38 protein-coding genes are annotated in these 46771 nt (G+C 62.5%); 22 read left to right on the top strand and 16 right to left on the bottom strand.

The window, feature by feature from the left end; all coding sequences use genetic code 11:
• Positions 1–778: 778 nt before the first annotated feature.
• From fadB to DM374_RS27195, 6 genes are all read left to right on the top strand, one after another.
• A complete protein-coding gene (fadB, locus tag DM374_RS27220) occupies positions 779–2926 on the top strand; it encodes a fatty acid oxidation complex subunit alpha FadB (protein WP_110972674.1) in 2148 nt (715 codons plus the stop codon).
• A 31-nt stretch (positions 2927–2957) separates the two neighbouring features.
• Complete coding sequence (gene fadA, locus DM374_RS27215; protein WP_095157943.1) at positions 2958–4133, top strand: acetyl-CoA C-acyltransferase FadA; 1176 nt, start codon at positions 2958–2960, stop codon at positions 4131–4133.
• 77 nt (positions 4134–4210) lie between these two features.
• Complete coding sequence (locus tag DM374_RS27210) at positions 4211–4462, top strand: DUF1653 domain-containing protein (protein ID WP_110972673.1); 252 nt, start codon at positions 4211–4213, stop codon at positions 4460–4462.
• Positions 4463–4562: 100 nt separating this feature from the next.
• Entirely contained in the window at positions 4563–7172 is a 2610-nt protein-coding gene (topA, locus tag DM374_RS27205) for a type I DNA topoisomerase (protein ID WP_110972672.1), read from the top strand.
• A 157-nt stretch (positions 7173–7329) separates the two neighbouring features.
• Complete coding sequence (locus DM374_RS27200) at positions 7330–7851, top strand: DUF6586 family protein (RefSeq protein ID WP_110972671.1); 522 nt, start codon at positions 7330–7332, stop codon at positions 7849–7851.
• Between the two features lie 51 nt (positions 7852–7902).
• On the top strand, positions 7903–8136 hold the full coding sequence (locus DM374_RS27195) for a hypothetical protein (protein ID WP_095157935.1): 234 nt from the start codon (positions 7903–7905) through the stop codon (positions 8134–8136).
• 57 nt (positions 8137–8193) lie between these two features.
• On the opposite strand, the gene sulA is transcribed toward DM374_RS27195, so the two are convergent.
• The gene (gene sulA, locus DM374_RS27190) at positions 8194–8667 is read right to left on the bottom strand and encodes an SOS-induced cell division inhibitor SulA (protein WP_110972670.1); all 474 of its coding nucleotides are present in this window, start codon (positions 8665–8667) and stop codon (positions 8194–8196) included.
• A gap of 13 nt (positions 8668–8680) precedes the next feature.
• A complete protein-coding gene (lexA, locus tag DM374_RS27185) occupies positions 8681–9295 on the bottom strand; it encodes a transcriptional repressor LexA (RefSeq protein ID WP_095157931.1) in 615 nt (204 codons plus the stop codon).
• A gap of 205 nt (positions 9296–9500) precedes the next feature.
• Between lexA and DM374_RS27180 the strand changes: the two genes are divergently transcribed.
• The 3 genes from DM374_RS27180 to nagZ are packed head-to-tail and all read left to right on the top strand — an operon-like array spanning position 9501 to position 11805.
• A complete protein-coding gene (locus DM374_RS27180; protein ID WP_095157929.1) occupies positions 9501–10214 on the top strand; it encodes a TetR/AcrR family transcriptional regulator in 714 nt (237 codons plus the stop codon).
• Between the two features lie 45 nt (positions 10215–10259).
• On the top strand, positions 10260–10784 hold the full coding sequence (locus DM374_RS27175; protein ID WP_110972669.1) for a L,D-transpeptidase: 525 nt from the start codon (positions 10260–10262) through the stop codon (positions 10782–10784).
• A gap of 22 nt (positions 10785–10806) precedes the next feature.
• The gene (gene nagZ / locus DM374_RS27170; protein WP_175653864.1) at positions 10807–11805 is read left to right on the top strand and encodes a beta-N-acetylhexosaminidase; all 999 of its coding nucleotides are present in this window, start codon (positions 10807–10809) and stop codon (positions 11803–11805) included.
• Between the two features lie 46 nt (positions 11806–11851).
• Here the strand turns inward: nagZ and DM374_RS27165 are convergent, their stop codons facing one another.
• From DM374_RS27165 to mfd, 3 genes are read right to left on the bottom strand one after another with little or no spacing between them, the layout of a single operon-like run.
• Complete coding sequence (locus DM374_RS27165) at positions 11852–15148, bottom strand: DEAD/DEAH box helicase (protein WP_110972668.1); 3297 nt, start codon at positions 15146–15148, stop codon at positions 11852–11854.
• A gap of 4 nt (positions 15149–15152) precedes the next feature.
• The gene (locus DM374_RS27160) at positions 15153–15725 is read right to left on the bottom strand and encodes a CsiV family protein (RefSeq protein ID WP_110972667.1); all 573 of its coding nucleotides are present in this window, start codon (positions 15723–15725) and stop codon (positions 15153–15155) included.
• 10 nt (positions 15726–15735) lie between these two features.
• Positions 15736–19185, bottom strand: a complete 3450-nt coding sequence (gene mfd / locus DM374_RS27155; protein ID WP_110972666.1) for a transcription-repair coupling factor — start codon at positions 19183–19185, stop codon at positions 15736–15738.
• A gap of 169 nt (positions 19186–19354) precedes the next feature.
• Between mfd and DM374_RS27150 the strand changes: the two genes are divergently transcribed.
• The 3 genes from DM374_RS27150 (at position 19355) to sthA (ending at position 23508) form a co-directional block, all read left to right on the top strand.
• Positions 19355–20818, top strand: coding sequence for a glyceraldehyde-3-phosphate dehydrogenase (locus DM374_RS27150; RefSeq protein WP_110972665.1), 1464 nt, complete (start codon positions 19355–19357; stop codon positions 20816–20818).
• 69 nt (positions 20819–20887) lie between these two features.
• Positions 20888–21940 (top strand): FAD:protein FMN transferase, encoded by a 1053-nt coding sequence (locus tag DM374_RS27145; protein ID WP_110972664.1) that lies wholly within the window; start codon positions 20888–20890, stop codon positions 21938–21940.
• A gap of 173 nt (positions 21941–22113) precedes the next feature.
• A complete protein-coding gene (gene sthA, locus DM374_RS27140) occupies positions 22114–23508 on the top strand; it encodes a Si-specific NAD(P)(+) transhydrogenase (RefSeq protein ID WP_095157913.1) in 1395 nt (464 codons plus the stop codon).
• A gap of 42 nt (positions 23509–23550) precedes the next feature.
• On the opposite strand, the gene DM374_RS27135 is transcribed toward sthA, so the two are convergent.
• Both DM374_RS27135 and DM374_RS27130 read right to left on the bottom strand, forming a co-directional pair.
• Positions 23551–24273 carry a glycerophosphodiester phosphodiesterase gene (locus DM374_RS27135; protein WP_110972663.1) on the bottom strand — a complete coding sequence of 241 codons (723 nt, stop codon included), beginning with the start codon at positions 24271–24273 and terminating at the stop codon, positions 23551–23553.
• Between the two features lie 27 nt (positions 24274–24300).
• The gene (locus DM374_RS27130) at positions 24301–24888 is read right to left on the bottom strand and encodes a PilZ domain-containing protein (protein WP_110972662.1); all 588 of its coding nucleotides are present in this window, start codon (positions 24886–24888) and stop codon (positions 24301–24303) included.
• Between the two features lie 94 nt (positions 24889–24982).
• On the opposite strand from DM374_RS27130, the gene DM374_RS27125 reads away from it, so the two are divergent.
• From DM374_RS27125 to DM374_RS27115, 3 genes are all read left to right on the top strand, one after another.
• Entirely contained in the window at positions 24983–26233 is a 1251-nt protein-coding gene (locus tag DM374_RS27125) for a lipoprotein-releasing ABC transporter permease subunit (RefSeq protein WP_095157907.1), read from the top strand.
• Between the two features lie 7 nt (positions 26234–26240).
• Entirely contained in the window at positions 26241–26924 is a 684-nt protein-coding gene (lolD, locus tag DM374_RS27120; protein ID WP_175653784.1) for a lipoprotein-releasing ABC transporter ATP-binding protein LolD, read from the top strand.
• Between the two features lie 66 nt (positions 26925–26990).
• Positions 26991–28235, top strand: coding sequence for a lipoprotein-releasing ABC transporter permease subunit (locus tag DM374_RS27115; RefSeq protein ID WP_110972661.1), 1245 nt, complete (start codon positions 26991–26993; stop codon positions 28233–28235).
• 9 nt (positions 28236–28244) lie between these two features.
• Here the strand turns inward: DM374_RS27115 and DM374_RS27110 are convergent, their stop codons facing one another.
• Positions 28245–29588: a heavy metal sensor histidine kinase gene (locus tag DM374_RS27110; protein ID WP_110972660.1), complete on the bottom strand. Its 1344-nt coding sequence runs from the start codon at positions 29586–29588 to the stop codon at positions 28245–28247.
• The gene (locus tag DM374_RS27105) at positions 29585–30265 is read right to left on the bottom strand and encodes a heavy metal response regulator transcription factor (RefSeq protein ID WP_110972659.1); all 681 of its coding nucleotides are present in this window, start codon (positions 30263–30265) and stop codon (positions 29585–29587) included. The genes DM374_RS27110 and DM374_RS27105 overlap by 4 nt, the downstream gene beginning before the upstream one ends.
• Before the next feature lie 153 nt (positions 30266–30418).
• On the opposite strand from DM374_RS27105, the gene DM374_RS27100 reads away from it, so the two are divergent.
• Both DM374_RS27100 and queF read left to right on the top strand, forming a co-directional pair.
• Positions 30419–30910, top strand: coding sequence for a cupredoxin domain-containing protein (locus DM374_RS27100; RefSeq protein WP_110972658.1), 492 nt, complete (start codon positions 30419–30421; stop codon positions 30908–30910).
• Between the two features lie 57 nt (positions 30911–30967).
• Positions 30968–31798 (top strand): NADPH-dependent 7-cyano-7-deazaguanine reductase QueF, encoded by an 831-nt coding sequence (queF, locus tag DM374_RS27095; protein ID WP_110972657.1) that lies wholly within the window; start codon positions 30968–30970, stop codon positions 31796–31798.
• A 135-nt stretch (positions 31799–31933) separates the two neighbouring features.
• On the opposite strand, the gene DM374_RS27090 is transcribed toward queF, so the two are convergent.
• Together DM374_RS27090 and DM374_RS27085 are read right to left on the bottom strand one after the other, a co-directional pair.
• Complete coding sequence (locus tag DM374_RS27090; protein WP_110972656.1) at positions 31934–32197, bottom strand: DUF4404 family protein; 264 nt, start codon at positions 32195–32197, stop codon at positions 31934–31936.
• A gap of 122 nt (positions 32198–32319) precedes the next feature.
• Positions 32320–32910: a phosphonoacetaldehyde phosphonohydrolase-related protein gene (locus tag DM374_RS27085; RefSeq protein ID WP_110972655.1), complete on the bottom strand. Its 591-nt coding sequence runs from the start codon at positions 32908–32910 to the stop codon at positions 32320–32322.
• A 169-nt stretch (positions 32911–33079) separates the two neighbouring features.
• Between DM374_RS27085 and DM374_RS27080 the strand changes: the two genes are divergently transcribed.
• The 3 genes from DM374_RS27080 to rssC all read left to right on the top strand — a co-directional run bounded on the left by DM374_RS27080 (position 33080) and on the right by rssC (position 35765).
• Positions 33080–33784: an MlaA family lipoprotein gene (locus tag DM374_RS27080; RefSeq protein WP_110972654.1), complete on the top strand. Its 705-nt coding sequence runs from the start codon at positions 33080–33082 to the stop codon at positions 33782–33784.
• A 317-nt stretch (positions 33785–34101) separates the two neighbouring features.
• A complete protein-coding gene (gene rssB, locus DM374_RS27075; protein WP_110972653.1) occupies positions 34102–35286 on the top strand; it encodes a two-component system response regulator RssB in 1185 nt (394 codons plus the stop codon).
• Positions 35283–35765 carry an anti-sigma factor antagonist RssC gene (gene rssC / locus DM374_RS27070; RefSeq protein ID WP_095157885.1) on the top strand — a complete coding sequence of 161 codons (483 nt, stop codon included), beginning with the start codon at positions 35283–35285 and terminating at the stop codon, positions 35763–35765. Before rssB ends, rssC begins: the two co-directional genes overlap by 4 nt.
• A gap of 39 nt (positions 35766–35804) precedes the next feature.
• On the opposite strand, the gene DM374_RS27065 is transcribed toward rssC, so the two are convergent.
• The 4 genes from DM374_RS27065 to DM374_RS27050 form a co-directional block, all read right to left on the bottom strand.
• A complete protein-coding gene (locus DM374_RS27065; RefSeq protein ID WP_110972652.1) occupies positions 35805–37706 on the bottom strand; it encodes an alkaline phosphatase D family protein in 1902 nt (633 codons plus the stop codon).
• A 90-nt stretch (positions 37707–37796) separates the two neighbouring features.
• Positions 37797–38723, bottom strand: coding sequence for a transaldolase (tal, locus tag DM374_RS27060; protein WP_110972651.1), 927 nt, complete (start codon positions 38721–38723; stop codon positions 37797–37799).
• Positions 38724–38841: 118 nt separating this feature from the next.
• Entirely contained in the window at positions 38842–39852 is a 1011-nt protein-coding gene (gene dusA / locus DM374_RS27055) for a tRNA dihydrouridine(20/20a) synthase DusA (protein ID WP_110972650.1), read from the bottom strand.
• Positions 39853–39940: 88 nt separating this feature from the next.
• Entirely contained in the window at positions 39941–40825 is an 885-nt protein-coding gene (locus DM374_RS27050; protein WP_095157875.1) for a LysR family transcriptional regulator, read from the bottom strand.
• A gap of 103 nt (positions 40826–40928) precedes the next feature.
• Here DM374_RS27050 and DM374_RS27045 point away from each other — a divergent pair, with 103 nt between their 5' ends.
• Positions 40929–41888 carry a DMT family transporter gene (locus tag DM374_RS27045; RefSeq protein ID WP_110972649.1) on the top strand — a complete coding sequence of 320 codons (960 nt, stop codon included), beginning with the start codon at positions 40929–40931 and terminating at the stop codon, positions 41886–41888.
• A 24-nt stretch (positions 41889–41912) separates the two neighbouring features.
• Here the strand turns inward: DM374_RS27045 and DM374_RS27040 are convergent, their stop codons facing one another.
• Positions 41913–43532 carry a sensor domain-containing diguanylate cyclase gene (locus DM374_RS27040; RefSeq protein WP_110972648.1) on the bottom strand — a complete coding sequence of 540 codons (1620 nt, stop codon included), beginning with the start codon at positions 43530–43532 and terminating at the stop codon, positions 41913–41915.
• Positions 43533–43922: 390 nt separating this feature from the next.
• On the opposite strand from DM374_RS27040, the gene DM374_RS27035 reads away from it, so the two are divergent.
• Positions 43923–46508 carry a sensor domain-containing protein gene (locus tag DM374_RS27035; RefSeq protein WP_110972647.1) on the top strand — a complete coding sequence of 862 codons (2586 nt, stop codon included), beginning with the start codon at positions 43923–43925 and terminating at the stop codon, positions 46506–46508.
• The last annotated feature ends 263 nt before the right edge of the window (positions 46509–46771 follow it).

Raw genomic sequence — 46771 nt, 5'->3', positions numbered from 1 at the left:
ATGGCGTCTGAACTTGCGCGCATGAAGAGCAGAAGCAAGATCAAGAGCAAGAAAGAGCAAGAAAGAGGAAGTCGTAGTCCGTGTGGCCCCGAAAGGCGTCGTAGCGAGGGGACCCGAAGCGCAGCGTAGGGCCAGATGCGGGAGCGAGCGGTTTTGCCGACTTTTGCCACCAAGACAAAAGTCGGCCACGGTAGAGGCGGAAGGGGCCGGCAGCCAAGCCCAAACCTAAGCCAAAATCGCCAAGATCATGGCCGCGGCATTCCGTGAAGAACCATAAAAAGCCCGCCAGGTTTCCCGGGCGGGCTGCATGCATCGAAAAAAAAGGCCAGGCAGGCCGGGAAGTGCTTCAGTAGCTCGCAGTGTAGTGCGGGATTTAATTTCGCGCCCGGTAAAACGCCCTTCTTTTTTCTCCTCCACGCTGTTTACGCGCCGAATTCATTTGCGGCGCGTAACGTCTAATCGCTTACGTGAATGATGGTGAATCACCGTCGTGCCGAGTTGCTCAAGTCTCAACCAGAAATGACCGCAAAGTCGCGTTTGTCCAGCACTCATGGGGGTTTGACAAAGCCGATCATTTCGGTGACTGTGTGCACACCCGAATCAAACGGGCGTATGAATTGAGCGTTTGTATCATCAGAAAGCTCGTACAGAATCCCGACTATCGCGCTGACGGGTATGTTTGAGGCAGCGGATCGACATCCAACGGCCATGAGCCGGTCGACCGTCGTCACAGCGATCAGCGTGTACAGTTCAGCTTCCATATCGTGGAGATCAGTTGATGATTTACGAAGGTAAAGCCATCACGGTTAAGGCTCTTGAAAGCGGCATCGTCGAACTGAAGTTCGACCTCAAGGGTGAGTCCGTCAACAAATTCAACCGTCTTACCCTGAACGAACTGCGTCAGGCGGTGGACACCATCAAGGCCGACGCATCGATCAAAGGCGTGATTGTCAGCAGTGGCAAGGACGTTTTCATCGTCGGCGCGGACATCACCGAGTTTGTCGATAACTTCAAGCTGCCCGAGGCCGAGCTGGTCGCCGGCAACCTGGAAGCCAACCGCATTTTCAGCGACTTCGAAGACCTCGGCGTGCCGACCGTTGTCGCCATTAATGGCATCGCCCTGGGCGGCGGCCTGGAAATGTGCCTCGCGGCCGACTTCCGGGTCATGTCCAGCAGCGCCAAGATTGGCCTGCCGGAAGTCAAGCTGGGTATCTACCCGGGCTTCGGCGGTACCGTTCGCCTGCCGCGCCTGATCGGTGCCGACAACGCGGTCGAGTGGATCGCATCGGGCAAGGAAAACCGTGCTGAAGACGCGCTGAAAGTTGGCGCTGTCGACGCTGTTGTCGCGCCTGAGAAACTGGGTGAAGCGGCTCTGGACCTGATCAAGCGCGCCATCAGTGGCGAGTTCGACCACAAGGCCAAGCGCCAGCCGAAGCTGGAAAAACTCAAGCTCAACGCCATCGAGCAGATGATGGCCTTCGAAACCGCCAAGGGCTTCGTTGCTGGCCAGGCCGGCCCGAACTACCCGGCGCCGGTCGAAGCGATCAAGACCATTCAGAAAGCCGCCAACTTCGGTCGTGACAAGGCGCTGGAAGTCGAGGCCGCCGGCTTCGCCAAGCTGGCCAAGACTTCGGTTGCCGAAAGCCTGATCGGCCTGTTCCTGAACGACCAGGAACTCAAGCGCAAAGCCAAGGCCCACGACGAAATCGCCCATGACGTGAAGCAGGCCGCCGTACTTGGCGCCGGCATCATGGGTGGCGGCATCGCCTACCAGTCCGCGGTCAAGGGCACGCCGATCCTGATGAAGGATATCCGCGAGGAAGCCATCCAGCTGGGCCTGAACGAGGCTTCCAAGCTGCTCGGCAAGCGCGTCGAGAAAGGTCGTCTGACCCCGGCCAAGATGGCCGAAGCTCTGAACGCGATTCGTCCGACCCTGTCCTACGGCGATTTCGCCAACGTCGACATCGTCGTCGAAGCCGTGGTCGAGAACCCGAAAGTCAAGCAGGCCGTTCTGGCCGAGGTCGAAGGTCAGGTCAAGGACGATGCGATTCTCGCCTCGAACACCTCGACCATCTCCATCAACCTGCTGGCCAAGGCGCTCAAGCGTCCGGAAAACTTCGTCGGCATGCACTTCTTCAACCCGGTGCACATGATGCCGCTGGTCGAAGTCATCCGTGGCGAGAAGTCCAGTGAAGTGGCCGTCGCCACCACCGTGGCCTACGCCAAGAAAATGGGCAAGAACCCGATCGTCGTCAATGACTGCCCGGGCTTCCTGGTCAACCGCGTGCTGTTCCCGTACTTCGGCGGTTTCGCCAAGCTGGTCAGCGCCGGTGTGGACTTCGTCCGCATCGACAAAGTCATGGAAAAATTCGGCTGGCCGATGGGCCCGGCGTACCTGATGGACGTGGTCGGCATCGACACCGGCCACCATGGTCGCGACGTAATGGCCGAAGGCTTCCCGGACCGCATGAAGGACGATCGTCGTTCGGCTGTCGACGCGCTGTACGAAGCCAACCGCCTGGGCCAGAAGAACGGCAAGGGCTTCTACTCCTACGAAACCGACAAGCGCGGCAAGCCGAAGAAAGTCGCCGACGCCTCGGTGCTCGAAGTGCTCAAGCCGGTCATTTTCGAACAACGTGAAGTCACTGATGAAGACATCATCAACTGGATGATGGTCCCGCTGTGCCTTGAGACCGTGCGCTGCCTGGAAGACGGCATCGTCGAAACCGCGGCCGAGGCCGACATGGGCCTGGTCTACGGCATTGGTTTCCCTCCCTTCCGTGGCGGCGCGCTGCGTTACATCGACTCGATCGGTGTGGCCGAATTCGTTGCCCTGGCAGACAAGTACGCCGATCTGGGCCCGCTGTACCACCCCACCGCGAAGCTGCGTGAAATGGCCAAAAATGGTCAGAGCTTCTTCGGTTAAGCGCCCAACGGTATAGAGCGAGAGAAAATATATGAGCCTGAATCCAAGAGACGTGGTGATTGTCGACTTCGGTCGCACACCGATGGGCCGCTCCAAGGGTGGCATGCACCGCAATACCCGCGCCGAAGACATGTCCGCGCACCTGATCAGCAAAGTCCTGGAGCGCAACAGCAAGGTCGACCCGGCTGAAGTCGAGGACGTGATCTGGGGCTGTGTGAACCAGACCCTGGAGCAGGGTTGGAACATCGCGCGCATGGCGTCGCTGATGACGCAGATCCCGCACACTGCTGCAGGCCAGACCGTCAGCCGTCTGTGCGGCTCGTCCATGAGCGCGCTGCACACCGCCGCTCAGGCGATCATGACCGGCAACGGTGATGTGTTCGTCGTCGGTGGTGTCGAGCACATGGGCCACGTCAGCATGATGCACGGCGTCGATCCGAACCCGCACATGTCCCTGTACGCCGCCAAGGCCTCGGGCATGATGGGCCTGACCGCCGAGATGCTCGGCAAAATGCACGGCATCAGCCGTGAACAGCAGGATCTGTTCGGTCTGCGCTCCCACCAGCTCGCCCACAAGGCGACTGTGGAAGGCAAATTCAAGGACGAGATCATCCCGATGCAGGGTTATGACGAGAATGGCTTCCTCAAGGTCTTCGACTACGATGAAACCATTCGTCCGGACACCACCCTGGAAAGCCTGGCTGCACTGCGCCCTGCGTTCAACCCGAAAGGCGGCACCGTGACTGCGGGTACTTCCTCGCAAATCACCGATGGCGCTTCGTGCATGATCGTGATGTCGGCCCAGCGTGCCCAGGACCTGGGCATCCAGCCGCTGGCCGTGATCCGCTCGATGGCGGTGGCCGGTGTCGACCCGGCGATCATGGGCTACGGCCCGGTGCCGGCGACCCAGAAAGCGCTCAAGCGCGCGGGTCTGAGCATTGCTGATATCGACTTCTTCGAGCTCAACGAAGCCTTCGCCGCACAGGCCCTGCCGGTGCTGAAGGATCTGAAAGTGCTCGACAAGATGGACGAGAAGGTTAACCTGCACGGCGGCGCGATTGCTCTGGGCCATCCGTTCGGTTGCTCGGGTGCACGGATTTCCGGCACTCTGCTCAACGTCATGAAGCAGAACGGCGGTACCTTCGGCGTGTCGACCATGTGCGTCGGCCTCGGCCAGGGCATCACCACGGTCTTCGAGCGCGTCTGATCGCGTGGTTGACCAAACCGGGGCCTGGTGCCCCGGTTTTTGTTTTTTCGGAATTTTTTTTCAAGAGGGCCAGCGGCATGCAGATACAACCAGGCGTATACCGGCACTACAAGGGGCCTGAGTACCGTGTCTTCAGCGTTGCACAGCATTCCGAGACCGAGGAGTGGGTGGTGTTTTACCAAGCCCTGTACGGCGAATTCGGCCTTTGGGTCAGACCCCTTTCGATGTTTCTCGAGTCGGTCGAAGTTGACGGCGAGCAGGTGCCACGCTTTGCTTTGGTTCAGGCTGAAACGACACTGTTTTCCCGTCCGGATGGTGCAGGCGGCTGAACTCCCGCGCTTGACCTCATTCTATAGCCACTATATATAGCGGTGCCGCGTCAGGTACCTGCCGTGTTTTTATTTTCAGTATTCAGGAATTTTCCGATCCATGGGCAAATCGCTGGTCATTGTGGAATCCCCGGCTAAGGCCAAGACCATCAACAAGTACCTGGGCAACCAGTACGTGGTGAAGTCGAGTATCGGCCATATCCGAGACCTGCCCACCAGCGGTTCGGCCAGTGCCACCAAGGAACCGGCTGCCAAGCGTGGCAAGACCGCGGGCGAGGCCCCGGCGCTGTCGCCCAAGGAAAAGGCGCGCAAGCAACTGGTCGCCCGCATGGGTGTCGATCCCGATCATGGCTGGAAAGCCAAGTACGAGATTCTCCCGGGCAAGGAGAAGGTGATCGAGGAATTGCGCCGCCTGGCCAAAGATGCCGACACCATCTATCTCGCAACCGACTTGGACCGCGAAGGGGAAGCCATTGCCTGGCACCTGCGGGAAGCCATCGGTGGGGATGACAGCCGCTACAAGCGCGTGGTGTTCAACGAAATCACCAAGAAGGCCATCCAGGAAGCTTTCTCCCAGCCAGGCGAGCTGGATATCGACCGGGTCAACGCGCAGCAGGCCCGCCGCTTCCTCGACCGCGTGGTCGGCTACATGGTCTCGCCGTTGCTGTGGCAGAAAATTGCCCGGGGCCTGTCAGCCGGTCGCGTGCAGTCGGTAGCCGTGAAGCTGGTGGTGGAGCGTGAGCGGGAAATCCGTGCCTTCATCCCGGAAGAATACTGGGAAGTCCACGCTGACCTCGGTACCGCCAAGAACGCCAAGGTGCGCTTCGAGGTTGCCCGGGAAAAAGGCGAGGCCTTCAAGCCGCTGAACGAAGCCCAGGCCATGGCGGCCCTGGAAAAACTCAAGTCTTCCAGCTACACCGTGGCCAAGCGCGAAGACCGCCCGACCAGCAGCAAGCCGTCGGCACCCTTCATCACTTCGACCCTGCAGCAGGCGGCGAGCAATCGCCTCGGCTTCGGCGTGAAGAAGACCATGATGATGGCGCAACGGCTCTACGAAGCGGGCTACATCACCTATATGCGTACCGACTCGACCAACCTGTCGACGGACGCACTGGAGATGGCGCGTAGCTACATCGAAAGCGAATTCGGCAAGAAATACCTGCCTGAGGCCCCGCTGGTCTACGGCAGCAAGGAAGGCGCTCAGGAGGCGCACGAAGCGATTCGTCCTTCCGACGTCAATACCCATCCGAGCAAGCTCAGCGGCATGGAGCGTGATGCAGAGCGCCTGTACGAACTGATCTGGCGTCAGTTCCTGGCCTGCCAGATGCCACCGGCGCAGTACCTGTCGACCACTGTCAGCGTTGCCGCGGGTGATTTCGAGCTGCGCGCCAAGGGCCGCATCCTCAAGTTCGACGGTTACACCCGTGTCCTGCCGCAGCAAAGCAAACCGGGCGACGACGACGTTCTGCCGGAAATGAACCAGGGCGAAGTGCTCAAGCTGATCCAGATTGATCCGAGCCAGCACTTCACCAAGCCGCCTGCGCGTTATTCCGAGGCGAGCCTGGTCAAGGAAATGGAAAAGCGCGGTATCGGTCGTCCATCGACCTACGCGGCAATCATTTCCACCATCCAGGACCGCGGCTACGTGACCCTGCACAACCGTCGCTTCTACTCCGAGAAGATGGGCGACATCGTCACCGAGCGCCTGTCGGAGAGCTTCTCCAACCTCATGGATTACGGCTTCACGGCCGGCATGGAGGAGAACCTCGATGACGTGGCCCATGGCGAGCGTGACTGGAAGAACGTGCTGGACGAGTTCTACGGTGATTTCAGCAAGAAGCTGCAGGTCGCCGAGGCCAGCGAAAACGGCATGCGCGCCAATCAGCCGACCCCGACCGACATTCCGTGCAAGGAATGCGGCCGGCACATGATGATCCGCACCGCGTCCACCGGTGTGTTCCTCGGTTGCTCGGGCTACAGCCTGCCGCCGAAAGAGCGCTGCAAGGCCACCGTGAACCTGGTGCCGGGCGACGAGATTGCTGCGGATGATGAGGGCGAGTCCGAATCCCTCGTGCTGCTTGGCAAGCACCGTTGCCCGATCTGCTCGACGGCGATGGATGCCTACCTGCTGGACGAAAAGCGCAAGCTGCACATCTGTGGCAACAACCCGGATTGCACGGGTTACGAGATCGAGGAAGGCAACTACCGGATCAAGGGCTACGAAGGTCCGAGCCTGGAATGCGACAAGTGCGGCAGTGAAATGCAGCTCAAGACCGGGCGTTTCGGCAAGTTCTTCGGTTGCACCAACTCAGAGTGCAAGAACACCCGCAAACTGCTCAAGAACGGCGAAGCGGCACCACCGAAGATGGACAAGGTGGACATGCCGGAACTCAAGTGCGAGAAGGTCAACGACACCTACGTGTTGCGTGACGGTGCTTCCGGCCTGTTCCTGGCGGCCAGCCAGTTCCCGAAAAACCGCGAAACCCGTGCGCCGCTGGTGCTCGAGATCATCCCGCACAAGGATGAGATCGATCCGAAGTACCACTTCCTTTGCGAAGCGCCGCAAAAGGATCCGGATGGTCGCCCGGCAGTGATTCGCTACAGCCGCAAGACCAAGGAGCAGTACGTGCAGACCGAAGTGGAAGGCAAGCCGACCGGCTGGCGCGCGTTCTATGACGGCAATGCGTGGAAGGTCGAAGACAAGCGCTAAGCGCTGATCTTCGCGTTCGAAGGCCGTGTCTGACAGTGTCGGGCACGGCCTTTTTGTTTGTCTGGACCGACCTTATCCATCACAGATCCTTGCGCGGGGGAAACGCTTCCCCGAAACTGACAGACCTCGCCCCGCAGCCTTATCGGAGAGCGCCTTCATGGCCCAGGAACTCTATACCCGTACCAATCAGAAAATTTTCTTCGCCGGCCTCGCGCTCGAAGGTATGGGCAAGGCTCAGGAGAGTCGTGCCATGAACGCCCAGGCGCTACTCCAGGCCGAGCGTGAGTCAGCGTTGTTTCACCTCTACGGTGCACTGCTGGGGCTGTGCCATGAAATCGCCGGCTTCTATCGGTTGCCACAGGCCGCCGCGCCACGGGCTGAGGCCTTGCTGACCCCTGAGGTGCTGGAAGCGATCGCCATTCCGGAAATGGCCGAACTGGTGGAGCTGGCCCAGCAATCAGAGACCTGGCTGACACGACTGTTAAAAGCTTATTCCGATTTGTTCAAACCGCCGGTCGCAACAAAAGCCCCCAAAGGCGATGTCACTCAGCCGTTGATTCATGCTGTCAGCCTCGATGCACCCGAGGTGGCGCCGCTTTCTCGGGAGGAATTGGAGGAGTGGCGGCAGAATCTGAAGAAGCTGGCCGTCCGTTTTCGCGAGGGGTTGAGTGAGTGCTGATCGTAACGGTCACTGTTACAATGCCAGTCTTTCCTGGAGAACATTCCTGATATGCCCACGTCCTTTCTAGAAATTGTCGAGTTGCCTGATGGCCGGATCGAGCTGCGCCGTGCCGAGGACGAGGGTTCGTTGGTAACCCTGAACTTCTCCGAAGACGCCAAAGCGTTCCTGCAGGGTCAGCATGTAGAGGTGGCCAAGGCCATGCTCAGCGTTGGCGTGCAGATGGCAGGTCGTCTGGTGGAAGGTGAGATCGAGCGGGACGAAGGTCCGCGGGTCCTTCATTGATGGTGACCGGGCTTCCTCGCAATGAGGAAGCCGGACTCTCGCGGGTCAATTCAAGTATCAGCCCAAACGAATATTCAGGCTTTGCGCGCTGCCAGCGCGTGCGGCACGGGTCAGTTGTTGCCGCGCGGCGGCGCTGACCGGGTTCAGCCAGCTCACCACGGTGTGGCTGCGGCCCAGGCGCAGGGCGTCGCAGGCCAGTTGCATCGCGCTCTGGTTGCCGCGTGGTTGCAGGATCAGGATACGTTCGCGGTTGAGCCCGGCTTCGCGCAGCCAGGTCTGCGTCAGGCGGGCGGGCGGGGCGATCAGGGTCAGCCAGCGGGCATCCTGTTCTTCACTCAACTCGCGCAGGATCGGCGCCAGCAGATTCTGGCAGTGCTCCAGCGCACCACGGAAAGACAACTCGCTGAACGCGTCCGGGGTGCTGCTGATGCGTGCGGGCGCTTCGGTTTTCAGCTTTGGCAGGACCGGCTGGGCCAGGAACGCCTCGAACAGGTTTAACTGTACTTGCTGTGGTGCGTGTGGAAACTGCATGACGCCTCCTGATTTATCGGCGAATGACGCCGACACTCAAACCCTCGATCACCAGATCCTGTTCTTTCAGGTTGACCTCGATGGGCGCGAATTCGGGGTTCTCCGCAAGCAGCCAGACCTTGCTGCCTTCACGTTTGAAGCGCTTGACCGTCACTTCGTCACCCAGCCGGGCTACGACGATCTGACCATTGCGCGCTTCACGGCAGGTGTGTATGGCCAGCAGGTCGCCGTCATAGATGCCGACGTCCTTCATGCTCATGCCGTGCACGCGTAGCAGGTAGTCGGCGCGAGGATGGAAGAAGGTGGGGTTGATGGCGCAGGATTCCTCGATGTGCTGCTGGGCGAGGATGGGGGCGCCGGCGGCCACGCGACCGATGATCGGCAGCGAGCTGTCGTCCTGGCTCTGGCGTGCTTCGAAGCCAGGGATGCGGATACCGCGGGACGCGCCGGGCGTCATTTCGATGGCGCCTTTTCGCGCCAGCGCCTTGAGGTGCTCCTCGGCGGCGTTGGGAGACTTGAAGCCCAGTTCCTGGGCGATTTCAGCCCGGGTAGGGGGGAAGCCGTTGTCTTCCAGGCAGCGCTTGATAAAAGCCAGAATCTCAGCTTGGCGTGGCGTCAGTTTTAGCATGTCGATGGCTCTGTCTTTTTATACAGTGACTGGGATTATATACAGTAGAGGTGCTGCTGCAAGCATGAAGCTGCAAGCAGCAGGAAAAAGCCGCGTGAACTTTGCCCGCCTGGCGCCTGAAGCTGTGATCTAATTGCCCGCCTGACTTGACAGTCACGACCATGAAACGTATGTTTCAAACAACTGTTTGTCAGGTGGATTACCCATGGCCCAATCGGAAACCGTTGAACGCATTCTCGATGCTGCCGAGCAGCTGTTCGCGGAAAAAGGGTTCGCTGAAACGTCGTTGCGGCTGATCACCAGCAAAGCCGGAGTCAATCTGGCTGCGGTCAACTATCACTTTGGTTCGAAGAAGGCATTGATCCAGGCGGTCTTCTCCCGCTTCCTCGGGCCTTTCTGTCAGAGCCTCGAGCGTGAACTGGATCGCCGACAGGCGCGTCCTGAGCACAAGCCGAACCTGGAAGAACTGCTAGAGATGCTGGTGGAGCAGGCGCTGGTGGTGCAGCCACGCAGCGGCAACGACCTGTCCATCTTCATGCGTTTGCTGGGCCTGGCCTTCAGCCAGAGCCAAGGGCATCTGCGGCGCTACCTGGAAGACATGTACGGCAAAGTGTTCCGCCGCTACATGCTGCTGGTCAATGAAGCCGCTCCGCGTATCCCGCCTATCGAGCTGTTCTGGCGCGTGCACTTCATGCTCGGTGCCGCGGCGTTCAGCATGTCCGGGATCAAGGCGTTGCGGGCCATCGCGGAAACCGATTTCGGCATCAACACCTCCATCGAGCAGGTCATGCGTCTGATGGTGCCGTTTCTCGCCGCCGGCATGCGTGCCGACAGCGGTGTCACGGACGAGGCGATGGCTGCCGCGCAACTGCGTCCGCGCAACAAGTCAGGTAGCGCGCCGGCACCGGCCAAGGCCTGATTCGCGACTGGGCGCGACGACTGGCTTCGGCTAAGCTAGCGCCCCATGTCTACTCTCGATCTGTTGCACATTTCCCTCGCCGACCAATGCCTCTACGGGTTCTCCCAAGGCCGTCTGGTCGTGCGTCTGCCGGTGTCCACGGCGCTCAATGGTCCAGGTGAAAACAACGGTTCCGGCTGCACGCCGCGCGGCCTGCATCAGGTGCGCGCGAAGATCGGCGCAGGACTGCCTCAAGGTGCGGTGCTTCGCGGCAGACGCTGGACCGGCGAAACCTGGACCCCCGCCCTGCACGCAGAATTTCCCGGGCGCGACTGGATCCTCTCGCGGATTCTCTGGCTCAGCGGCTGCGAGCCCGGCCGCAATCGTCTGGGAGCGGTGGACACCTTCCGTCGTTATATTTACCTGCATGGCACACCGGACACCGAACCCATGGGCGTGCCGCTGTCCCATGGCTGTGTGCGCCTGGGCAATGCCGACCTGGTGAGCCTGTTCGAGCGGGTTCCGGCGCATTGTCCGGTGCAAATAGAAGAAGCCGCCTGCCCGCAGTGGGCCAGCGCCCCCGTCAACTGAAGGATCATTTATGAGTGCCAGCCTGCAAGGCTCCCTGATGGTGGATATCGCCGGTACCTGGCTGACCGCCGAAGACCGCCACCTCCTGCGCCAGCCCGAAGTGGCCGGCCTGATCATTTTTGCGCGCAATATCGACAGCCCGCGCCAGGTGCGCGAACTGACTGCGTCGATCCGCGCCATTCGCCCTGAGCTGATCCTTGCCGTCGACCAGGAAGGCGGCCGCGTGCAGCGCCTGCGCCAGGGCTTCGTGCGCCTGCCGGCGATGCGTGCAATTGCCGACAACCCCAATGCCGAGTACCTGGCGGAGCAGTGCGGTTGGCTGATGGCCACCGAAGTCCTGGCGGTCGGCCTGGACCTGAGCTTCGCGCCGGTTCTGGACCTCGACCACCAGCGCAGTGCCGTGGTCGGCAGCCGCGCTTTCGAAGGCGATCCGGAGCGGGCGACCGCGCTCGCCGGCGCTTTTATCCGCGGCATGAATGCCGCCGGCATGGCCGCCTGTGGCAAGCACTTCCCCGGCCACGGCTGGGCGGAAGCCGACTCCCATGTCGCAATTCCCACCGATGAGCGCAGTCTCGAGCAGATCCGCGCGGCGGATCTGGTGCCGTTCACTCGCCTGAGTGGCCAGCTGGCCGCGGTGATGCCGGCCCATGTGATTTATCCACAGGTCGACAACCAGCCGGCAGGCTTCTCTCGTCGCTGGCTGCAAGACATCCTGCGTGGCGAGTTGGGCTTCGACGGGGTGATTTTCAGCGATGACCTGTCCATGGCCGGCGCCCATGTGGTCGGTGACGCGGCCAGTCGCATCGAGGCCGCGCTGACTGCCGGTTGCGACATGGGTCTGGTGTGTAATGACCGGGCAGCGGCCGAGCTGGCCTTGAGTGCTGCCCAGCGCTTGAAGGTCACGCCATCGCCGCGCATCGCCGCCATGCGTGGCCAGGGCTTTGCCCGTACCGACTACCGCCAGCAGCCGCGCTGGCTGGAAGCGCTGGGCGCCTTGAAACAGGCTCAGTTGGTCGACTGACTGCCGAGCATGCCCGCCGTCGCAAGACGGCGGGCTGTTGCCTCCATCACTTGGCTTTCTTGCTTTCCGGCAGCGGCGCGAACAGCGCTTCGATATCGTCCGCCGCCAGCTTCCACTGACCCGCCTCATTTCCTTCAAGCAGCCCCGCGGCCAGGGCGGCTTTGTCTTTTTGCAGCTTCTGGATCTTCTCTTCCACGGTTCCGCGGGTGATCAGCTTGTAGACGAATACCGGCTTGTCCTGGCCTATGCGGTAGGCGCGGTCGGTCGCCTGGTTTTCCGTGGCCGGGTTCCACCAAGGGTCATAGTGGATCACTGTATCGGCCGCGGTCAGGTTCAGTCCGGTGCCACCGGCTTTCAGGCTGATCAGGAACACGGGCGTTTCGCCGTTCTGGAACTGCTGCACGGGTGTGCGGCGGTCCTTGGTGTCACCGGTCAGCAGGCTGTAGCTCACCTTGCGCTTTTGCAGTTCTTCTTCAATCAGCGCGAGCATCGAGGTGAACTGCGAGAACAGCAGGATGCGCCGGCCTTCGTTGAGCAGCTCATCGAGCATGTCCATCAGGCTGCCCAGTTTGCCCTTGTCGGACTGCGGACCTTTGACGTTGGCGTTGGCCACCAGGCGCAGGTCACAACATACCTGGCGCAGCTTCAGCAGCGCATCAAGGATGACGATCTGGCTGCGCGCCGCACCGCTGCGGGTGATTTCGGCGCGGACCTTGCTGTCCATGGCTACGCGCACTGTTTCATAGGTGTCGCGCTGAGCGTCGCTAAGGTCGACCCAGTGGATGATCTCGCTCTTGGCCGGCAGTTCCTTCGCCACCTGCTCTTTGGTGCGGCGCAGCAGGAACGGGCGAATGCGGCCCGCCAGATGGCTCATGCGTTCGGCGTCGCCGTGTTTTTCGATCGGGGTGCGGTAGTCGCGGGCGAAGTGTTTGCTGTCGCCCAGCCAGCCCGGCATGAGGAAATGGAAGATCGACCAGAGTTCGCCGAGGTTGTTTTCCATGGGCGTGCCGGTCAGGCACAGGCGCTGGGTGGCCTTTAGCTCGCGCGCGGCTTGTGCGGCCTTGCTGGCGGCGTTCTTGATGTTCTGCGCTTCATCGAGGATCACCAGGTGCCAGTCGATCGGGGTGAAGTGCTCCAGGTCCCGGGGCAGCAGCGCGTAAGTGCTGAGCACCAAGTCGTAGTCCCCCAGGTTGGCGAAGTGTTTGGTGCGGCCCGGCCCGTGCAGGGCGATCACGCGCAGTTGCGGAGTGAAGCGCTCGGCTTCGTCCAGCCAGTTCGGGATCAGGCTGGTGGGCATGACGGCAAGTGCCGGGCTCTGCAGACGGCCGGCGTTCTTTTCCGTCAGCACGTGGCTGAGGGTCTGCAGCGTCTTGCCCAGGCCCATGTCGTCGCCGAGCAGGCCGCCGATGTCCAGGCTTCGCAGTGTTTGCAGCCAGCTCAGGCCCTCCAGTTGGTAGGGTCGCAGTGTGGCATTGAGGCCTTCCGGTGCCTGGACTTCGGTGTACTGGGCGCTTTTCAGGCGCGTCGCGAAGTCGCGTGCGCGTTCGCCGCCTAGCCAGGTGAGGGGCACCTCGTCCAGGTTGCTCAGGCGCGCCGCATCCGGTGCGGCAAGACGTAGTGAGCGGCCATCATTTTCGGTCAGGTACAGCTCGCCCAAGGTGGCCATCAGCGGCTTGATGCGCGAGTAGGGCAAAGCGACGCGGGCTGCGGCGCTGCCATGGCGGTGGCGATTCAGGTCGATCAGCAGGTGTTCGTCGTCACCGCGTTTGGCCAGTTCGCCGGACCGAAGCAGTTCGGGGTTGCTGCGCAGCAAGTGCAGAAGGATCGGCAGAAGGCTGTGGCGCTCGCCGTTGACGACGATGCCCAGCTCAAGGTCGAACCACTGTTGGCTGGGGTTTTCCTCGATATCGGCGTACCAGTCGTCGACCTCCTGCAGGATGAACGCGAAGTCATCGTGGATCTCGAGTTCCCAACCGGCCTCGCGCAGCGCCGGAATGCCCTCGCGGGCGAATGCCAGCCACTGATGGTCAGTGTCGAGCAGAAGCAGTTCCCCGGCAGTCTCCGGCAGCGCCTTGCTTTGCCGGGTGGCGACCTTGAAGCCCCAGCGTTGCAGGGTTTTCCTGAACGCCTGTTCGGCCTGTGTGTCGCGCTGAATGTGTTGGGTGGTGCTGCCGACCAGGCGAGTCGGGGATTTTCCGTCGGTGCCGCTGGCGCGGACACCGTCATAGTTGAAAGAGAGCGCGGCGCGGTGTTGCAGTTGCCGTTGCATGCGCCCGGTTTTCGGGGCGTAGGCGCTGAATTCGTGGCTGCCCAGGATCAGGTGGGCAACAGGGCTTAGATGGTCGATTGTTTCTTCCTGCAATTTTGTCGGGGTCGGGACCTGCTGATTCAGCGCGCTCAGCCGGTGGCTGAGTTGTGCCACCAGCGGCTCCGGAACGTCCGGGGCGCGGGTCAGTTGCAGGGCGACGTAAGGGTCCAGGTTGTGCTGGAGCAGGCCGGCCTGCAAGGTCTCTCCGCTTAGGTAATACAGCGGCTGGAAGGGGAGTGTCATGCCCACGGGCTCCTCGCCGTCATACCAGTCGCCGCGGTAATTGCCGTTGTTCATGCGTACCCAGCGAAATTCCCCGTGCCGGGAGGGGCCGGGCCGCACGGGAGGCATGTCTTCGTCGATCATCAGTCGGCCGGTGTCCAATGCTTGCTGGAACAGTTCGCCGTCATGTGGGTCGTCTAGCGGGAAGCTCATCTGGTAGCTGCCGGGCTTGCGGTTGAGCCGCAGAAGAATCTCGCGGTCTTCGGGCATCACGTACTTCGGCGGTTCGTACAGCAGGTCATAGATCGAGTGCAGCCGGGCAACCTGGATGCGGCCATCGGGTTGGCGCGTGCCCTTCTTCACATTGAGGAAGGGCGTACCGTTTTCGAGCCTGATGAAGTAGTAGACACCACGACCTTGCCGGTCCGGTTTGGCCGCGCCGCTGTCTGCGCGAGGCTTCTCGAGGCCGTCCAGCCAGGTTTGCAGGTCGCTGGGCATTTCCTGCCCCGTGCCGGCCGTGAGCTTTTCCTGGGCATGGAACAACACGGCGGCGCAGTGCTTGCAACTCTGGCTGACCGGGCACGAGCAGCGGCAGACAAGCCCGGGACGTCCCGCGCGAGTGAACGCGGAAATGGTCTGCTGGTAACGATTGCCGCCCGAGCCTGCGCAGGTGGCGAGGATTATGTCGCCGCCGTTGCTCTTGATGCTGACACGCTGATCTTCTGCATAACGTAGTCCTCGACTCAGGGCGTTGTGGCTGAATCCCTCTTTCCACTTGCCGTCGGCAAGCAGCGAATCGAGCGGGCCCGGCATTCCGTTACTGCTCCATCAGTGCAGGGTCGGGCGCTGCGTTGGCTGGAGTACCGGCCTTGCGAATCTTCAACACCAGCGCCAGGTGTCCGCCATCGAGGTAGGTCAGTTCGGCGTTCTTGACGTTGCTGTTGCTTTGTTTGAACTGCTCGCTCTGGATCACGCCGCCATTGGCGTCGAACTGGTTGACCCACAGATTGGCTTCGACGCCGATGAAGCGGCCTTCGCTCACGCTCAGGTTGCCCTCGATCGGGAAGTGGCCGAACTGTTCCTGGCCGTCGCTGAAGGCGACTTTCGAGCTTTCGGCGCCGACGTTCTGCTGCCAGGCCTTGTGCAGCAGCACGGTGTACTGGCTGTCGGCGGCAAGGCGCTCGGCCTGCTCGTTGAGGACCGGCTGGCGAATGTCGTAGTCGGCGACCGGCTGGGCGCCATCGCTCCAGTTTTCCGGGGCGAACTGGCTGGTGATGGCAGGCACGGCGTTCTGCCGCACCAGGATCATCTCGATCAGGTATTGGGTGTCGGCAAAGGCTGCTGGCGAGCACAACGCCAGCAGCAGGCTCAGGTTACGAATGGCGCGCATGGATCTTCCTTCAAGCGGTTTTCGGTGTCAGGCGCTCGAACAGCGCTTCCAGTGTGGTGAATCGTTCATCGGCGCGCTCCATGGGCACCATGAACTTGAATTGCGTGGCGCCTTCGAACTTGTAGCGCTTGGGCTGGCCCTGGATCAGCTTGATCAGCACCAGCGGATCGACCGGCGTCTCGGCCTCGAACTCGATCTTGCCACCATTGGGACCGGCATCGACCTTCTTGATGCCGAGCTTTTCCGCCTGCAACTTGAGCAGGGTCAGGCGCACCAGGTTCTTGGTCGGCTCGGGCAACAGGCCGAAGCGGTCGATCATCTCCACTTGCAGGTCCTTGAGACCTTCCTCGTCCACCGCTGAGGCGATGCGTTTGTACAGGATCAGACGGGCATGGACGTCGGGCAGGTAGTCCTCGGGAATCAGTGCCGGCAACCGCAGGTTGATTTCCGGCCCGCCGCCCAGTGGCTGGTCGAGGTTCGGCTGGGTGCCCTTGCGGATGGCCTTGACCGCGCGTTCGAGCATTTCCATGTACAGGGTGAACCCGACGGCCTGGATCTGCCCGCTCTGGCCTTCGCCGAGCAGTTCGCCGGCGCCGCGGATCTCCAGGTCGTTGGTCGCCAGGACGAAGCCGGCCCCCAGGTCCTGGGTGTTGGCGATGGCTTCCAGGCGCTTTTCCGCGTCGGCGCTGATTTGCTGGCGCGGTGGCGTCAGCAGGTAGGCGTAGGCCTGGTGGTGACTGCGTCCGACCCGGCCGCGCAACTGGTGCAACTGGGCCAGGCCGAACTTGTCGGCGCGCTCGATGACGATGGTGTTGGCGCTCGGCACGTCGATGCCGGTCTCGATGATGGTCGAGGCGATCAGCACGTTGAAGCGCTTGTGGTAGAAGTCGCTCATCACCTGTTCGAGTTCGCGTTCGCGCATCTGCCCGTGGCCGATACCGATGCGCGCCTCAGGCACCAGCTCAGCGAGGTCGGCGGCGCATTTTTCGATGCTCTTCACGTCGTTGTGCAGGTAGTAGACCTGACCGCCGCGCAACAGCTCGCGCAGCAGCGCCTCCTTGATGGTGCTCTTGTTCTGCTCCATGACAAAGGTGCGCACCGACAGGCGCCGCGCCGGCGGGGTGGCGATGATCGACAGGTCGCGCATGCCCGACACCGCCATGTTCAGCGTGCGCGGAATCGGCGTGGCGGTCAGGGTGAGGATGTCGACTTCGCTGCGCAGGGCTTTGAGCTGCTCTTTCTGGCGCACGCCGAAGCGGTGCTCTTCGTCGATGATGACCAGACCCAGGTCTTTGAACTTGACGTCGTCCTGCAGCAGCTTGTGGGTGCCGATGACGATGTCGATCTTGCCCTCGGCCAGTTCGGCCATGGCGCTGCTGATTTCCTTGGCTGACTTGAAGCGGCTCATCACTTCCACGCTTACCGGCCAATCGGCGAAGCGGTCGCGGAAGCTGTTGTAGTGCTGCTGGGCGAGCAGGGTGGTCGGCACCAGGATCGCCACCTGACGGCCACTGTGCACGGCAATGAACGCCGCGCGCATCGCCACTTCGGTCTTGCCGAAGCCGACGTCGCCGCAGACCAGGCGGTCCATCGGCTTGGCGGCGAGCATGTCTTCGCGCACGGCTTCGATGGCGGATTGTTGGTCCGGGGTTTCCTCGAAGGGGAAACCGGCGCTGAAGGTGGCGTAGTCGGCGGCCGGGTCCGCGAAAGCGTAGCCCTTGCGCGCGGCGCGGCGGGCGTAGATGTCGAGCAGTTCGGCGGCAACGTCGCGGACCTGTTCGGCGGCCTTGCGCTTGGCTTTCTGCCAGGTCTCGGAGCCGAGCCGGTGCAGTGGCGCCAAGGCATCATCGCTGCCGGTGTAGCGGGCGATCAGGTGCAGGTTGGCGACGGGCACATAGAGCTTGGCACCCTCGGCGTATTCGAGGGTGAGGAACTCGGCGACCTGGCTGTCGATTTCCAGCGTCGCCAGGCCCAGGTAGCGGCCGACGCCGTGGTCGATATGCACCACCGGCGCGCCTTCGCGCAGTTCGGTGAGGTTCTTGATGACCGCGTCGTTGTTGGCGTCGCTACGTTTTTCCCGGCGTCGGCGCTGCATGACACGCTGGCCGAACAGCGGGCTTTCCGCGACCAGCGCCACGGCCGGGTCGTCGAGTACCAGGCCGTCGTCCAGCGGCGCGATGGTGATCGCCAGGCGGTCCTTGCCGGTGACGAAGTCCTCCCAGCCTTCCACGGTCTGCGGGCGCAGCTTCAGGCGTTCGAGCAGTTCCAGCAGCACTTCACGGCGACCCGCCGACTCGGCGGTAAACAACACCCGGCCGGGGAAATCATCAAGGAACGCCGACAGCGCGGCCAGCGGCTGGCTGGCCTTGGCTTCGATGGCCAGGTTCGGCAGCTTGCGCGCCGGGAAGCGCTCACGGCCGCCACCGCCTTCGATGTCGTCCGGGCTCGCGACGATGCGCGGCCAGCCTTTGAGCCGGGCGAAGCAGTCTTCCACCGGCAGGAACAGCTCGGCGGGTGGCAGCAGCGGGCGGGTCGGGTCGATGCGGCGCTCTTCATAACGGCCACGCACATCGTTCCAGAAGTGTTCGGCGGCCTGTTCCACGCCCGGCAGGGAAAACACCTGGGTGTCCTGGGGCAGGTAGTCGAACAGGGTCGAGGTTTCATCGAAAAACAGCGGCAGGTAGTACTCGATGCCGGCGGGGATGATCCCGCTGGTCAGGTCCTGGAAGATCGCACTTCGACGGAAATCGACGTCGAAACGCTCGCGAAAGCGCGCCTTGAAGCGGGTGACGGCGTCCTTCTGCAGCGGGAATTCCCGCGCGGGCAGCAGGCGCACCGACTCGACCTTGTCGATGGAACGCTGGGTTTCCGGGTCGAAGGTGCGCAGGGTTTCGATTTCATCGTCGAACAGGTCGATCCGGTAGGGCAGCTTGCTGCCCATCGGGAACAGGTCGATCAACGCGCCGCGGACGGCGAATTCACCGTGCTCGTAGACCGTGTCCACGCAGCGGTAGCCGCTGGCTTCCAGGCGCGTGCGCATTTGCTCGACGTCGAGCTTCTGGCCGATGTCCAGCACCAGGCTGCTGCCCAGCAGGAAGCGGGTCGGCGCCAGGCGATGGAGGGCGGTGGTGATCGGTACCACGAGAATGCCGTGGTCCAGCTCCGGCAGCCGGTACAGGCTGGCGATCCGCTGCGAAATGATGTCCTGGTGCGGCGAGAACAGGTCGTAGGGCAGGGTTTCCCAGTCGGGGAACGGCAATACCGCCAGTTCAGGCGCGAAGAAACGCAGCTCCTGCTCGAGTCGGTCAGCGCTCTGGCTGTCGGCGGTCAGCAGCAGGGTGAAGCGTTTGGCGGCACTGGCAGCTTCGGCGATTGCCAGGCTGAGTGCGGCGCCGGGCAGGTTGCCCCAGGTTTGTTTGCCGGCAGTGGCCGGAAGGTGCGGTAGACGCAGAACAGGCACGGGAGGTCGAACTCCAAGCGTTGCGACAAAGAGGCCGATTGTAACGGGCCAATGCCCGTGCTGTCAGGCGTGCAGCGGGCAAAATCCTTTCAGGTGGGACTGTCGACAGGCGCTCATTGCTCGAAGTGATATGCGGCGTCATAATGTAGCCCCTTTTTTCTGTCCCTACATGTGGAAGGTTCCCGTGACTCAGAAGCCCGACCAGTGTCTTGGTGAGTGGATCGATCGTGAAGCACTTGCAGAAGCGATGATCCCGCTTATCGGTCAGCTCTACCGCAATAACAACGTGGTGAGCTCGATCTATGGCCGTAGCCTGATCAACCGTTCGGTGATCGCGATCCTCAAGGCTCACCGCTTTGCTCGCCATCGCCAGACTGACGAAACCGAACTGTCCGTCCACGAGACATTCCCCCTGCTCAAGGCCATGAGCGAGCTGAAACTGGGCGCCGCCTCGGTAGACCTCGGCAAGCTGGCCAACAAGTTCAAGCTGGAAGGCAATGGCCGTAGCGCCGAGCAGTTCGTTCGCGAAGAACTGGCTGAAGTCGTCGGTCAGCAGAACGCTTCCGCACGCAAAGGCACCGACGTTGTCCTGTACGGCTTCGGCCGCATCGGCCGCCTGCTGGCGCGCATCCTGATCGAGAAAACCGGTGGCGGCGACGGCCTGCGCCTGCGGGCCATCGTTGTGCGCAAAGGCGCCGAGAACGATCTGGTCAAGCGTGCCAGCCTGCTGCGCCGTGACTCGGTTCACGGTCCGTTCGATGGCACCATCACCATCGACGAAGAAAACAACACCATCACCGCCAACGGCAACCTGATCCAGGTGATCTATGCCAAGAGCCCGAGTGAAGTCGACTACACCCAGTACGGCATCAACAATGCCCTGATCGTCGACAACACCGGTGTATGGCGTGACGCCGACGGCCTGGGCCAGCACCTGGCCTGCCCGGGCGCTGCCCGCGTGATCCTCACCGCACCTGGCAAGGGCGCGCTGAAGAACATCGTTCACGGCATCAACCACGGCGAAATCACCGCCGACGACAAGATCATCTCCGCTGCTTCCTGCACCACCAACGCCATCGTGCCGGTGCTGAAAGCCGTGAATGACAAGTACGGCATCATCAACGGCCACGTCGAAACCGTTCACTCGTTCACCAACGACCAGAACCTGATCGACAACTTCCACAAGGGCAGCCGTCGTGGCCGTGCCGCGCCGTTGAACATGGTAATCACCGAGACTGGCGCTGCTACTGCCGCCGCCAAGGCGCTGCCTGTCCTGAAGGGCAAGCTGACCGGCAACGCGATCCGCGTTCCGACGCCGAACGTCTCGATGGCCATCCTGAACCTGAACCTGGAAAAGGCGACCTCGCGCGACGAGATCAACGAGTACCTGCGTCAGACCGCCATGCACTCGGAACTGCACAAGCAGATCGACTACGTGAGCTCCCAGGAAGTGGTCTCCACCGACTTCGTCGGCTCCCGCCACGCGGGTGTGGTCGACGCCGAAGCGACCATCTGCAACGACAACCGCGTTGTTCTGTACGTCTGGTACGACAACGAGTTCGGTTACAGCTGCCAGGTAGTGCGCGTGATGGAAGACATGGCTGGTGTGAACCCGCCTGCATTCCCACGCTAAGCTTCTTGGTGTGTTGAAAAGAACGGGAACCTACGGGTTCCCGTTTTTTTTGCGGGCCGAACCGCAGCGATGAGACCTCAAGACCCGTACAGGAGGACCCGTTTGAAAGCAGTCCTTGGATTACTCTGTGCTCTTGCCCTTACCGGCTGCGAAAAGGACGACCCGGTCGAGCGCATCAGCGGCCCCACCATGGGCAGCAGCTACACCGTGCAGTACGTGCGGCCCGCCGAGGGTCCGGATACGGAGCAGGTGCAACGCGAGATCGAGGGCATTCTCGCGAACATCGACCAGCAGTTTTCCACCTACCGTGGCGATTCCATGGTCGCCCGTTTCAATCGTCTGCCCGCAGGTGGATGCCAGGTAATGCCGGAAGGTGTGCTCAAACTGGTGCAACTGGGCGACACGCTGTGGCGCGAAAGTGGCGGGGCGTTCGACCTGAGTGTCGAGCCGCTGTTGGACCTATGGGGGTTCGGTCCCCAGGCGCGGGAGGAAAAGATCCCCGATCCGGCGCGGCTGGCAGAGGTACGCCAGCGTATTGGCCAGGGCCATCTGCGCATCGATGGCGAGCAGTTGTGCAAGGACATCGCCCTGGAGCTGGACTTCAACAGCATCGCCGCCGGCTACAGTGTTGATCTGATCGTCGAGCGCCTGCGCGCCCTGGGTATCGACAATATGCTGGTGGAGGTCACGGGCGAGCTCAAGGCCGTAGGGCGCAAGCCTGACGACAGTCCATGGCGGGTCGCCCTGGAACTGCCGCGCGAAGACCGCCAGATTGCCCAGCAGGTGCTCAGTATCGACGGCCTTGGTGTATCGACGTCGGGTGACTACCGCAACTATTTCGAGGAGAATGGCCAGCGTTTTTCCCACACCTTCGACGCCCGTCTTGGCCGGCCGGTCGCACATGCGCTGGCGGCGGTGACGGTATTCGATCCCTCCGCGCTAATGGCTGACGGTTATTCCACGCTGTTGCTGATACTGGGCCCGGAGCAGGGCTGGGAGTTTGCCGTGGCACAGGACCTCGCCGCCGTTTTTGTGGTGCGGGCCGAGACGGGGTTCATTGCCCGTGTGACCCCGGCATTCGAGCGAATCGTCGGAGCGGGCGACGCAACGAACGAGAAATGAATGTCTTGCATGTAGTGCAGAGAAAAATAGCCTACGACGCGACCAAGGGTTAATGTGCGCGCCGTTCAAGCTTGATTAGACTGCACCCGAATTTTTTCATGGCGCCCCCGAGGCGTCATGATCGAAGCCCCGGCCGCCGGCGTGGCGCCCGGGCCTGTTCTGAAGGAGTACGCATGGCTGTCTACAACTACGACGTAGTGGTGCTGGGTTCCGGCCCCGCAGGAGAAGGGGCGGCAATGAATGCCGCCAAAGCAGGACGCAAGGTTGCGATGGTCGATAGCCGTCGTCAGGTCGGCGGCAACTGCACCCATCTGGGCACCATCCCGTCCAAGGCCCTGCGTCACTCGGTGCGCCAGATCATGCAGTTCAACACCAACCCGATGTTCCGGGCCATTGGTGAGCCGCGCTGGTTCTCGTTCCCTGACGTGCTGAAAAGCGCCGAGAAAGTGATCTCCAAGCAAGTCGCTTCGCGTACCGGCTATTACGCCCGCAACCGCGTCGACGTGTTCGTCGGCACCGGCAGCTTCGCCGACGAGCAGACCATCGAAGTGGTCTGCGCCAACGGTGTGGTCGAGAAATTGGTGGCCAAGCACATCATCATCGCCACCGGCTCGCGCCCTTATCGCCCGGCCGACATCGATTTCCACCATCCGCGTATCTACGATAGCGACACCATCCTCAGCCTCGGCCACACCCCGCGCAAGCTGATCGTCTACGGCGCTGGTGTGATCGGCTGCGAATACGCGTCGATCTTCAGCGGTCTCGGCGTGTTGGTGGAGCTGGTGGACAACCGTGGCCAGTTGCTCAGCTTCCTGGACTCGGAAATCTCCCAGGCCCTGAGCTACCACTTCAGCAACAACAACATCACTGTTCGTCACAACGAAGACTACGAGCGTGTCGAAGGCCTGGACAACGGTGTGATCCTGCACCTGAAATCGGGCAAGAAGATCAAGGCCGACGCCTTGCTCTGGTGCAACGGCCGTACCGGCAACACCGACCGTCTGGGCCTGGAAAACATCGGCATCAAGGTCAACAGCCGTGGCCAGATCGAAGTCGACGAAGCCTACCGGACCCAGGTGCCGAACATCTATGGCGCCGGTGATGTGATCGGCTGGCCAAGCCTGGCCAGTGCTGCCCACGACCAGGGTCGCTCTGCGGCCGGCAGCATCGTCGATAACGGTAGCTGGCGCTTCGTCAACGACGTGCCGACCGGGATCTACACCATTCCGGAGATCAGCTCGATCGGCAAGAACGAGCAGGAACTGACTCAGGCCAAGGTGCCTTACGAAGTCGGCAAGGCGTTCTTCAAGAGCATGGCGCGTGCGCAGATCGCCGGCGAGCCGCAAGGCATGCTGAAGATCCTGTTCCACCGCGAAACCCTGGAAATCCTCGGCGTGCACTGCTTCGGCTACCAGGCGTCGGAGATCGTCCACATCGGCCAGGCCATCATGGACCAGCCGGGTGAGCGCAATACGCTGAAGTATTTCGTCAACACCACCTTCAACTACCCGACCATGGCCGAGGCCTATCGGGTGGCTGCGTACGACGGCCTCAACCGGCTTTTTTGAGCGGCTCCGGCCGGTGGCCTGAGCCGGCCGGGGAGACCGATTTCAGCGACTCTCGAGGGTGGCAGTGGCCAAACCGGGAAAGTCTGTAATCAGGCTGTCTACGCCGAAGTCAGCGAGCCGACGCATCAGCGCCGGTTCGTTGACCGTCCACACCGACACGTGCAGCCCCTGGCGCTGGGCCTTGGCCAAGCGTTCGGGGCTGCAGTGCGTCCAGTTCAGTGCCAGCAGCTTACAGCCATAGTTCTGCGCGACCTTCAGCGGGTCGAGCCAGGTGTATTCCGCCACCAGTCCACGTGAAATGTCCGGCGTCAGCTCCAGGGCGGCGGCGAGCACTTCCCGCGAGCTGGAGGTGATGGTCACCTTGTCGAGCAGGCCAAAGCGCTGGGCCATTTCCCGAATGGCCAGGACCGTGGTGGCGGCGCGGGTGCGCGAGGCGCTCTTGACCTCCAGTTGCCAGTGCTCGAACGGGCATTTCTCGAACAGCTCTTCCAGGCGCGGAATCGGGCACGGCTGCACCCAGCCCGGACCACCATTGCGTGCGTCGTAGGTCACAAGCTCCGCGGCGCTGTGCTCCACGACCTTGCCGCGACGGCCAGTGGTGCGTTTGAGGGTAGGGTCGTGGATCACCATCAGTTCGTTGTCGGCTGACAGATGCAGATCAAGTTCGCAACGCCGCACGCCGTGTTTCAGGCACTGCTGGAAGCTGGTCAGGGTGTTCTCGGGGGCTTCGCCCTTGGCGCCACGATGGCCGTAAATCTGGGTCACGTTTGTTCCTTCAAGAAAGACTGAAGCTCAGGAGGCTGCCGGGCCGTTCTGTTCCAGGGCCTGGCGGCGCTGTTGCGCCTGCCGTTGCAGGATGTAGCGCGCCAGCAGTTGACGCTGGGCGTCACTGATATCGACGAACTCGGTGCCGATCTCGTAAGGGCCGTCGGCCTTCTTGTCACAGTGCGTGACCTTCGCTCGCAGCAGCAAGCCCGAGGCCCGCGGCATCAGCACCATTTTCAGCGCCACGCGGCTGCCGGGCGTGAAAGCGTTGGCGTGAGTGAACTCGATACCGCCTTCGGACAGGATGACGGGCTGCGGCGCGCCAATTTCGCCGATCAGGGTCTGAGCCACCACTGCGCTGAGCAGGTCGATGCGTTTGTTCTGGGCCTTGAGGAAGGCCGCCAGGGTGCGATCCTTTTCGCTGAGCTGGCGTAGCAGGTGCTGGGATTCGAACTCGCTGAGGTGCAATTCGCTAAGCAGATTGAACAGCGGCGAATCATCCTGCAACAAGTCTGTGCCAAGGGCTTCAGCCGCGCTCAGCGGGGTAATTTCCAGTGCGATCCGGTCCTCGATACGGTAGTATTCGCGGCGATCTTCTTCATCTATTGTCGACATGGCGAACCCATGGTAGCGGCGGTGGTCTGAGTGTAAATCCGCCGTCCTGGCCCCGCCACAAGGACGTTCCTCTTTCATCCGAACAAGCCCCGACATGTTCAGACCTCTTTTCGTATACATCGGTACGCGCTACACCCGTGCCAAGCGGCGCAATCACTTCGTTTCGTTCATTTCCCTGACCTCGATGATCGGCCTCGCCCTTGGCGTGGTGGTGATGATCGTGGTGCTCTCGGTCATGAACGGCTTCGATCATGAGATGCGTACCCGCGTACTGGGCATGGTCCCTCATGCCACGCTGGAGACCGGTCAGCCGCTGAGCGACTGGCCAGCCCTTGCCGATAGAGTTAAGCAGAATCCGTCCGTGCTGGCGGTGGCGCCGTTCACTCAGATGCAGGGTTTGCTGACCCACGAAGGCAAGGTACAGAAGGTACTGCTCAACGGTGTTGACCCGGCGCAAGAGCGCAAGGTTTCGATTATCGGCGACTTCATTCGCGAAGGCCGTCTCGAAGACCTTGAACCCGGCAGCTTCGGCATCATGATCGGCGACAAGGCGGCTGCCAAACTGGGTGTCAGCGTCGGCGACAAGCTGACCTTCGTCGCGCCCGAGGTCACCGTCACCCCGGCCGGAATGTTCCCGCGCATGAAGCGTTTCACCGTGACCGGCATTTTCCATGTCGGTGCCGGTGAAATCGACGGCTACCTGGGCCTGACCAACCTCTCCGACCTGTCCCGCCTGCACCGCTGGAAAGCCGATCAGGTCCAGGGCCTGCGGCTGAAATTCGACGACCTGTTCGAGGCCCCGCGTAACGCCTACAACATCGCCAGGCAACTGGGCGAGCAGGAGTTCTACGCCCGTGACTGGACCCGCAGCTACGGCAACCTGTACCAGGCGATCCGCATGGAAAAAGCCATGATCGGCCTGTTGCTGCTGCTGATCGTCGCGGTGGCGGCGTTCAACATCATCTCGACGCTGGTGATGGTGGTGAACGACAAGCGCGGCGATATCGCGATCCTGCGTACCCTCGGTTCGACGCCGCGGCAGATCATGGCGATCTTCATGGTCCAGGGAACGGTGATCGGCGTGGTCGGCACGGCCATCGGCGCCGCGGTCGGAATCCTTGCGGCGCTCAATGTCAGCGCCGCCATCGCCGGCCTTGAGCGGCTGATCGGTCACAAGTTCCTCAACGCCGATGTCTACTTCATCGACTACCTGCCGTCGCGAATCATGGCCGAAGACGTGTGGATGGTCTGTGGCGCGGCGCTGGTCCTGAGTTTCCTCGCCACCCTGTATCCGGCCTGGCGTGCGGCACGCACCCAGCCCGCGGAGGCGCTTCGTTATGAGTGAGTTGGGCATGAGTGATAAAGCCGTACTGAGTTGCCGCAACCTGGGCAAATCCTATGAGGAAGGCCCGGAGTCGGTGCAGGTGCTGTCGAACCTGCAACTGGAGTTGCTCCCCGGTGAGCGGGTCGCGATCGTCGGCAGTTCCGGTTCGGGCAAGAGCACCTTGCTCAACCTGCTGGGCGGCCTCGATACGCCGAGCCAGGGCAGCGTCTGGCTGGCCGGCGAGGAGCTTTCGGCCCTCGGCGAGCGTGCCCGCGGCCTGCTGCGCAATCGCGCGCTGGGCTTCGTCTACCAGTTCCATCACCTGTTGCCGGAATTTACCGCGCTGGAAAACGTGTGCATGCCGCTGCTGATCGGCCGCACGCCGATCCCGGAAGCCCGCGAGCGTGCCGAGGCGCTGCTCAAGCGTGTCGGTCTCGGTCACCGCCTGAGCCACAAGCCGTCCGAACTGTCCGGTGGCGAGCGCCAGCGCGTGGCGATCGCCCGTGCCCTGGTCAACCGGCCGGGCCTGGTGATGCTCGACGAGCCGACCGGCAACCTCGACCAACACACCGCCCAAGGCATCCAGGACCTGATGCGCGAGCTGAGCAGCTCGTCGCAGACCGCGTTCCTGGTGGTAACCCATGACCTGAACCTGGCGCGGCAGATGGATCGTGTGCTGCGCCTGGAAGAGGGTCACCTGGTTCCGATCTGATTCGAGGAGGGCGCCCGTGCCGATGCCGGGCGCCCTGGCCGTTATTCTTGCTGGGTGCATCCGTTCATGTTCAGACCCTTGTCTATTTTCATCGGCGCGCGCTACACCCGCGCCAAGCGCCGCAACCATTTCATCTCGTTCATTTCCATGACATCGATGATCGGCCTTTCCCTGGGCGTGCTGGCGATGATCGTGGTGTTGTCGGTGATGAACGGCTTCCAGCGCGAGATGAGCTCGCGCATCCTCGGCATGGTGCCGCACGCCACCATCGTTGGCGTCAAGCCGCTGGACGACTGGCAGCCGGTGGCCACCGCCGCGCTGAAGAACCCCGAGGTCATCGCCGCGGTGCCCTTCACCGAAATGGAAGGGATGCTCTCCTACAAGGGTTCGATGCAGCCGATCAAGATCAACGGCATCGACCCGGAACAGGAAGGCAAGGTTTCGATCGTCGCCGAGCACATCATTCAGGGGCGTCTGGAAGACCTCAAGCCAGGCGAGTTCGGCGTGGTCATCGGTGAAATCACCGCACGGCGCTTCCGCCTGAGTGTCGGCGACAAGCTGACCCTGATCGTCCCTGAGGTAAGCAGCGAGGCGGGCGGCATCACCCCGCGCATGCAGCGCCTGAACGTGGTCGGGATCTTCAAGGTCGGCGCCGAGCTGGATGGTTCCATGGGCATGATCCATGTGGCCGATGCCGCGCAGATGCAGCGTTGGGAGCCGAATCAGGTGCAGAGCGTGCGCCTCAAGCTCAAGGACCTTTACGCCGCACCGGCGGTGTCCGCAGCGATTGTCGCAGGCCTTGGCGATCAGTACCGCGCCGATGACTGGACCCACACCCAGGGCAGCCTGTTCAGTGCCATGAAGATGGAAAAGACCATGATCGGTCTGTTGCTGCTGATGATCATCGCGGTGGCGGCATTCAACATCATCGCCACGCTAATCATGGTGGTGAACGACAAGGGCGCGGATATCGCCATTCTGCGCACCATCGGCGCAACACCCGGGCAGATCATGGGCGCGTTCATGGTTCAGGGCAGCCTGATTGGCGTGGTCGGTACCCTGATCGGCGGCGTGTTCGGGGTGCTCGCGGCGCTGAATGTCAGCGCGCTCGTGGGCTGGCTGGAGCGCATCAGCGGCCAGCATATCTTCACCTCTGACGTGTATTTCATCAGCTCGCTGCCATCGGAATTGCAGTGGGGCGATGTGGCGCTGATCTGCAGCGCCGGCCTGGTGATGAGCTTCCTCGCGACGATTTACCCGGCCTGGCGTGCATCGCAGGTCGAGCCGGCCATGGCGCTGCGCTACGAGTAAAAGACGCTGTCAGGCGGCCGGTAGCTGGATGATGAAACGCGTCCAGCCATTGGCCGACTCGGCGCGGAGCGTTCCGCCATGGGCGCGGACGATGGATTGGGTGATGGCCAGGCCCAGTCCCGCATGTTCGCTGCTGCCGGCCCGGCGTGCCGGGTCGGCGCGGTAGAAACGATCGAACAGCCGTGGGAGCAACGTCGGATCGATCGGCTCGCCGCGGTTGGCCACTTCCAGGCGCAGTTGCCCGCCGCTTTCCGCGATACCTACCTGAATATCTCCTCCCTGTGCGGTGTAGCGCAGCGCATTGTCGAGCAGGTTGGACAGGGCGCGGCGCAGCATATGCCGGTCGCCGTCCAGCGTGGCGGCGCCGTGCCGCGCCAGCCGGACCTGAGCGTCCTCGGCCAGCGGCGCGTAGTATTCCAGCAGCGCATCGACTTCCTCGTGCAACGCCAGTGGCTCACGGTTGGGCATCAACAGGCCGTGGTCGGCTTTGGCCAGGTAAAGCATGTCGTTGACCAGTTGCGCCATCCATTGCAGTTCTTCGAGGTTGCCGTGCAGGGCTTCGCGGTATTCGTCCAGGCTGCGCGGCCGGGTCAGGGTGACCTGGGTATGGGTCAGCAGGTTCGACAGCGGCGTACGTAATTCATGGGCGATATCGGCGGAGAAGGCCGAGAGGCGCTGGAACGCGTCGTCCAGGCGCTCCAGCATGGCGTTCATCGCGGTTGCCAGTTCTGCCAGTTCCACCGGCATCTGCCCCACCGGCAGGCGGGTGGTCAGTGAGCGAGCGGAAACGCTGGCGGCAATCTCGCCCATCTGCCGCAACGGGCGCAGGCCGCTGCGCGCAGCCCAGACCCCGAGCAGGGCGGTGGCCAGGGCGCAGAGGCCGACGGTCAGCCAGATCAGCCGCTGCATGCGTTGCAGAAAATGCTGGTGGTGGGTGATATCGAGCAGCAGCGTCAGTTGCAGGTCCGGCAGTTGCACGCCGAGGCTGCGGTAGTCGGCGTGCTCGGCGCGAAGGGTGTTCAGGCCAGGCCCTGCCGGCGCATCGGGCAGGCCCGCACGACTGTCAAACCAGATCTCGCCGTCGGTGCCGCGGATACGCAGGGCCAGATCGGACTGGTGGCTCAGCTCGCTCTGCAGGGCTGGCAGGCGCAAGGCGAGGTCGGTGCGGCTGTGCACGCCCTCGAGCATGCGCTGCAGGACTGGCAGGCGGCTGTTGAGCAATTGCTGATCGAGTTCGATGAAGTGGGTTTCGCTGGCGCGGCTGAACAGAATCCCCGCCAGCAACGACACCACGGCAGTGCAAGCGGCGAACAACAGGGCGAGACGGGCGCCGAGGGACAGCCGGGGCATCAGGTCGGACGCTCTTCGAGGACGTAGCCCATGCCGCGCACTGTGTGGATCAGCTTGTTGTCGTGGGCATCGTCGATCTTCAGGCGTAGCCGGCGGATCGCCACTTCGATGACATTGGTGTCACTGTCGAAATTCATATCCCAGACCTGCGACGCAATCAGCGATTTGGGCAGCACCTCGCCCTGGCGCCGCAGTAGCAGTTCCAGCAGGGCGAATTCCTTGGCGGTCAGGTCCAGGCGCTGGCCGCCGCGTTCGACCCGGCGGCGGATCAGGTCCAGGCGCAGGTCGGCCAGGCCGAGGGTGGTTTCCTGAGCCGGGTTGAGGCCGCGCCGCAACAGGGTACGGACCCGCGCCAGCAACTCGGAAAAGGCGAACGGCTTGACCAGATAGTCGTCGGCGCCCAGTTCCAGGCCGTGGACCCGGTCTTCCACAGCATCGCGGGCGGTCAGGAACAGCACCGGCACATTCAGTCCGGCGTCACGCACGGCCTGGAGAATCTGCCAGCCATTGCGACCGGGCAGCATCACATCGAGGATCAGCAGGTCATAATCGCCGGTCAGCGCCAGGTGCTGGCCGGTGTCGCCGTCGCTTGCCAGCTCGGTACTGAACCCGGCCTCGCTGAGGCCCTGGCGCAGGTACTGGCCGGTCTTGGCCTGGTCTTCGACGATCAACAGTTTCATGGGTTTCTCGGTGGCGGTAGGGCGGTGACGTTATACCTTTCCTGCATTCGGGCAGGGTGAAGCTGACAAAGTTGTAATCTTTTCGTCAGGTGGACGCCAGCGCCGGGTTTGCACAATGGCGGCCTGAAGCAATCGATGATGAGGAACACCCCGATGAAATCCCTGATGACCGCTGCCGTCCTCGCGCTGCTCAGCCTTCCGGCCATGGCCGCGCCGGGCGCACACGGGTTCGCTTTTGGCCAGCCTGCGCCAGCGGCCAAGGCCACGCGCACCGTCGAGGTGGTGTTGGGCGATATGTACTTCGAGCCGCGCAGCCTGGAAGTGAAGGCCGGCGAGACGGTGCGTTTCGTGGTGATCAACAAGGGCCAGGTGGCCCACGAGTTCAACCTTGGCGATGCGGCCATGCATGCGCAGCACCAGAAGGAAATGCTGGCGATGGCGACCATGGATCACGCCAGCATGGGCCATGGGGGAATGGACCATGGTGCGATGCAGCATGACGAGCCGAATATGGTGATGGTCGCGCCGGGCCAGCGCGGTGAATTGACCTGGACCTTCAGCCAGTCGACCCCGATCGAGTTCGCCTGCAACGTGCCGGGGCACTATCAGGCCGGGATGGTTGGCAAGCTGACTATCGCGCAATGACCAAAGGCAGGCTCAAACCCGATAAACTACGGCAATTTCGTCCTTCAGGTTTGAGCCATGCACCCCGCTGCAGAACATTCCCCGCTGGGTAAAGCCAGCGAATACGTTTCCACCTACACGCCTTCGCTGCTGTTCCCGATCCCGCGTACCGCCAAATGGGCCGAGCTGGGCGTCAGCGCCGAGACCTTGCCGTGGCGCGGCACCGATTTCTGGAACTGCTTCGAGCTGTCCTGGCTGCTGCTATCGGGCAAGCCGGTGGTGGCCATTGGTGAGTTCGCCATTCCTGCGGATTCGCCGAACATCATCGAATCCAAGTCTTTCAAGCTCTATCTCAATTCGCTGAACCAGACTGCCTTCGACTCGCCACAGGCGTTGCAGGCCTGTCTGGAAAAAGACCTTGGCGCGGCCGCCGGCAAGCCGGTAAGCGTGCGTATCCGCAGTCTGGGTGATGTGGAAAAAGAAGGCGTGGCCGGGCTGCCGGGCCAGTGCATCGACGAGCTGGACGTGAGCATCAGCAACTACGAGCAACCGCAACCTGAGCTGTTGCGTTGCAACAAGGACAAGGTGGTGGAGCAGACCCTGCACAGCCATTTGCTCAAGTCCAACTGCCCGGTCACCGGTCAGCCGGACTGGGGCAGCGTGGTCGTCGAATACCGCGGCCCGGAACTGGATGCAGCAAGCCTGCTGACGTACCTGATCAGTTTCCGCCAGCACGCGGATTTCCATGAGCAGTGCGTGGAGCGCATCTTCCTCGACCTCAAACGCCTGCTCGATCCTCAGCACCTGACGGTGTACGCGCGTTATGTGCGCCGTGGCGGGCTGGACATCAACCCGTACCGCAGCCTTGGCCCGGTGAGCCCGGATAACCGTCGGTTGGTCCGGCAGTAACGAAAAAGCCCCGTCTAGACGGTAATGCCAGTCAGTTAGCGTTTTTGCGCCTATGTTGGGGCCGCAAAGCGGCCCCAACTGGTTTAACTGACTGGCATTAGTCTCGACGGGGCTTTTTATTTGAGCGGGGTGGGTTCAGATCCCCATGCTTTGCAGGCTCTGAACGATATTGCGCAAGGTGGCAGTCAGGCCCGGGTGATCGACCTCGAAGCGCTCCACGGCGAGGTTGACGCCGTCGACCAGGTTGGTGTCCTGGGTTGCCGCTTCCAGTTTGATCTGGGCATCGATTTGCTCCATCAGCTTGTGGAGTTGCTCACGCTCTTCCAGCGACAGCGGCGGGTTTTGCTCCAGTTGCTCGCGCAGGGTGTTGAGCTGTTCTTGCAGTTCGCGGGCAGGCATGGTGATCTCCCTTTATCAATAGGCACAGCCATGGACCCCTGCCTTGTGCGAAAGGTCCATGCATGCCTGACAGATTAATCCACACGGGCCGGCTTTGCATGATCCGGATCAAGCGCGGGTGATCAGGGTTTCTCGCCCTTTAGCCGGCGCTGGCTGATATCGGCGAGGCAGTCGGCCAGTTCCTGCAAGTGATCGATCACCGAATGCACGCCAAGGCTGAACAGTTGCAAGGTGGCTTTGCCGCGCTTGTGCTCGCGTTGCTTGTCGTCCAGCGCCTGCCACTCGGTTTCGGATAACCCGCACAACGGGCCACAGGCCGCCAGACCGATGGTCCACAGGCCGGCGTTGAGCCCGGCCTGGAGCAGACGCGGTTCGCCGCTGATCAACACGCAGCCATCCAGTTGCCTGGCCTCGATGGCCATCAAGGCACGCCAGCAGGCGTCCGGGGCGGGCCAGGGCTTGGCGTCGTGGTGCGGCGTTGCCGCCAGCCAGTCGGGCAGGGCGCGGCTCAGGTGTTGGCCGGTGTGTGCCGGAACTTCGTCCAGCCAGGCGCAGGGCACGCGATGCCGACGTAGCCAGTCGAGTACGTCGAGGGCGCCGGGGGTAGGGAGAACGGGGAGGTCCGGGGCGCTGTCCAGGCTACGGCCGCCGAAGTCGACCAGGCAGCCACGAAGTCCGAACAGGAGCGCGGTGAAGGCGGGCGCGTGAGGCATGGCAACATCCCTGAAATATCAGGACACTACTGGCCGTTCGTGACGATTTGGTGACGGTCGTTTGACGCGTGTGGCGTCAACTATTTGCGACGCAAACGTTACTAGGCTTTATACTCGTCCACTTTGGCGCGGAGCTGCTTCGCGCGTTGCGTTCATCAGGAGAACATCTATGCGTGGGATCGGTGCGAGCGTGCTCGATCGTTTGTTCCGGGCCAGCGTGTGCGCAACTGCGCTGCTGGCGCCTTTTGCGGCTCAGGCGGCGACCGAGGAAGACCCTTGGGAAAGCATCAACCGGCCGATTTTCCGTTTCAACGACACGGTCGACACCTATGCGCTCAAACCGATCGCCCAGGGCTACCAGTTTGTAACGCCGCAGTTCCTGGAAGACGGCATCCATAACATGTTCCTCAATCTGGGCGATGTGACCAACCTGGCCAACAACATCCTCCAGCTCAAGCCGCATGCAGCCGGTGTCGATACCGCGCGGTTGATCGTCAACACCACCTTCGGTCTCGGCGGCTTCTTCGATGTGGGGACCAAAATGGGCCTGCAGCGCAACGATGAAGACTTCGGCCAGACCCTGGGCTACTGGGGCGTCAGCAGCGGTCCTTACGTGATGCTGCCGCTGTTCGGGCCGAGCACCGTGCGCGATGCGCTGGGCAAGTACCCGGATACCTACACCGAACCCTACCGCTACGTGAATCACGTGCCGACCCGCAACACCGCGCTCGGCGTCGATCTGGTCGACACTCGCGCCAGCTTGCTGTCGGCGGAGAAGATGATCCAGGGCGACAAGTACATCTTCATCCGCAATGCCTACCTGCAGAACCGCGAGTTCAAGGTCAAGGACGGCGACGTCGAAGACGATTTCTGATCTTCGGCAAGTAGAAAAGGCGACCTCCGGGTCGCCTTTTTCATTAGGGCATCCTTCCATTGAGTTGCCACAAACCGGGTTTTTATAACCACCGGTGATTTGCACTGCAAACAGCCGCACGCGAGCGGCGGTGCATGCTTGAAACGCCTGGCGGATGGGAGTACCGTCTGCGCCTTACAGGGCACCTCTGCAAGTTGCCGGTCGGCTTATTCTGACCTACAACTCAGATAGACAGAGTGGCTAGAAGAGAATCCAGTACGTGTGCTCCAACCTGTCGAGCCGCTTACGCCAACCTATTTCTGGCGCCGTTTGCCCACATGCAGAAAACCAGTGCAACGCTGCTGATAATCGATGACGACGACGTGGTGCGCGAGAGCCTCGCCGCCTACCTGGAAGACAGCGGTTTCAGTGTCCTGCAGGCGAGCAATGGCCAGCAGGGCCTTCAAGTCTTCGAGCAGGATCGTCCCGACCTTGTGCTCTGTGACCTGCGCATGCCGCAAATGGGCGGTCTGGAGCTGATCCGGCAAGTGACCGAACGTGCACCTGACCTGCCGGTGATCGTGGTTTCCGGTGCGGGCGTGATGAACGATGCTGTCGAAGCCCTGCGTCTGGGCGCCGCCGATTACCTGATCAAGCCGCTTGAGGACCTCGCGGTGCTCGAGCATTCGGTTCGCCGCGCGCTCGATCGTGCGTACCTGATCAAGGAAAACCAGCGCTACCGGGAAAAGCTCGAAACCGCCAACCGCGAGCTGGAAGCCAGTCTCCACCTGCTTCAGGAAGACCAGACAGCGGGTCGCCAGGTGCAGATGAACATGCTCCCGGAAAGCCCTTGGAGCATTGGCGAGTTTTCCTTCGAACACCAGATCATCCCGTCGCTGTATCTCTCGGGCGACTTTGCTGATTACTTCCGCGTTGACGAGCGGCGGATCGCCTTCTACCTGGCGGACGTGTCCGGCCATGGTGCATCCTCGGCGTTCGTCACTGTACTGCTGAAGTTCATGACCACTCGCCTGCTGTTCGAATTCAAGCGCAGCGGCACCCTGCGGGACTTCAAGCCGTCGGAAGTGCTCGGGCACATCAACCGCGGCCTGATCAATTGCAAGCTGGGCAAGCACGTGACCATGGTTGGCGGTGTCATCGATGAAGACACCGGGTTGCTGACCTATGCCATCGGCGGCCACCTGCCGCTGCCAGTACTGTATACCCCGGAGCAGAGCCTTTATCTGGAAGGCCGAGGATTGCCGGTCGGTCTGTTCGACGAAGCAACCTACCAGGACCACGTCCTGGAGCTGCCGTCGCAGTTCAGCCTGACCCTGCTATCTGATGGCATTCTGGACCTTTTGCCCGGCGCAACACTCAAAGAAAAAGAAGCGTCCCTGCCTGAGATTGTCAGGGATGCGGGCGGCAGCCTGGATGGCCTGCGGCAACGATTCGGATTGGCTACGCTTGGGGAGATGCCGGATGATATCGCCCTATTGGTGTTGAGCAGGAACCTTCAATGAGTACCGGTAGAATCCAGTTCGCCGAACAGAGCGGCACCTTTGTTCTGAAGTTTGTCGGTGAAGTGCGTCTGACCCTGTGTTCAGCGCTGGATGCAACTATTGAGAAGATCTTCACCGCGCTGAATTTCTCGGCGATCGTCATCGATCTCACAGAAACCCAGAGCATCGACAGCACCACGCTCGGCCTGCTGGCCAAGCTGTCGATCCTGTCGCGGCAGAAGGTTGGCTTGCTGCCGACCGTGGTGACCACCCACGCCGACATCACTCGCCTGTTGCAGTCGATGGGCTTCGATCAGGTGTTCAACATCGTCGATCGGCCGATTCCGTGCCCGGAATGCCTGACCGACCTGCCTTCCCAGGACCAGGACGAAGAGGTGGTGCGGGCCAAGGTGCTGGAGGCGCACAAGATCCTGATGGGCTTGAATGACTCCAACCGTGAAGCCTTCCATGACCTGGTGAACGCGCTCGAGCGTAGCTGAACCCTTCAGAGCCTCATCGCCGCCGCGATGAGGCTCTTGTCATTCCCGTCGCGGAAACTCCGTCGCCTCTGACCCGTCTGCATTCAACTGGAACACCCGCTCCGGTTGCCCCTGCTCATTGAAAAACACCTGGCCCAGGCCCGCGCTGTTCCACAGCCGCTCGCCGGCTTTGCTGTGGCTGGGTATGCGCGGAACCACTTCCATCAGTCGCCGGCGGGTGAACCAGTTCAAGGGCGAGCGCGGCGCGTAGAGCCAGCGGTTGAGGCGGTCGAAGGTGTCCAGCAGGCGCGCCGGGAAGCGGTTCTTGATGCCGCTGCTGGTGATCTGCCACAGGTGTGGGCTGCGTTGGCGGTGGCGGATCAGCACTTCGTAGACGAAGGAATAATGCACGTCGCCGGAGAGGATCACGTAGTGCCCCGGCGTGCGCGAATGGCGGAAGATATTCAGGATTACCTGCGCCGCGCCGCGGTGGGCCATCCAGTTTTCCGCGTCCACCAACAGTGGATAACCGCACCAGCTGAACACCTTCTGCACCGTCTCGATCAGCTTGACGCCGAAGATCGGTGCGGGCGAAACGATGATGGCCGACGGGTGGTCGAGCAATGCTTGCTGCAGTTCGCAGAGCGCTTCCCAGTCCAGCAGGCCCGAGGGCTTTTTCAGGTTGCTTTCGCTGCGCCAGCGCCGGGTGCGGGTGTCCAGCACCAGCAGGGCCGGGCTGGTCGGTAGCTGGTAATGCCACTGCTGGAAGCGCAGCAGGTCGTTGATCAACTGATCCTGCAGCGGGCTGTCCAGGTGGCGGTCGTCCCCGGCGCTGGCGAAGAGTTGCCGGCATTTTTCCAGGAGATCGCCGAACACGTCAGGATTGTTGCCCCAGGCCTGGCAGAGCAGGTAAGTCAGCAGGGCGTTGCCGATGATCCGGCGCGAGAACGGATGGCCGTAGGCGGTTTCCTCCCATTGCGCCGAAAGGTTCCAGTCATCGGTGATGTCGTGGTCGTCGAAAATCATCAGGCTCGGCAAATGCGCCAACACTCGGGCGACCCCGCCCAGTCCGGTGACGAAGCCATTCACACAGCCCTGTTCCAGCCTGTAGCGGGCTTGCTGTTCGGCGTTCAGCGGCGGTGTGTCCGGTGCAATCAGCGTCCACGGCACGGGCGACCAGACCAGCAGGTACATCGCCAGGGTTTCGCCGAAGGTCACCAGGTGGTTGTCGGCATTGCTGCTGGTGAAGATCGGTTTGCGCACGCCACCGAAGAAGCGCTCGCGCAGGGTTTCGTTGCTTTTCAACGCTGGCAGCAGGTCGCCACGGTGGTAGTAGCTGGCGGGATGGCCGTAAAGCTCGACGCTGTCGCGGATTACCGCGCCGTCCAGGCATTCCTCGAACAGGCCGAGCCGCGCAATCAGCGCGTGAATGGCGCGCAGCATCGGCCCGGCGACATCATCGGCGTAGACCTGATCGCCGCTCATCATCAACAAGGCCGGGCGCTGTGCGGGCTCATGCGGGCTGGCCAGCAGCCGGTCGGCGCAGAGCAGGCCATCCTCGGCGGGAAAGTGGGGTTTGCGGCAGGAGCCGTGGAGCAACTGGTCCAGCCGTTCGCGGACGACGAAGTTCGCACGCTGTGTGCCGTCATAAAGTAGATGCGGCGCCCACTCGGCGATGCCGTGGCCATCGAGCAGCAGGTCGTAGTCGATCCGGGTGTCGCAGGGTAGCGGTGTATCCAGAGACACATCGATCAGGTGCACGAAGGCCTGGCGACCCACCGGAATGACCTGGCAGCGAGCAGCGTCCAGTGGCAGGACCAGCGGTTCGGAAGTGGCAGCATGAAGGTGCAGTTCGGCGTTCAGCGGCTGCGAGGCGACCAGCCAGAACACGATGCGCGTCGGCTCCAGGCGGCGAAGCAGTGGCCCGGCCAGGACCAACGGCAAAAGAGAAGAGTCGGACATCAATGCGGGAGCACGAGGCTGTTTGCCAGTAGTTGCGGAAGAGGCGGGACTTTCCGCGCTGTCGCGACTACTGGCAAACCGAGATTTGTATCAAGCCTTTGCGGAAAGCAGGGCTTCGAGTTTTTCCTGGTCACGGGCGAACAGGCGAATGCCTTCGGCGAGTTTTTCGGTGGCCATGGCGTCTTCGTTGAAGGCCCAGCGGAACTGGCTTTCATTCAGTGTCAGGCGTGGCTCGGCGGCAGCGCCGGGGGCCAGTTTACGGACCAGGGTGCCCTCGTCTTCGCTGAGCTTCTGCAGCAGGTCCGGGCTGATGGTCAGTCGATCGCAGCCCGCCAGTTCTTCGATCTGGCTGAGATTGCGGAAGCTTGCGCCCATGACCACGGTGTCGTAGCCATTGGCCTTGTAGTAGTTGTAGATGCGGGTGACCGACTGCACGCCCGGATCTTCGGCGCCGACATAGTCCTGACCGCTGGACTTCTTGTACCAGTCGTAGATGCGGCCCACGAACGGCGAGATCAGGAACACCCCGGCATCGGCGCAGGCGGCCGCCTGGGCGAAGGAGAACAGCAGGGTCAGGTTGGTCTGGATGCCTTCCTTCTCCAGGGTTTCGGCGGCACGGATGCCTTCCCAGGTGGAGGCCAGCTTGATCAGCACGCGGTCACGGCCAACGCCGGCCTTGTCATACAGCTCGATCAGTTGACGGGCCTTGGCCAGCAGCGCCGGCTCGTCGAAGGACAGGCGAGCGTCCACTTCGGTGGAAATACGGCCGGGGATGGCTTTCAGGATGCCGCTGCCCACCGCGACGGCGAAGGCATCGCAGGCCAGATCGACATTGCCCTTGCTGCTGGCGATCACCTGTTTCAGCAGCTCGGCGTAGCCGGGCATGGCGGCGGCTTTCAGCAGGAGGGAAGGGTTGGTGGTGGCATCGACCGGCTTGAGGCGGCTGATTGCGTCGATATCGCCGGTGTCGGCGACGACCGTGGTGAACTGCTTGAGTTGTTCCAGCTTGGAAGTCATGAGCGTGCTCTGTCCTGTGCGGTGCGACGACATTACCCGAGCGCCGTCAGCGGCTCAAGGGCCGTGCCGGCGGGCGTCGGGAGGGTATGTCTTCGAGTGCCGCGGAGCGCGCCGGTTCCTAGTGGCCCTTTAACAATTCAGCAGCTTGATCGAGCAGGGCCAGCGGATCGTTGGTCTTGTGCACATCCACGGAAAGCAACTGACGGAACTTGCGCGCGCCCTTGAAGCCCTGGGCCAGACCGAGGATATGCCGGGTGATGTGGTGCATGGCGCCGCCGGCCTGCAGATGGGCGGCGATGTACGGCTTCAACTGCTCCAGCACCTCGCTGCGGGAAATCACCGGGGCATCGCTGCCGAACAGTTGCTGGTCGACTTCGGCCAGCAGATAGGGATTGTGGTAAGCCTCGCGGCCGAGCATCACGCCGTCGAAGGTCTTGAGGTGCTCATGGCATTCCTCGAGGGTCTTGATCCCGCCGTTGAGGATGATTTCCAGGTCGGGGAAGTCCGCTTTCAACTGCGCCGCGATGTCATAGCGCAGCGGCGGGATTTCGCGGTTTTCCTTCGGCGACAGCCCTTCGAGGATGGCGATCCGGGCATGCACGGTGAAACTGCGGCAGCCGGCATCGCGGACCTGGCCGACGAAATCGCACAGCTCGGCGTAGCTGTCGCGGCCGTTGATGCCGATCCGGTGCTTGACCGTCACCGGGGTCGACACCGCGTCCATCATCGCCTTCACACAATCGGCCACCAGCGCCGGGTGACCCATCAGGCAGGCGCCGATCATGTTGTTCTGCACCCGGTCGCTGGGGCAGCCGACGTTCAGGTTCACTTCCTGATACCCCGCCACCTCGGCCAGCTTCGCGCAGGCGGCGAGATCGGCCGGCACGCTACCGCCCAGTTGCAGGGCCAGCGGGTACTCGGCGGCGTCGTGGCCGAGAAAACGCGCGGCATCGCCATGGAGCAGGGCGCCGGTGGTGACCATTTCGGTATAGAGCAGGGCGTGGCGGGACAGCAGGCGCAGGAAGAATCGGCAGCGGCGGTCTGTCCAGTCCATCATCGGGGCGACGGAAAACCTCCTGAGTACCGGACTCGAAGGATTGCTCGGGTTTTCCGCGGGGGTATTGTGCATGCCGGTGGTCTCGTCTGCTGCCGTCTTCGGATGCATTACGCACCCTGAAAAAAGGCGGCGGAGTTTAACAGGAATGCGCTTTGCCGGCTTATCGCCCCGACAAAAACGTCACCAACTGCCGCCCATGCGAACTCAGCTTCTCCCACTCCCGAAAACAAATCCGCAGTTCCAGCGTCGCCCAGCGTTCTTCAAGTGGCAGGCAGCGTACAGGCAGTTCCTGCTCCAGGCGGCGTGCCGTGGTTTCCGGGAGCATGGCGATGCCGGCGCGCTGGGCCACCAGTTGGGCGATGGCTTCGAAGCCGGGGGCGCGGACGCGGACTTTGAGGGGCATCGACAGGTTGATCGCCAGCTCTTCGACGAAGCGCTGCATGGCCCGCTCCGCCGGCAGGCAGACGAAGGCGTAGTCGAGGGCGTCGCGCAGGCGCAAGGCGGTCCGTTCGGTCAAGGGGTGGTCGAGCGGCACCAGCAGTACCAGGCGCTCGGTGCGGAAGGGCAGGGACACCACGCCGTCGTTGACCAGGTTGCCGTCGTAGACGCCGATCTCGCATTCGCCGGCGAGGACCATGCGCAGGATGTCGACGCTCTTGTGTTCCACCAGTTGCAGGTCGATCTCCGGGTAGTCGAAGAGGAACGGTCCGAGCACCGTCGGGAGGATGGTGCTGTTGGTCACGGTGGACGCGGCGAGGTGCAGGTTGATGCGTTTCTGCCCGGCCAGTTCCTTGAGGGTGTCATGGAGTTTGCGGGCTTCACCGAGGACGCCGCGCGCAGATTCCAGCACCAGTCGGCCCGCCGGCGTCAGGTGCATGCCATCGGCCTTGCGCACGAACAGGGTCAGGCCGCTACGTTCCTCGAACAGCCGCAGGCGCGTGCTGGCGGCGGACACCGCCACCGGGAAGCTCGCCGCCGCCTTGCTCAGGCTGCCGGTTTCGGCGATAGCGGCAATCAGGCGCAGGTCGGGCAAGTCGAAGTGCATCAGGGGTTTCTCCAATTCAGAAAGCCTGCTTCGTAAAAATGCGATTCTGATGTGCTGGCTTTCTGTTCAGAATAAAGCTTGTCACATTTTGGTGCGGACCTCCATGATCAGCTTTCCTTCCCGGATTCAGCGCTACATCGATAACGGCAGCCTGTTCGCGGTGCTGTCCGCTCTGGGTTTCAGCCTCAAGGCGATCTTCGTCAAGCTCGCCTACGCGGCGGGCCCGGTGGATGCGATCACCTTGCTCGCGCTGCGCATGGCGCTGTCGCTGCCGCTGTTTCTCTGGCTGGTGTGGTTCAGTCGCGGTCAGGTCAGCGCACCGTTGACCTGGGGTAGCGCCGGGCGGGTGCTGTTGCTCGGGCTGTTCGGTTATTACCTGGCCAGCCTGTTCGACTTCTATGGCCTGCAATACATCAGTGCCGGGCTGGAGCGGCTGATCCTGTTCACTTATCCGACCCTGGTGCTGATCTTCCAGGCCATCGCCCTGCGCGAGCGGCCGACCCCGCGCGTATTGCTGGCGATGGGTCTCTGCTACCTCGGCCTGGGCGTGGCCTTTGTCCATGACGTCAGCGTTTCGGGAGTGGGCGATCAGGTGATTCTCGGTTCGCTGTGGGTCTTTGCCAGCGCCGTGACCTACGCGCTGTACTACTCGGGCACCGGGGTGATGCTCAAGACCATGAGTTCGATGCGCCTGGCCGGTCTGGCGGGCACGGCGTCGTCGCTGATGGTGCTGGGCCATTACCTGTTGACCGGGGATTTCTCGCAACTGGGCCAGTTGCCCGCGGCGGTCTGGGTGAATGCCGGGTTGATGGCGCTGTTTTCCACGGTGTTGCCGATCTACTGGGTGGCGCTGGCGATCCAGCGCATGGGCGCCACGCAAACGGCGGCGGTGGGCAATCTCGGGCCGGTGCTGACGGTGCTGGCGTCCTGGGCGCTGCTCAACGAGGATATCTCTGGGTATCAGATCGCCGGGTTGGCGCTGGTGCTGTTCGGCGTGTCGCGGTTGAAGCCGGGCAAGGCCAGGGTTGTGCCGCAGCCCCAGGCCAAGGATGCCCCGGCCTGAAACCAGGCGCGGCGCGGCAGGGGTTCAGACCTGATGTGAAACCTCTTTTGCGCCGGCCACGCGAACCCGGTTGCGCCCGCCAATCTTGGCCTGATAAAGCTGTTCGTCAGCCACCTCGAAGACCCGCGCGGCGTTCTCCGAGTGCAGCGGCCAGTTGGCCACGCCCATCGACAGGGTCAGGTGGCCGATCGTCTCGAACGTCGTCTGCTCGACCCGATGGCGCAAGCGCTCCGCGACCCGCGCCGCCGTGTCGGGACTGGTGCCCGGCAGCAGCATGAAGAACTCCTCGCCGCCGGAACGGCAGATCACGTCGTGGTCCCGCGAGCAGCCGCGCATCAGCTCCGCCAGGGCTTGCAGCACCTCGTCTCCGGCGGCGTGCCCGTAGGTGTCGTTGACCTGCTTGAAGTGATCGATGTCGATGGCGATCACCGAGAACGGGCGTTTTTCCGCCTGCCACAGGGTCACCGCGAGGTCGAGGCCGCGGCGATTGCGCAGGCCGGTCAGGGGATCGGTCTGGATGTCGTGATTGAGTTTGCCCAGGCGCTCATGCAGCAGGTTGAGGCCGATCAACAGAGCACGCTTGAGCTCCGACGACTCGAAGTACCAGGAGCGCACGCTCTCGATTTGCGCGCTGGTTTCCGGCTCGTTGATCTTCTTCGCGCCTGCGGCCAGTTGCCTGAGCGGTTGGGCGATGATCCGCGAGAACCACCAGATCAGGATGAAGCTGACCACTGCCAGCGGGATGGTCTTGAAGATCACGCTCATCAGTAACTGGTCGAGCCCTTCGAGGGTCGACTCGGTGGAGCGTTGGGCGACGATGCCCCAATGCGCCGAGGGCACGGAGGCGAAGCCCGCGAGCATGTCCATGCCCTGGCTGTTGATCACCCGTTGGGTGCCGTTGTCCCGCGTGCCGAGGGTGTCGATCAGGCTGTTGCTGCCGACGATGCTGCCGACCCGGTCGGCATCGGGGTGATAGAGCAAGCGACGGTTGCTGTCGACCACATACAGGTAAGAGCCGTTCTTGTAGTAATGCTCGCCGAGCAGTTCGTTGAGGATGCTCTTGTGCTTGAGGTAGATGCTGCCGCCGATCAGCCCGCGGTAGCGGCCGGCTTTGTCGAACACCGGCTGCGAGATGAAGATGATCAGGTTGTTCGCCGCCGACATGTACGGGCTGGAAATCAGTGGCCGGCGCTCGCGCAGGGCGGCCAGGGCGCCCTCCGATTGCAGCTTCTTGCCGAGGATCTGCAGCGTGTCGGGCGAGGTGGAGCGCACCACGCCTTCGTCGTCGGTGATGACGATGGAGTTGAAGGTGTTGGTCTGCAGGCGCAGGCGCACGGCTTCGTGGTTCAGTTGCGCGAGGTCGTCGAAGTGCTCGCCGAGCAGGTCGGCGGCGTAGGCCAGTTGTTGCTGCGAGGCTTGCAGGTAGGTCTCGGTGCTGGACGCCAGTTTGGAGGCATAGGCGTGGTTGGCTTCCAGGGCGTTGTCGATCAGCAACTGGTATTGGACGCGATAGCTGGCGTAGAAGCTGTTGAGCAGGGTGACCAGGGCGGTGATCAGCGTCAGCAGCAGAATCAGGCTGCGCAGGTCCCATCGGAAGAAATTTCTCAACTGCACCGAAGTCCCCTTGCCTCGATCCTGAATCATTTGAAGGTGTGCACGGCCCTGGCAAAGTGCCGTGGGGCGGTGACGAAGCGCGGCATACTGCGCCTGCAGCCCGAAGTTGTCGCGCCAAGGGTAATGAGACTTTGGTCGAATAGCCACAGTGTATACGTGGACATGAATTTGACTGATGGGTCACGCAGTGAACCGAAAACCACGCCGATTCAGACAGTTGTGTTGTTTCAGTAAGACCTGCAACCGCGCCGAAGGGCTTGTTTTGCACGGTGGAGAGATGGACCGCCAGGCGGGAGGGGTAATATCATGCTGACATCAATGCATGTGCCATGGATGCGGCAACCGGTTTCGGACGCCGTGGTGGGCACAGGTTCCTGGTCTATCCCGGCCACTGCCTGGCTGGATTTTCTTGAGTAGAACATGACGTCTCACGACAACCGTTCCATCGAATTGTCGCTGGCTCAACTGGCCGCCCTCGACCGGGTGATGTCCATCGCCGAGTTCACCCCGGATGGCACGCTGCTGCGGGCCAATCAGAACTACCTGGTGCTGCTGGGGTACTCGCTGGAGGAAGTCCGCGGCCGCCACCACAGCTTCTTCTGCCCGCGCAAGCTGGTGGAGAGCCCGGCTTACGAATTGTTCTGGCCACGCTTGCGCGAAGGCAGCGGACGTTCCGGGATCCAGGAACGGGTGCGCAGCGACGGCAGCAGTTGCTGGCTGGAGGCGACCTATACGCCGGTGTTCGATGGCAACGGCGAGGTTGTCCAGGTACTCAAGCTGGCCACCGATATCACCGCACGGCTGGAGCAGGAACGGGTCCAGCAGGAACGCCTGCGCATGCTGTCGCTGGTGGCGGATGCCAGCGATACCGCGGTGATGATCAGCGACAGCCAGCGGCGCATTGCCTACACCAACGCCGGCTTCGGGCGGATGTTCGGCTGGCGCGGCGACGAGGTCAAAGGCCTGAGTCCGATGGCGCTGCTGGTGCCGGACCGCGACGAGCAGACCATCGCCGAGTACTACGCCGAGATGTACGCCGCCGGCGCCATGCAGCGCGAGGAAATCGTCACCGGCAAGCATGGCCAGCGCTACTGGGCGAAGGTGGTCAGCAACCCGATCTTCGACAGCGCCGGCCAGTTGCAGCATACCGTGACCCTGTTCACCGACATCACCCAGGCCAAGATGCACGAAGCCCTGCAGCACCGGGTGCTGGAGTCCATGGCCCGGGAGCAGCCGCTGACCGAAGTGCTGGAACTTATCTGCCTGGAGGTGGAGCGCATCGCCCCGGAAATCACCGCCTCGATTCTCAAGGTCGACGAAGACGGGCAACTGCATTCCCTCGCCGCGCCGAGCCTGCCGACTGATTACAGCCGCCAGCTCAACGGCGTGCGCATCGGCCCTATGGTGGGTTCCTGCGGCACCGCGGCGTGGCGCAACGAATCGGTGCTGGTGGACGACATTGCCAGCGACCCGTTGTGGGCCGGCTACCAGGAGCTGGCGCGACCGCTGGGCTTTCGCAGTTGCTGGTCGACGCCGATCCGCAACAGCCAGGGCGCGGCCATCGGCACCTTCGCCTTCTATTTCCGCCAGCCGCGCAATGTCGCCTCGGCGCTGTTCCACCAGCGCCTGGTGGACGCCTGTGCGCACCTCTGTTCGCTGGCGCTGGAACGGGAAAACTCGCGTCAGCGGATTCGCCAACTGGCCTATTACGATGCCCTGACCGGCCTGCCCAACCGCAGCCTGTTGCAGGCCAAGGCCGATCAGGCGATCGCCACCGCCGCCCGCAACAACGAGCAACTGGCGGTGTTGTTCATCGACCTCGACCGCTTCAAGCAGGTCAACGATTCCCTCGGCCATCCGGCCGGCGACGAATTGCTGCGCAACGTGGCGGTGAAAATGCGCCGTGAACTGCGCGGCTCGGATATTGCCGGGCGGCTGTCGGGCGACGAGTTCGTGGTGATCCTGCCGCAGTGCGACGGTGACCACGCCGCCGACGCGGTGGAACGCATCCAGACGCTACTGTGCCAGCCGATGACCATCGCCAACACCAACCTGTCGATTTCCGCCAGCGTGGGCGTTGCCATGTACCCATCCGATGGCTGCGATGTGGAAACCCTGCTGCACCGCGCCGACATGGCTATGTACCAGGCCAAGAGCAGTGGCCGCGGCTGCTTCAGTTTCTTCAGCAGCGAAATGAACAAGCTGGCGCAGGAGCGCCTGGCGCTGGAAAACGCCCTGCGTGAGGCGCTGCAGAAAGGCCAGTTGCGCTTGCATTACCAACCGCAGATCGAGATGTCCACCGGGCGCCTGTACGGCGTCGAGGCGCTGGCGCGCTGGACCCATCCGCAGCTTGGCGAAGTATCGCCGGCGCGCTTTATTCCGTTGGCCGAAGAGTGTGGCCTGGTGGCCGAACTGGGTCGCTGGGCGCTGCGCGAGGCGTGCCGGCAGTTGTCCGAATGGCGCGCCCGTGGTTTGGTGGTGCCGGCGGTGGCGGTGAACCTGTCGCCGACCAGCTTCCACAACCTCGACCTGCCGCGGATGATTGCCGACACCTTGCGTAGCAACCACCTGGCGCCGGCGGACCTGACCCTGGAACTGACCGAGAACATCCTGCTGGACACCAACCCCAGCACCATGAAAACCATCGAGGAAGTGCATGCCCAGGGCATTCGCCTGTCGATGGACGATTTCGGCACCGGCTATTCCAGCCTCAGCTACCTGCGGCGTTTGCCGGTGTCGGAGTTGAAACTGGACCGCAGTTTCGTCGCGGATCTTGAGCATGACGAAGCGGCGCGGGCGTTGAGCAATGCCATTCTCGGCATTGGCAAAAGCCTGCACCTGACCGTGGTGGCCGAGGGTATTGAGACGGACTCGCAGAGTGTCTGGCTGCAGGAACAGGGTTACCCGGTAGCCCAGGGCTACCTGTTCTCGCCGCCACTGGCGCCGGATGCGCTGGCGCAGTGGCTGGAGGAGCGGGTGGTGCTGGAGGCGGAGGTCGTGGGGTAGGTTTTTCTCGTACTGTGGGAGATTCACCGGACGCCGCGCAGCGGCCCCAAACTGTCCAGCACGCTTTCTATGCCCGGCTTTTTTATCGTGGATCCTTCGTTGAGTAACGGGGCCATGATCTTTGGGCTTGGGCTTGGGCTTGGGCTTGGGCTTGGGCTGGGTGGGTAGGTCTTGGGTGCTGGGAGCTTATCCATTCGATGTGGCGCCGCTGCCGGCCCCTTCCGCCTCCACGGCGTCCTACTTTTTTCTTGGAAAAAGTAGGC

Origin of the sequence: Pseudomonas huaxiensis (genome assembly GCF_003231275.1) — a bacterium.
GTDB classification, from domain to species: Bacteria; Pseudomonadota; Gammaproteobacteria; order Pseudomonadales; family Pseudomonadaceae; genus Aquipseudomonas; species Aquipseudomonas huaxiensis.
This window is presented reverse-complemented; position numbering and strand designations above follow the sequence as displayed.

What these genes read in the sequence shown, in the direction of transcription:
- fadB (WP_110972674.1), top strand. Translation starts at nt 779, where the DNA reads ATGATTTACGAAGGTAAAGCCATCACGGTTAAGGCTCTTGAAAGCGGC.
- fadA (WP_095157943.1), top strand. Translation starts at nt 2,958, where the DNA reads ATGAGCCTGAATCCAAGAGACGTGGTGATTGTCGACTTCGGTCGCACA.
- DM374_RS27210 (WP_110972673.1), top strand. Translation starts at nt 4,211, where the DNA reads ATGCAGATACAACCAGGCGTATACCGGCACTACAAGGGGCCTGAGTAC.
- topA (WP_110972672.1), top strand. Translation starts at nt 4,563, where the DNA reads ATGGGCAAATCGCTGGTCATTGTGGAATCCCCGGCTAAGGCCAAGACC.
- DM374_RS27200 (WP_110972671.1), top strand. Translation starts at nt 7,330, where the DNA reads ATGGCCCAGGAACTCTATACCCGTACCAATCAGAAAATTTTCTTCGCC.
- DM374_RS27195 (WP_095157935.1), top strand. Translation starts at nt 7,903, where the DNA reads ATGCCCACGTCCTTTCTAGAAATTGTCGAGTTGCCTGATGGCCGGATC.
- sulA (WP_110972670.1), bottom strand. Translation starts at nt 8,667, where the DNA reads ATGCAGTTTCCACACGCACCACAGCAAGTACAGTTAAACCTGTTCGAG.
- lexA (WP_095157931.1), bottom strand. Translation starts at nt 9,295, where the DNA reads ATGCTAAAACTGACGCCACGCCAAGCTGAGATTCTGGCTTTTATCAAG.
- DM374_RS27180 (WP_095157929.1), top strand. Translation starts at nt 9,501, where the DNA reads ATGGCCCAATCGGAAACCGTTGAACGCATTCTCGATGCTGCCGAGCAG.
- DM374_RS27175 (WP_110972669.1), top strand. Translation starts at nt 10,260, where the DNA reads ATGTCTACTCTCGATCTGTTGCACATTTCCCTCGCCGACCAATGCCTC.
- DM374_RS27165 (WP_110972668.1), bottom strand. Translation starts at nt 15,148, where the DNA reads ATGCCGGGCCCGCTCGATTCGCTGCTTGCCGACGGCAAGTGGAAAGAG.
- DM374_RS27160 (WP_110972667.1), bottom strand. Translation starts at nt 15,725, where the DNA reads ATGCGCGCCATTCGTAACCTGAGCCTGCTGCTGGCGTTGTGCTCGCCA.
- DM374_RS27150 (WP_110972665.1), top strand. Translation starts at nt 19,355, where the DNA reads ATGTGGAAGGTTCCCGTGACTCAGAAGCCCGACCAGTGTCTTGGTGAG.
- DM374_RS27145 (WP_110972664.1), top strand. Translation starts at nt 20,888, where the DNA reads ATGAGACCTCAAGACCCGTACAGGAGGACCCGTTTGAAAGCAGTCCTT.
- sthA (WP_095157913.1), top strand. Translation starts at nt 22,114, where the DNA reads ATGGCTGTCTACAACTACGACGTAGTGGTGCTGGGTTCCGGCCCCGCA.
- DM374_RS27130 (WP_110972662.1), bottom strand. Translation starts at nt 24,888, where the DNA reads ATGTCGACAATAGATGAAGAAGATCGCCGCGAATACTACCGTATCGAG.
- DM374_RS27125 (WP_095157907.1), top strand. Translation starts at nt 24,983, where the DNA reads ATGTTCAGACCTCTTTTCGTATACATCGGTACGCGCTACACCCGTGCC.
- lolD (WP_175653784.1), top strand. Translation starts at nt 26,241, where the DNA reads ATGAGTGATAAAGCCGTACTGAGTTGCCGCAACCTGGGCAAATCCTAT.
- DM374_RS27115 (WP_110972661.1), top strand. Translation starts at nt 26,991, where the DNA reads ATGTTCAGACCCTTGTCTATTTTCATCGGCGCGCGCTACACCCGCGCC.
- DM374_RS27105 (WP_110972659.1), bottom strand. Translation starts at nt 30,265, where the DNA reads ATGAAACTGTTGATCGTCGAAGACCAGGCCAAGACCGGCCAGTACCTG.
- DM374_RS27100 (WP_110972658.1), top strand. Translation starts at nt 30,419, where the DNA reads ATGAAATCCCTGATGACCGCTGCCGTCCTCGCGCTGCTCAGCCTTCCG.
- queF (WP_110972657.1), top strand. Translation starts at nt 30,968, where the DNA reads ATGCACCCCGCTGCAGAACATTCCCCGCTGGGTAAAGCCAGCGAATAC.
- DM374_RS27090 (WP_110972656.1), bottom strand. Translation starts at nt 32,197, where the DNA reads ATGCCTGCCCGCGAACTGCAAGAACAGCTCAACACCCTGCGCGAGCAA.
- DM374_RS27085 (WP_110972655.1), bottom strand. Translation starts at nt 32,910, where the DNA reads ATGCCTCACGCGCCCGCCTTCACCGCGCTCCTGTTCGGACTTCGTGGC.
- DM374_RS27080 (WP_110972654.1), top strand. Translation starts at nt 33,080, where the DNA reads ATGCGTGGGATCGGTGCGAGCGTGCTCGATCGTTTGTTCCGGGCCAGC.
- rssB (WP_110972653.1), top strand. Translation starts at nt 34,102, where the DNA reads ATGCAGAAAACCAGTGCAACGCTGCTGATAATCGATGACGACGACGTG.
- rssC (WP_095157885.1), top strand. Translation starts at nt 35,283, where the DNA reads ATGAGTACCGGTAGAATCCAGTTCGCCGAACAGAGCGGCACCTTTGTT.
- DM374_RS27065 (WP_110972652.1), bottom strand. Translation starts at nt 37,706, where the DNA reads ATGTCCGACTCTTCTCTTTTGCCGTTGGTCCTGGCCGGGCCACTGCTT.
- tal (WP_110972651.1), bottom strand. Translation starts at nt 38,723, where the DNA reads ATGACTTCCAAGCTGGAACAACTCAAGCAGTTCACCACGGTCGTCGCC.
- dusA (WP_110972650.1), bottom strand. Translation starts at nt 39,852, where the DNA reads ATGCACAATACCCCCGCGGAAAACCCGAGCAATCCTTCGAGTCCGGTA.
- DM374_RS27050 (WP_095157875.1), bottom strand. Translation starts at nt 40,825, where the DNA reads ATGCACTTCGACTTGCCCGACCTGCGCCTGATTGCCGCTATCGCCGAA.
- DM374_RS27045 (WP_110972649.1), top strand. Translation starts at nt 40,929, where the DNA reads ATGATCAGCTTTCCTTCCCGGATTCAGCGCTACATCGATAACGGCAGC.
- DM374_RS27040 (WP_110972648.1), bottom strand. Translation starts at nt 43,532, where the DNA reads ATGATTCAGGATCGAGGCAAGGGGACTTCGGTGCAGTTGAGAAATTTC.
- DM374_RS27035 (WP_110972647.1), top strand. Translation starts at nt 43,923, where the DNA reads ATGACGTCTCACGACAACCGTTCCATCGAATTGTCGCTGGCTCAACTG.